Origin of the sequence: Pseudomonas umsongensis (genome assembly GCF_002236105.1) — a bacterium.
Taxonomy (GTDB): domain Bacteria; phylum Pseudomonadota; class Gammaproteobacteria; order Pseudomonadales; family Pseudomonadaceae; genus Aquipseudomonas; species Aquipseudomonas umsongensis.
This window is the reverse complement of record NZ_NIWU01000008.1, coordinates 1-57,671: the sequence shown is the minus strand read 5'-3', so window position 1 is coordinate 57,671 and position 57,671 is coordinate 1. Positions and strand designations below refer to the sequence as shown.

General features: G+C 53.1%; 46 protein-coding genes and 3 pseudogenes (1 of these 49 running past the window's edge). 20 read left to right on the top strand and 29 right to left on the bottom strand.

The genetic code is table 11. The features are described 5' to 3' along the window. From PSUM_RS27490 to PSUM_RS27460, 7 genes are all read right to left on the bottom strand, one after another. Positions 1 to 49, bottom strand: partial view of an ABC transporter ATP-binding protein gene (locus tag PSUM_RS27490; RefSeq protein WP_231989883.1) — the beginning only. 1,853 nt of this gene lie to the left of the window's left edge; 49 of the gene's 1,902 nt are visible here — the first part of the coding sequence; the start codon lies at positions 47 to 49; its stop codon lies beyond the left edge, outside the window. After that, on the bottom strand, positions 46 to 918 hold the full coding sequence (locus PSUM_RS27485; protein ID WP_083349480.1) for an ABC transporter permease: 873 nt from the start codon (positions 916 to 918) through the stop codon (positions 46 to 48). Before PSUM_RS27485 ends, PSUM_RS27490 begins: the two co-directional genes overlap by 4 nt. After that, complete coding sequence (locus PSUM_RS27480) at positions 915 to 1,856, bottom strand: ABC transporter permease (RefSeq protein ID WP_083349479.1); 942 nt, start codon at positions 1,854 to 1,856, stop codon at positions 915 to 917. Before PSUM_RS27480 ends, PSUM_RS27485 begins: the two co-directional genes overlap by 4 nt. 124 nt (positions 1,857 to 1,980) lie before the next feature. Further along, positions 1,981 to 3,381, bottom strand: coding sequence for an NAD(P)/FAD-dependent oxidoreductase (locus PSUM_RS27475; protein ID WP_083349478.1), 1,401 nt, complete (start codon positions 3,379 to 3,381; stop codon positions 1,981 to 1,983). Beyond that, a complete protein-coding gene (locus PSUM_RS27470; RefSeq protein ID WP_197080547.1) occupies positions 3,378 to 3,686 on the bottom strand; it encodes a (2Fe-2S)-binding protein in 309 nt (102 codons plus the stop codon). The genes PSUM_RS27475 and PSUM_RS27470 overlap by 4 nt, the downstream gene beginning before the upstream one ends. After that, entirely contained in the window at positions 3,655 to 4,782 is a 1,128-nt protein-coding gene (locus PSUM_RS27465; RefSeq protein WP_083349477.1) for an NAD(P)/FAD-dependent oxidoreductase, read from the bottom strand. The genes PSUM_RS27470 and PSUM_RS27465 overlap by 32 nt, the downstream gene beginning before the upstream one ends. Next, positions 4,783 to 6,363: an ABC transporter substrate-binding protein gene (locus tag PSUM_RS27460; RefSeq protein WP_083349476.1), complete on the bottom strand. Its 1,581-nt coding sequence runs from the start codon at positions 6,361 to 6,363 to the stop codon at positions 4,783 to 4,785. It lies immediately after the preceding gene. A gap of 628 nt (positions 6,364 to 6,991) precedes the next feature. Between PSUM_RS27460 and PSUM_RS27455 the strand changes: the two genes are divergently transcribed. Then, positions 6,992 to 7,918 carry a LysR substrate-binding domain-containing protein gene (locus tag PSUM_RS27455; RefSeq protein WP_083349475.1) on the top strand — a complete coding sequence of 309 codons (927 nt, stop codon included), beginning with the start codon at positions 6,992 to 6,994 and terminating at the stop codon, positions 7,916 to 7,918. 182 nt (positions 7,919 to 8,100) lie between these two features. Here PSUM_RS27455 and PSUM_RS27450 read toward each other — a convergent pair whose 3' ends face one another. From PSUM_RS27450 to PSUM_RS27425, 6 genes are all read right to left on the bottom strand, one after another. Further along, a complete protein-coding gene (locus PSUM_RS27450) occupies positions 8,101 to 9,393 on the bottom strand; it encodes an MFS transporter (RefSeq protein ID WP_083349474.1) in 1,293 nt (430 codons plus the stop codon). Between the two features lie 111 nt (positions 9,394 to 9,504). Beyond that, positions 9,505 to 10,170, bottom strand: a complete 666-nt coding sequence (locus PSUM_RS27445) for an RraA family protein (RefSeq protein ID WP_083349473.1) — start codon at positions 10,168 to 10,170, stop codon at positions 9,505 to 9,507. Further along, entirely contained in the window at positions 10,167 to 10,988 is an 822-nt protein-coding gene (locus tag PSUM_RS27440; protein ID WP_083349472.1) for a carbon-nitrogen hydrolase family protein, read from the bottom strand. Before PSUM_RS27440 ends, PSUM_RS27445 begins: the two co-directional genes overlap by 4 nt. 20 nt (positions 10,989 to 11,008) lie before the next feature. Beyond that, positions 11,009 to 11,935: a LysR family transcriptional regulator gene (locus tag PSUM_RS27435; RefSeq protein WP_083349471.1), complete on the bottom strand. Its 927-nt coding sequence runs from the start codon at positions 11,933 to 11,935 to the stop codon at positions 11,009 to 11,011. A gap of 432 nt (positions 11,936 to 12,367) precedes the next feature. Beyond that, positions 12,368 to 13,720 (bottom strand): OprD family outer membrane porin, encoded by a 1,353-nt coding sequence (locus PSUM_RS27430; RefSeq protein ID WP_083349470.1) that lies wholly within the window; start codon positions 13,718 to 13,720, stop codon positions 12,368 to 12,370. Between the two features lie 745 nt (positions 13,721 to 14,465). Beyond that, a complete protein-coding gene (locus PSUM_RS27425; protein ID WP_083349469.1) occupies positions 14,466 to 15,338 on the bottom strand; it encodes a TauD/TfdA dioxygenase family protein in 873 nt (290 codons plus the stop codon). A 246-nt stretch (positions 15,339 to 15,584) separates the two neighbouring features. On the opposite strand from PSUM_RS27425, the gene PSUM_RS27420 reads away from it, so the two are divergent. Further along, the gene (locus PSUM_RS27420; protein WP_083349468.1) at positions 15,585 to 16,508 is read left to right on the top strand and encodes a LysR family transcriptional regulator; all 924 of its coding nucleotides are present in this window, start codon (positions 15,585 to 15,587) and stop codon (positions 16,506 to 16,508) included. Positions 16,509 to 16,555: 47 nt separating this feature from the next. Then, positions 16,556 to 16,684, top strand: a pseudogene (locus PSUM_RS27415) (methyl-accepting chemotaxis protein); the annotation flags it as partial. Positions 16,685 to 16,946: 262 nt separating this feature from the next. On the opposite strand, the gene PSUM_RS27410 reads toward PSUM_RS27415, so the two are convergent. Next, positions 16,947 to 17,843 carry a LysR family transcriptional regulator gene (locus tag PSUM_RS27410; RefSeq protein ID WP_046819631.1) on the bottom strand — a complete coding sequence of 299 codons (897 nt, stop codon included), beginning with the start codon at positions 17,841 to 17,843 and terminating at the stop codon, positions 16,947 to 16,949. Positions 17,844 to 18,036: 193 nt separating this feature from the next. On the opposite strand from PSUM_RS27410, the gene PSUM_RS27405 reads away from it, so the two are divergent. The 8 genes from PSUM_RS27405 (at position 18,037) to PSUM_RS27370 (ending at position 28,256) form a co-directional block, all read left to right on the top strand. Beyond that, positions 18,037 to 19,083: an Ldh family oxidoreductase gene (locus PSUM_RS27405; protein ID WP_052760674.1), complete on the top strand. Its 1,047-nt coding sequence runs from the start codon at positions 18,037 to 18,039 to the stop codon at positions 19,081 to 19,083. 11 nt (positions 19,084 to 19,094) lie between these two features. Beyond that, on the top strand, positions 19,095 to 19,823 hold the full coding sequence (locus tag PSUM_RS27400) for an ABC transporter substrate-binding protein (RefSeq protein WP_046819630.1): 729 nt from the start codon (positions 19,095 to 19,097) through the stop codon (positions 19,821 to 19,823). Positions 19,824 to 19,927: 104 nt separating this feature from the next. After that, entirely contained in the window at positions 19,928 to 21,232 is a 1,305-nt protein-coding gene (locus PSUM_RS27395; RefSeq protein ID WP_046819629.1) for a CitMHS family transporter, read from the top strand. A 159-nt stretch (positions 21,233 to 21,391) separates the two neighbouring features. After that, positions 21,392 to 22,105 (top strand): TerC family protein, encoded by a 714-nt coding sequence (locus tag PSUM_RS27390; RefSeq protein ID WP_173667171.1) that lies wholly within the window; start codon positions 21,392 to 21,394, stop codon positions 22,103 to 22,105. 485 nt (positions 22,106 to 22,590) lie between these two features. Further along, complete coding sequence (locus tag PSUM_RS27385) at positions 22,591 to 23,895, top strand: OprD family porin (RefSeq protein ID WP_083349467.1); 1,305 nt, start codon at positions 22,591 to 22,593, stop codon at positions 23,893 to 23,895. A gap of 70 nt (positions 23,896 to 23,965) precedes the next feature. Further along, positions 23,966 to 25,609: an acetolactate synthase large subunit gene (locus tag PSUM_RS27380; protein WP_046819626.1), complete on the top strand. Its 1,644-nt coding sequence runs from the start codon at positions 23,966 to 23,968 to the stop codon at positions 25,607 to 25,609. Positions 25,610 to 25,663: 54 nt separating this feature from the next. Continuing rightward, on the top strand, positions 25,664 to 27,106 hold the full coding sequence (gabD, locus tag PSUM_RS27375) for an NADP-dependent succinate-semialdehyde dehydrogenase (protein ID WP_046819625.1): 1,443 nt from the start codon (positions 25,664 to 25,666) through the stop codon (positions 27,104 to 27,106). Between the two features lie 43 nt (positions 27,107 to 27,149). Further along, positions 27,150 to 28,256 carry an AbrB family transcriptional regulator gene (locus PSUM_RS27370; protein WP_083349466.1) on the top strand — a complete coding sequence of 369 codons (1,107 nt, stop codon included), beginning with the start codon at positions 27,150 to 27,152 and terminating at the stop codon, positions 28,254 to 28,256. A 742-nt stretch (positions 28,257 to 28,998) separates the two neighbouring features. Here the strand turns inward: PSUM_RS27370 and PSUM_RS27360 are convergent. The 3 genes from PSUM_RS27360 to PSUM_RS27350 form a co-directional block, all read right to left on the bottom strand. Continuing rightward, entirely contained in the window at positions 28,999 to 31,233 is a 2,235-nt protein-coding gene (locus PSUM_RS27360) for an nSTAND3 domain-containing NTPase (protein WP_083349464.1), read from the bottom strand. Between the two features lie 571 nt (positions 31,234 to 31,804). After that, positions 31,805 to 32,641: an AbiJ-NTD4 domain-containing protein gene (locus PSUM_RS27355; RefSeq protein WP_083349463.1), complete on the bottom strand. Its 837-nt coding sequence runs from the start codon at positions 32,639 to 32,641 to the stop codon at positions 31,805 to 31,807. Positions 32,642 to 32,897: 256 nt separating this feature from the next. Continuing rightward, the gene (locus tag PSUM_RS27350) at positions 32,898 to 33,290 is read right to left on the bottom strand and encodes an AbrB/MazE/SpoVT family DNA-binding domain-containing protein (RefSeq protein ID WP_141195521.1); all 393 of its coding nucleotides are present in this window, start codon (positions 33,288 to 33,290) and stop codon (positions 32,898 to 32,900) included. Between the two features lie 29 nt (positions 33,291 to 33,319). On the opposite strand from PSUM_RS27350, the gene PSUM_RS27345 reads away from it, so the two are divergent. Beyond that, positions 33,320 to 33,547, top strand: a complete 228-nt coding sequence (locus PSUM_RS27345; protein ID WP_083349461.1) for an AbrB/MazE/SpoVT family DNA-binding domain-containing protein — start codon at positions 33,320 to 33,322, stop codon at positions 33,545 to 33,547. 134 nt (positions 33,548 to 33,681) lie between these two features. Here the strand turns inward: PSUM_RS27345 and PSUM_RS27340 are convergent. From PSUM_RS27340 to PSUM_RS27320, 4 genes and pseudogenes are all read right to left on the bottom strand, one after another. Further along, positions 33,682 to 33,907 (bottom strand): annotated as a pseudogene (locus PSUM_RS27340) (AbrB/MazE/SpoVT family DNA-binding domain-containing protein). 70 nt (positions 33,908 to 33,977) lie between these two features. Further along, positions 33,978 to 34,316, bottom strand: a complete 339-nt coding sequence (locus tag PSUM_RS32500; RefSeq protein WP_083350175.1) for a DUF7693 family protein — start codon at positions 34,314 to 34,316, stop codon at positions 33,978 to 33,980. 95 nt (positions 34,317 to 34,411) lie between these two features. Continuing rightward, a complete protein-coding gene (locus PSUM_RS27330; protein WP_083349460.1) occupies positions 34,412 to 34,621 on the bottom strand; it encodes a hypothetical protein in 210 nt (69 codons plus the stop codon). A 748-nt stretch (positions 34,622 to 35,369) separates the two neighbouring features. Continuing rightward, the gene (locus PSUM_RS27320) at positions 35,370 to 35,609 is read right to left on the bottom strand and encodes a type II toxin-antitoxin system PrlF family antitoxin (RefSeq protein WP_083349458.1); all 240 of its coding nucleotides are present in this window, start codon (positions 35,607 to 35,609) and stop codon (positions 35,370 to 35,372) included. A gap of 137 nt (positions 35,610 to 35,746) precedes the next feature. On the opposite strand from PSUM_RS27320, the gene PSUM_RS32495 reads away from it, so the two are divergent. The 3 genes from PSUM_RS32495 (at position 35,747) to PSUM_RS27305 (ending at position 39,503) form a co-directional block, all read left to right on the top strand. Then, a complete protein-coding gene (locus PSUM_RS32495; protein ID WP_331717093.1) occupies positions 35,747 to 36,019 on the top strand; it encodes an antitoxin Xre-like helix-turn-helix domain-containing protein in 273 nt (90 codons plus the stop codon). Between the two features lie 41 nt (positions 36,020 to 36,060). Further along, the gene (locus tag PSUM_RS27310) at positions 36,061 to 38,835 is read left to right on the top strand and encodes a UvrD-helicase domain-containing protein (protein WP_197677863.1); all 2,775 of its coding nucleotides are present in this window, start codon (positions 36,061 to 36,063) and stop codon (positions 38,833 to 38,835) included. Positions 38,836 to 39,035: 200 nt separating this feature from the next. After that, positions 39,036 to 39,503 carry an SEL1-like repeat protein gene (locus PSUM_RS27305; RefSeq protein WP_083349457.1) on the top strand — a complete coding sequence of 156 codons (468 nt, stop codon included), beginning with the start codon at positions 39,036 to 39,038 and terminating at the stop codon, positions 39,501 to 39,503. Between the two features lie 361 nt (positions 39,504 to 39,864). Here the strand turns inward: PSUM_RS27305 and PSUM_RS27300 are convergent, their stop codons facing one another. The 3 genes from PSUM_RS27300 to greB all read right to left on the bottom strand — a co-directional run bounded on the left by PSUM_RS27300 (position 39,865) and on the right by greB (position 44,416). Further along, entirely contained in the window at positions 39,865 to 42,495 is a 2,631-nt protein-coding gene (locus PSUM_RS27300) for a 3'-5' exonuclease (RefSeq protein WP_083349456.1), read from the bottom strand. Between the two features lie 466 nt (positions 42,496 to 42,961). After that, positions 42,962 to 43,597 carry a 3'-5' exonuclease gene (locus PSUM_RS27295; RefSeq protein ID WP_083349455.1) on the bottom strand — a complete coding sequence of 212 codons (636 nt, stop codon included), beginning with the start codon at positions 43,595 to 43,597 and terminating at the stop codon, positions 42,962 to 42,964. Between the two features lie 306 nt (positions 43,598 to 43,903). Further along, positions 43,904 to 44,416: a transcription elongation factor GreB gene (gene greB, locus PSUM_RS27290; RefSeq protein ID WP_083349454.1), complete on the bottom strand. Its 513-nt coding sequence runs from the start codon at positions 44,414 to 44,416 to the stop codon at positions 43,904 to 43,906. Positions 44,417 to 44,858: 442 nt separating this feature from the next. Here greB and PSUM_RS27285 point away from each other — a divergent pair, with 442 nt between their 5' ends. Further along, positions 44,859 to 45,437: a DUF6037 family protein gene (locus PSUM_RS27285; protein ID WP_083349453.1), complete on the top strand. Its 579-nt coding sequence runs from the start codon at positions 44,859 to 44,861 to the stop codon at positions 45,435 to 45,437. A 123-nt stretch (positions 45,438 to 45,560) separates the two neighbouring features. Beyond that, positions 45,561 to 46,370 carry a hypothetical protein gene (locus PSUM_RS27280; RefSeq protein WP_083349452.1) on the top strand — a complete coding sequence of 270 codons (810 nt, stop codon included), beginning with the start codon at positions 45,561 to 45,563 and terminating at the stop codon, positions 46,368 to 46,370. 126 nt (positions 46,371 to 46,496) lie between these two features. On the opposite strand, the gene PSUM_RS27275 is transcribed toward PSUM_RS27280, so the two are convergent. Continuing rightward, complete coding sequence (locus tag PSUM_RS27275; RefSeq protein WP_083349451.1) at positions 46,497 to 48,497, bottom strand: UvrD-helicase domain-containing protein; 2,001 nt, start codon at positions 48,495 to 48,497, stop codon at positions 46,497 to 46,499. Continuing rightward, positions 48,494 to 50,665 carry an ATP-dependent nuclease gene (locus tag PSUM_RS27270; RefSeq protein WP_083349450.1) on the bottom strand — a complete coding sequence of 724 codons (2,172 nt, stop codon included), beginning with the start codon at positions 50,663 to 50,665 and terminating at the stop codon, positions 48,494 to 48,496. Before PSUM_RS27270 ends, PSUM_RS27275 begins: the two co-directional genes overlap by 4 nt. Positions 50,666 to 50,945: 280 nt before the next feature. On the opposite strand from PSUM_RS27270, the gene PSUM_RS27265 reads away from it, so the two are divergent. Continuing rightward, positions 50,946 to 52,286: a DUF5623 domain-containing protein gene (locus tag PSUM_RS27265; protein ID WP_231989882.1), complete on the top strand. Its 1,341-nt coding sequence runs from the start codon at positions 50,946 to 50,948 to the stop codon at positions 52,284 to 52,286. 399 nt (positions 52,287 to 52,685) lie between these two features. On the opposite strand, the pseudogene PSUM_RS27260 reads toward PSUM_RS27265, so the two are convergent. The 3 genes and pseudogenes from PSUM_RS27260 to PSUM_RS27250 form a co-directional block, all read right to left on the bottom strand. Continuing rightward, positions 52,686 to 52,856 (bottom strand): annotated as a pseudogene (locus PSUM_RS27260) (transcription elongation factor GreB); the annotation flags it as partial. A 36-nt stretch (positions 52,857 to 52,892) separates the two neighbouring features. After that, positions 52,893 to 55,397, bottom strand: a complete 2,505-nt coding sequence (locus PSUM_RS27255) for an ABC transporter permease (protein WP_020795465.1) — start codon at positions 55,395 to 55,397, stop codon at positions 52,893 to 52,895. After that, the gene (locus PSUM_RS27250; protein WP_020795464.1) at positions 55,397 to 56,080 is read right to left on the bottom strand and encodes an ABC transporter ATP-binding protein; all 684 of its coding nucleotides are present in this window, start codon (positions 56,078 to 56,080) and stop codon (positions 55,397 to 55,399) included. Before PSUM_RS27250 ends, PSUM_RS27255 begins: the two co-directional genes overlap by 1 nt. A 10-nt stretch (positions 56,081 to 56,090) precedes the next feature. Here PSUM_RS27250 and PSUM_RS27245 point away from each other — a divergent pair, with 10 nt between their 5' ends. Both PSUM_RS27245 and PSUM_RS27240 read left to right on the top strand, forming a co-directional pair. Beyond that, complete coding sequence (locus PSUM_RS27245) at positions 56,091 to 56,696, top strand: arylesterase (RefSeq protein WP_020795463.1); 606 nt, start codon at positions 56,091 to 56,093, stop codon at positions 56,694 to 56,696. A 56-nt stretch (positions 56,697 to 56,752) separates the two neighbouring features. Then, positions 56,753 to 57,046: a hypothetical protein gene (locus PSUM_RS27240; protein ID WP_008055299.1), complete on the top strand. Its 294-nt coding sequence runs from the start codon at positions 56,753 to 56,755 to the stop codon at positions 57,044 to 57,046. Positions 57,047 to 57,671: the final 625 nt, after the last annotated feature.

Sequence of the window (57,671 nt, the reverse complement as noted above, 5' to 3'; positions counted from 1 at the left end):
CTGCTCCGGGCTTATTACGGTTTACCTGACCTGCACTTATTGTATTCATGAGCGCTCCGAACGGGTCTTGGGATCGTTTGCATCGCGCAATGCGTCGCCCAGCAGGCTCAACGCGAGCACGGTCAGCAGAATTGCGAGGCTCGGGAATACCGTAAGCCACCACGCGTCCAAAATGTTCTCAAACCCTTCCCTGATCATGCTTCCCCACGTTGGTGCGGGAGGTGGAACACCCAGCCCAATGAAGCTGAGGGAAGCTTCTGTACGGATAGCCGTGGCCATCCACAGTGCACCGAGTACAAGCACTTCCGAGATCATGTTGGGCAGAATGTGCACAGTCATCAGTCGACCGGGGCCATACCCCAATGACCGACCAGCCTCGACAAAGTCACGTTGTTTAAGAGCTATGGTCGGAGCCCGGGCGATACGCACAAAAGGTGCGATCTCGGTGATAGCGATTGCAATGATCAGGTTTTCAAGACTCGCGCCGAGCATTGCGGCAACCATGAGCCCAAGCAGCAGTGTCGGAAACGACAGCAACACATCAACCAAGCCGGTGATCAGTCGATCTGTGATGCCCCCGACGTACCCGGCGATCACACCAAGCGCGGAACCAACAACCATCGCGATCAGTACGGCGACAAAACCAACGAGCAGCGACACGCGAGTCCCGTAAATCAGGCGGGACAATACATCCCGACCGTAGGTGTCCGTGCCAAGCCAAAACTCTGCAGACGGCGGCTCTAACCGATAAGCGATGTTCTGCTGCAATGGGTCATATGGCGCGATCAAAGGTGCGAACAATGCGACCAGGACGATCGCCACCAGAAGGCCAATTCCAATCCAGGAAAGACGGTTCTGAAACAGTGCTTGCCAAAGTGTTGTGGGCTTGGCTACGAGTGGTGCAGTGAGAGTAGTCATTTGATTTTCACCCGAGGATCAACCAACCCGTAAACGATGTCGGTGATGATGTTTACGACGATCACACACAGTGCGAATACGACCATCAGCCCTTGGAGCAGGGTGTAGTCCCGGGTATTGAGAGCACCCAGAATCAATTTCCCCAGACCAGGACGGTTAAACACGATTTCGGTCAAGACGGAGTTGCCGATGAGCGTCCCAAAATAAAGGCCTACAACCGTCACAATCGGGATGAGTGCGTTACGCAGCCCATGCCGTAATACCAAGCGCATAGGACGAACTCCCTTGGCTTTGGCAGTACGGATGTAATCTTCACCGAGCACGCTGATCATCGAGGAGCGCGTAACACGCATTACATAGGCCGTCATGATCAACCCCAGGTTCAATGCAGGCAGCGTGAGAGCGTGGAGTTGGGAGAGGAATCCACCATCGACCAGGCTTCCGATCACTGGGAACCACCGGAAATGGATGGCGAAAACCAGGAGCATCAACATGGCAGACACAAACGCGGGGAACGACAATCCAGTCAATGACAGAATGCGGCCAACGTAGTCTGGCCAGGCGTTGCGACGAAGCGCCGCCCAAACCCCAAGCGGCAGGCCGAACACAAGGCCAATCAGTACGGATGCAAACGTCAATTGCAGCGTCCACGGCAGAACCAGGGATACCTCCTGCAGCACTGTTTTGCCGCTGGTCATAGAGGCCCCAAAATTCCCGGTGAGCATGTCGCCAAGGAAGTGGATGTATTGCATCGCGATTGGTTGATTTAGGCCCAACTGCTCGCGCATGGCTGCCAAAGATTCTGCACTCGCCTGGTCACCGAGCATGACAGCAGCTGGATCACCAGGCACCAGGCGAACGAGTACAAAGACAGCGGTCAACATCGCCAGCAAGGTCGGAATCGCGAGCATCAGTCGCTTAATCGCAAACTGAATCATGACAGCTCTCCAAAGATCGTTAGCTCAGACGTTGACACCATATCGATTGTGCTCAGTCTTTGAGCTGCCACCGCGAGTGGCATGCCTCCACGCGGCGGCCTCATCAGGTTTTTCAAGGTGTGAATCATGGCAATTTCTCCTCCACATCAAGTGAGGCCAGTTCCCCAAGTGTTATTGGTTTAAGGGGTGGTCGGATCCGGTAGAAACCAACATCCTCAACTGCTTTTTGTTGCTCGGCTGCAACGATGCTCGCGATGGTGTAACCGCATTGCCGACCTTGGCAGGGGCCCATACCCGCACGCGTAAACGCCTTAAGCTGATTTACCCCCGGTTGGGCTATTGCACAGGCCTTACGAATGTCTCCTGCCGTCAGCTCCTCACAGCGGCAGACCACTGTCTCGTCGGATGGGGTGTAAATGCTCTCGCGTGGGGGATACATCGAATCCAGCATTGGCCGCAGGCGTAACAATGTCTGCAGACGACGATTCAACACATCCGTTTGCTGTGCCACTGCTTCTGCAGCCATACAGCCGGCACGCTTAGCAATGCCAATTGCTGCCAGCTCGCCCCTGACACACGCTGCTTTGGCACCGCCGATTCCTGCACCATCACCCGCAACGAAAATACCCGGCTGATCGGTCTCGCCCCATTCATCAATGTCTGGAACTAGGCACTTTTGCTGTGTACTCCAGGCGTGTTTGCAGCCAAGTGATTGGGTAATGTGAATAGAAGGGATGACCCCTTCGTGGGACAGGAGCACGCTCGCAGGGACTGTGCAGAGCTGACCGCTTTTAAGCTTGAACTGAAGCTGTTGAAGCCTGCCATCCCCCAGGGCTCGCAGCTCTGTAAAGCCTTTGATTCGGCGAGCCCCCGATCGCCGGATTTCATGCAGCCAAGCAAGGCCCTTACTGACTTCCTTGAACTCTGCGACCATTGAGCTTGCCCAGGGAAGCGCGCGGCGCCAACCGCCTGGCGGCGTGGTATCCAGCCAGCCAGCGACTTTGCCACCCGCTCGAATGAGTTGGGCCATGTACAGCAGGGGTAATGGCCCACTACCGACCACCCAAACAGGTTCTGTAGGGATCTGGCGAGACGTTTTAAGAAGGATCTGGGCGGCCCCTACTGTGAGGACACCTGGGAGCGTCCACCCTGGAAATGGAGCTGGGCGCTCTTGCGCACCGGTGGCAAGTAACAACTGTCGGGCATTGACTGCTTCAGCTACACCATTGCTCTTGATAAACACAGTCCAGCCAGGCTCAATCTTCCACACCTGAGTGTTAGGCTCGTACGTTGCACCGCATGCACGGAACCGCTGCACCAGTTCTGCACCGGCTTTGTACTCGGCACCCAAAATGTCACCCGTGGCGGTGTGCGCAACGGTTTCAACAGCACGCCAAATTTGTCCACCTGGTGCAGGCTGCTCATCTACCACAAGCACCTGAAGGCCTTGCTCGCCAAGAACAACGGCAGCACTCATGCCGGCAGGCCCAGCGCCGACGACAATCACATCAAACGTTCGGCTCACGACACTACACTCCGACGGCCATACTGCCGCTCAACGCGCATTCCTTCTTTAACTGTCACTAAACAAGTTTGGGTGGAGGCATTCCCATCCACTACTGCAAGGCAGTCGAAGCAAACGCCCATCATGCAATAGGGCGCACGCGGGCTTCCTTTCACTGGGGAGGTTCGGTTGACTGCAGTGCTTTGCCTCAGCAACACCGCCGCTACCGTTTCACCTTGTTCAGCCATCACTGGAACGCCATCCACATAAATAGTGATAGTGACGGCGTGCAGTTCAGGAAGTTTTTTGAAGATTGAAACGTCCATAATGGAAAATCTCTAAATCAGCGGGGATCGATTTTGCGTCGAAGACTTTCGCGTACTCATTGGCGTGGAAGGACGCCAAGGTCACACCTGAGTGACAGGTGGCAATCTCTGCACCAGGGTGTGTCAATGACCTCGCATACACAGGATTTCCATCTGGCGTCATGATCCGGAGGCAAGACCACTGGCGAACTAATTTGGCTTGTGCAAGATCTGGAAGAATCTTCAACGCCTTACGAGTTATCCGCGCAGCGCCTTCGGTAGTTGTTGCGAGGTCAAAACCTACCTCTTCTTGCGTAACGCCAATCATCACCGTACCTTCCGCCGTTTGCCGCAATCCGCTCCCAGGGATTGGAAGTAGCGGCGCAAGGCGCTCAGTAACCAGGAGTTGGCCCCGCTGCGGGCGGATAGGCACGTGTAGACCCACCATTGGCCCAAGCGCTGCGCACCCCAATCCAGCCGCAACGACGATTCGTTCACACTGGGCACGGTAGTCCCCTGACTGAACTTCGAAGCCCCCGCCAGATAGGCGTCGAATGTGGGTGACTGGACGATTGTTCTGCAACTGCCCGCCACGTGCCATAAAGGCTTTGTGCATTGCGGCAAGCAACCGAAGTGGGTTCGCATGCCCATCGAAGTCGCCGAAACTCGCACCAACAACAGACTTGCCGAGCTTCATTGTTGGAAATCGACGCAATAGTTCAGTTCGATCCAGCATATGGGCTGAAGGGGCGAGTTCTGGCGTTTGCCTATTCCAGGCATCCATTGCCTTCGCCCGAGCATCGAACTCGTCGTCACTCAGGCAGAAGTTCAGGCCTCCCTTCTGCTCGTAGTCCAGTGAGATGCCGCTTTCTTCCTCAAGCTGCGAAGCGAAACTTGGCCATGCCTTAGCTGCGTTGAGAGACAGCCGCTGATAGTCAGGATCTCGCATCCCCTTGCCATGAGCCCACACCAGACCGAAATTAGCCTTGGCGGCGCGATAATCGGTGTCAGCTCCATCCAGCATCAAAATACGGCGCTTAGCACCCGCGAGGCCGTAGCCGATCGCGGCCCCCACCATGCCTCCGCCAATGATGATCACATCAAATTGGGGAGTCATTTAGTGATCACTCCGCTTCACTGTGGTGAGCTCAGTTACTGGGGGTTGCAGATTCAAAGCGCCGTGGAGGACGTACCCATAGTCCACGCTGGCAGCCTTAGCCCAGACCTGCTTGAGACCAAACAGTGGGATAGCGCAAACGTCGTCGTGAATCTGAACTTGCGCTTTCTTCCACAAATCCAGTTGAGTCTGAGGATCAGCCTCTACCCTAGCTTTGCGAATGGCATCATCAGCTACAGTGCAGTGTCCGAAATTCGACATTGCAGCTGGTGCGCCGATGGCAGACGCCGAATCGTAAAACTCTGTGAGCCAGTAGTCGGCGCCCGGGTATCGGGCGGCACCGTAAAACACTATCGCGCTTTGATCCTGACGGCTTTTGGCTTGGTAAGTCGCATGATCCACGACCTCCATCTCCAAGTTGATACCTGCCTTCGCCAGCTGTGCCTGGATAATCTCCATGATCGGCAATTGCGGGGCCGCGTTGGAAACCACCGCTTTGAGCTTCAACCCATTGGGATAGCCGGCGCTGGCTAGCAAGGCTTTCGCGTGTGCAGGATCGTAAGCGTATGGGCCGGCACTGCAATCGAGCCCCTGGTAACCATTAGGTACAACGGAGCATCCGACATCGGCGACATCTTTACCGGCATAGCGAATGATTTCATCAATTTTGACCGACGCTGCGATAGCTTGACGAACCTTGAGATCATCTAACGGCTTGATATTCCGGTTAAGGAAGAGCGTACGGAATTCTGCGGGCTCGAAAACGTCCACGGTCACACCACGGGCCTTGCTCCGCTCTACCCAGCGCTGCTCACGCTTGCCCAGCATAAGATCGAGCTCATTGGAGGCAAAAGCCAACTCACGAGCGCTGTCTGAAGGGATCATCCTATATACAATCGCGCCAAGCTTCGGCTTACCGAGAAAGTACTGATCGTTGGCCACCAATTTCACATACTGCTGGGTAACATGCTCCGAAAAGGCGAACGGGCCAGTTCCGATCGGCGCTTGGCCATAACGCTCGCCCAGCTTCTCGACTGCCGCCTTACTGACAATCTGACCGCCGTGGTAGTTTGAAACTCGACCAAGGAACGCGGTATCCGGGTACTTAAGAGTTACCTTGACCGTGTAGTCATCTAATGCCTCGACTTTGTCAAGTGCAGTGAAGTTGGCTGAAAAGCTGGAGCGCTTCGGGTCTGCTGCCCTTTGAATGGAGTAAACCACATCGGCAGCCTTTAGCTCGCCATAACCACCATGGAACATCACCCCTTTGCGGAGAAAGAAAGTCCAGACCTTCTTGTCATCAGAGGATTCCCAGCGCTCTGCGAGGTCGGCCTCCAACGCAGCCGGATCTGCACTGCCAGGAGGGAACCGCACCAAAGCATTGAACATCTCGGCGACGATGCCTTTATCACCGAAAAGCGAGGCACGGTGCGGGTCTAGACTGGTGATATCAGCAATGCCTGGGCTGACTGAGATCGTTGCGCGTGCGTCATCTTGAGCCAATGCCAAAGGGCTGAACCCTGACAACGTTATTAACGCGGCAACGGCGCTCGTTCGGAGGTTCAAGCCTAATGATTTCATTTTTCACGACTCCGGAAGTAAGGGTGCTGATTTCAATCAGTCAGATCGTTTCAGCATGGCTGGGGCAGAGGGACACGGTGAATCTCCATAACCTGCATGCTTTTTAGCAATGGCTAGGCCAGCCTATGCTATCTATCTGATTTTGCTTGGTTTTAATTTTTGTATCCGTCTTGTCCATAGCCACCAAAACATCATTCGATGCTTTTTTCCTATAGGAAACAGGAGCCGTTCCATTCAAGTGCGCTGCTGTTGAGCGTGACTGGCGTTGGAACGCTCCAAAATGAAACGTCGTAGTTACGACCGCTACCTTCCGTAACATTCGGGACGTAGAATAAAAGCGTTACCAAGTGCGGATGAGACGCAGTTGTTATAATGGTGGGCATGTATGTATCAGGCGCTCTGACTACCCTCATCGAATTTGATGAGGGCAAATCGCTCAGATAGCCATGCGATGCAGCTGACCTCAGCAAGCAGGCTCACTTCGAAAAACTCGTTAACGATGTTTCTTTAGAATAGATCGGACAGGGTCATAAGCCCTTTGCCAGCACCTCGAAAAGCTTTTGATTAGTGCATGTCGCTACCGTAAGCTAAAAGCTCATGTCTTTATGCTATCGACTGGTGGTGTGCTATGGAGAACAGGATCACCCTTCGTCACCTTGAAGCGTTTCGGGCGATCATGGTGCGGAAATCGGTTACCGGCGCTGCAGAAATGCTTGAAGTGACCCAGCCGGTGGTCACGAGATTGATTGCCGATTTAGAGGAACGGATAGCCCTGACACTTTTTACAAGAACTAAAGGGCGGCTGGTACCGACCCCTGAAGCAGCTCTCCTCGTCAAAGACGTCGAGCAATCATTGTTAAGCATTGAGCGTATCGCCAATGCGGCTACAAATATCAAATCTTTGAAAATGGGACGACTAGAAATAGCAGCATCGCCAAACATGGCGCTTTCGTTTCTACCACGCGCCATACATAGTTTCACTTTGGCTCATCCCGACGCTCATGTCTCAATGCGCATGCACAGCTCCCCCACAGTCTTGGACATGGTGCAGCGAGATCAATGCGACCTGGGTTTCGCCATGTTCCCGGCACGCTCTACCAAGGCGGGAAATAGTGAAACTCTGGTATCTGCCAAAATGGTCGCAGTAGTGCCAAAAACACACGTCCTTGCCACCAAAAGAACTTTACGACCAGAGCACTTTGAAGGCGAGCGCTTCATTTCCATGATGCCCCTTATGGAATCTAGGATGCGTATAGACTCCCTGATGCTTTCTCATGGCGTGAAACGGCACGTAAACTGCGAAACCCAGACTTCTGCCGCAGTTCTGCAGCTAGTTGAGGCAGGCGTGGGGATTTCGATCATCGACCCATTAACAGCCTGTGGCTATACAGGGTCAGGAGTGAAGTTTCTGAACTTCGAACCGGTTATTAGAAATGATTACTCCATTGTGATATCACAGAGAAACTCATCCACTCTCATATTAAAACCATTCATTGACCATGCAAAAAGAGAAATTCTAAACATGGTTCCTGCCCACCTACTTATCCGAAGCTAGTAGATTCAATCACCGATTACAAAATTTAGCTCATAAAAGCCCTTATGAAGCCGTGTGGGGAAATTCTGAGCGGACATCCCTGTCGCGCTCGGTCATAAGAGCTCGATCCTATCGATGTCAGTTGATGATTCTGTCAGCTATACTGATCACTCAGAATTTCGAAGTCGACTGCGCTGAGAGGCTCAGTAGGACGCTTCCGCACTAGCCGTGGCCTTCAAACCACTGATACGAGTGGAAGGTAGCTTCAAGATAACCAGCGCCGACACAACCGCAGCAGGGATGAGCAAGAACGCTGGTGACGCCGCAATTTTAGTAACAGAAATCAACCAGGTAGAGATCAGTGGTGCGAAACCGCCGAAGCAACATACTGCCAACGTGTAGCCCACGGTCATCCAGGTGTTACGCAGCCGCGTTGGGAAAATTTCGCAGATAGTAGCTGGCCCAGGGCCTGAATACATTGCAAATAGTGCGCTCAAGCAACACTGGAGCATGATGACCTGATGGAAGCTTGCACCACTAGACATCATATTCAGGATCGGGTAAGCAAGGGTAGCTGTGCCAACACACGCCAAGAGAAGCAGCGGCTTACGCCCGAATCGGTCGGATAGAGCACCTGCAACTGGAATCAGCATGATCTGAAGTAGCAGCGCGATATTACTAGAGATCAGTGCCTCCGTCCTGGTCAGACCTGCATGATTTTGCGTATAAGTTACCATATACGCTGAAACCAAGTAGGACAGCGTTGTCCAAAAAATGGTGAAACCAAATGCCTGCATGCCAAGTACGTACGGCTTAGTTTCGGTTGGATTCACAACTTCCGTTTTACTGTTGACGTACTCTGGGGTTTCCTCCGCATTAGCCCTCAAGAACAAGCTGAATGCAAAGATCGCAAGGCCACCTGCGATAAATGGAACACGCCACCCCCAGTCCAACAAGGCCTCAGCGGGAATCAGCAAAAGTGCCGAAGCCACTAGGGATGCGAGCAATGCCCCACTTGAAGAACTCACGCTTTGGAAGCTTCCGAAGAACCCTTTTCGACCAGCGGGAGACCATTCTACGATATAAGATGCAGAGGTACCCCATTCGCCACCGGCGGCGAAACCTTGAAGGCATCTTAGCGCGATCAACAAAATCGGAGCACCAACACCAATTGTTTGATATGTCGGAATCAGACCAATACCAATACTGCCGACGGCCATGCAAATAATCGTCAGCAACATGGCGGGCTTGCGCCCCCTTTTATCACCGATGCGACCAATTACGTAGCTCCCGAGCGGCCTGGCGATGAAACCGGCCCCGTAAGCAGCGAACGTCTGCAATAAGGACGTCGTTTCATCTACGTTTGGAAAAAACAATTTAGCGATGGTAGTAGCAAAAAACGCATAGACTGCAAAATCGTAAACTTCTAGTAAGTTTCCACTTCCAGAAGTGGCCACGGCGAACCAGGTTTGCCTGGTAGATATTGTTTTAGTCATGATTTTTCTTCTATTGAGTAGGGTGCCGCACGTAACACCACCGTGCGGGACAGTGATTCGCTTTTATTTTCCGTCCCGCATAGCAAGGCTCGAAGGGTGGTTCAAGTCCAGCTACGCATCTGCTTCTACAATCGCTGTTGCGCCCGACAAGTTGCCGAGCTTTTCCCCTTCTCTGATCCGTCGACAGTTCTCTACACCACGAACCTGTTTAGCCAATGCCGTTTGTACAACTTCATCAAGTTCCGACGGACTCAAGACAAGGACTCCGTTCTCATCGCAGATCACGATATCGCCTGGACATACAGCCACGCCGCCACAGGAGATGGGCATGTTTAATTTACCGCCCAGTCCATAAATCCGTGTTGTTATCGGAGACACACCGCGACTCCAGAGTGGGAAATCATGCTCTTGGATTTCATGCGGGTCGGTGCACATGCCGTCAATTACTGCGGCACTCGCACCGGCAGTCACAGCCGCCTGCGTGACGCCTCCGCCCCAGCAGGCATGCTTACGATCACCCAAGCGATCAATCACCACAATGTGGCCGGGTTTAAGCAAGCCCAGGGTGTAATGCAACAAAGTTGAATCTTGAGCAGGCAGCGCCAAGGTTACTGCCGTACCAACGACGCGCTTATTATTACCCAGCGCTTGAATCTCGCCATCCATGAATCCCCAGTGACGAAGATGACCGACAGTAGCGGTCTCAACTTCAAGGAGAATTTTTTCCAACTCAGTACTGATGGGATCCGGCATATTGCCTATGAGGAACTTTTTCATTTCTGAAGCACCTTGTGGGAGGCAAGCGGAATTTGCTTGCGAACTGCTGCGATGCGCTCAGGTTCGATATTGGCAGTTACGTAGCCGACACCATCGGACGCCTTGGCAATGATGTGTCCCCAAGGATCACAGACAAGTGAGTGGCCGTAGGAGTAGCGAGTTTCACCCGACTGTTCGAATGGGCCCGTTTGACCTGGGGCAAGGAAATAGCACTGCGTTTCAATTGCCCGTGCGCGGCAGAGTACATCCCAATGGTCTTTACCAGTCTGGAGGGTAAATGCCGCAGGCAGTACGATTACATCAGCCCCCAATGTAACCAGCTTTTGGAAAAGCTCTGGGAAGCGAATGTCATAGCAAATCGCAAAGCCATACTTGAGGCCGTCGATATCGACCACCGTCACCTCGGTACCTGGCGCTACTGCACTGGACTCGCCATAGCGCATACCGTCCGGAGTTACGATATCGAACAGGTGGATCTTACGGTAGCGACCCAACTCATTGCCTTTTGGATCAAAAACGACGGAAGTGTTATAGACGCGGCTACCGTCAGGAGTGCTCTCATAGAAGCTGCCGGTGTGAACGTAGACGTTGCAGTCCTGCGCAAGCCTTCTGCACATTTCGTATGCTGGCCCACCACTGTGCGGCTCGCCAGCTGCGATCTTTTGTTCAGGCGTACCACCAGCCCAGTCAAAGTGCTCAGGAAATACAACCAGACGTGAACCGTCTCGATCGATTGCCTTTCGTGCAAGACGATCAGCTTCGGCCAAATTAAATGCCTTGTCCTGTACCGAATTCACCTGGATAAGAGAAACTTTCACAATCAATCCTCGCTTTTTTATTAAAACTTTGGGCAATCTGCCTCAGGAGCATCATTCGACACATTTTCCGAGTATATTTGTGTCAGATACTGAAGCAGTGCATGCGCCGCTCTGTTTGGGTGTAAAGACGATGAGGTAATTACACCTATTTTAAGGGCAAGAGCATTATCCAAGCTGAATGACTGAAGTTGGCTATCAGCCCGTTCCATCAAACTAAAGACATTTACGAAGGTAATTCCAAGCCCGCCACGAACTAACTCAATCGCTGTGCCGGCTCCGCCAACCTCGATCGTGTAATTGGGCGTCACTCCGGCCTCATGAAACCATTGATCGACCATTGGCCGGATGAGTCCTGTAGACTTGAGTCCAACTATAGGCACTCCTGATAACTGCTCTGCAGTAACAGTCGACATTTTCGAAATTTTGGCAGTGGGTGATGCCACACAGATAATTGGACTGCTAAATAAGGTAGAACTTTGATCTTCAAGGCCTGTCGAAATTGACAAAATTCCTAAATCGGCTTGACCTGAATTTACTCGATGGGTAATGAGCGCTCTATGCTCAACATCCAAATCAATTTTGATGCCTGGATGTAACGCTGCGAATTTTCCAATCCCATTCACAATCCGTCCGGCAGACAGGGCCTGGGTAATAAGAATCCGTAACTCGGCGTTGCCATAATTAGCTATTTTATGGGCCACTGCTTCTACAGCTTCAAGCCCCTGATATAGACGATCAACCTCAGACAGCAACTGGATCGCCTCCGGTGTCGCACTGAGCTTTCCTCCTTGTCTACTAAAAAGAGGAAATCCAACAGCGGTTTCAAGCCCAGAGATCATGTAGCTAATCGCGGGCTGCGTAACGGCCATAGCCGCACTAGCTCGCACCATGCTTCCCTCGCGCATGACCGTTCTGAATGCTTCTATCTGCCTTAATTTAATAGGCATGTGTACTCCCTATCGCAGACGGTTTTTATTTATATCCGTCGCGTTCAGTTAATACCCTAACCATCTGGCAGGTTTAGCCCTGCACAACCAGGCCAGATCTTACCGAGCACACCATCAGAGGTTGCCTACCGTTTGCATCCTGCAGTGTTGACGAAGCTCCTTGCATCCATGATTGGGGGCCAACCTGTAGAGAGTTGCTACCCTTGGTGTATGCTGTTAGGGACAGTTTGTGGCACCTAGGCCATCATAGATAATCAAAAAATTGCGCCACCCTATAATTTTTTCTTATACACATATCCAGCCCAACGCTACGAATCCCACAAATATACTGAATTAAATATTGCCGGAATTTGCGTCTCCGCGAACGAAATCATCGACAACAAAACTTACAATCGATGACTTCGTACGTTACCTAGAGATAACTATCCGATTTTACCAAAGCGCATAAGTGTAATTAACGAACAGCCGAACTTGATTCTGATCTTTTAACGTCGAGGCGGGAAGATCGGTTCTGAAGATGCCCTTGCGGAGGGAAAAACCAATTCCTTTGAATGTTCCAGACTGCACGGCATAATCTAGGCGGTAGTCACTTTCCCATTCACTGTACCTACCCGTCGTAGTATTACCTGTGCCGCGAATATCTTTACCACTTACATACGTCCAGCCCGCCTTTAAGCCCGGAACACCTACCGCTGCGAAATCGTAGCTGTAAATACCAAATGTAGAATTTTCGCCCGCACGAATGAAACTGTTCACCATAACGTCGGTATAGAGGTATAGAGACTGAACGCCCCCTTCACCTTCGGGTCGACCTCGGCCATCGATCACATTGCTACTATTGACGTTTGCAAAGCCAGACTTATCACTGACTTGCTGATGCCCCAAAGTCAGCGCGTGACCGCCTGCTTTGTAGGTGAAAGCCAAAGACCAAGTCGTATTATCTATTTTTCCATTTTCATTGTAGCCGGTGCGCATGGCATAGCGGCTGTCCGTACCGTTCTTACCGTCTGAATCGCTTTTGAAGTACCGTAAGTCGGTTGTCAGCGATTGACCAATCCCCATATCGAACGAATGAATTAGCCCGAAAAAGTTTTGGCTGTAGTAATCATCAAGATGAGCATGGTAATACTGTAGCTTTAGGTTTTTTCTGACGTTCCAGTCACCTCCTGCAAAAGTAAAGCCATCACTGCCCTTGCTCCCCCCGCCCGAAATTCCTGCCCAGTTGCTGGATGCTCGGCCAATAGCACGATTTAAAAATCCGCCGTTCAGGGTGATATTTTCAAACTCACTAGACGTCAACGCAGCCCCCTGAAAGCTCGCGGGCAACAGGCGTCCGTCGTTTGAAATAAGCACTGGAAGATTGAAGGTCAGCGCATTGCCAGCCTTCACTTCGGTCTTCGAGTATTTGAAGCGAGCGTTTCCTCCGATCCTAGACCAGTTATCTACCGGCGAGCCGTCAGTCTTCACCGGGGAAACAGTATTTACTGTAGAGGCATTATGCGGCGAGCTGCCACCGCTCAAGGTAAATCCCGCTAGCCCTTGCAGGTCAAGCCCAAGCCCTACCGCCCCTTGCGTGTACCCCGACTGGAAGTCGAGCCTTAAACCTGTCAGGGTCTGCCGCTGATCCACCCCATCGGTACTCCTTTGATCCCCATCATAGTACAAGGTGCGAGAATTGATGGATGCTTTACTATCCTCAAGGAAGCCTACTGCGTAGCCTTGTTGCGCCAGGGTGCCGCATGCAAAAGCAGCCAGTATCTTTTTTACTTTTTTCACTACTGCCACTCCATATCTATAAACATTACTTATTGTTGATTGGCTTTATTTATATGTTTCGTTTAGCGCACGAGCAAACACCACCTACACGCAATGGATTTCAAAATCCCTATTGATCGTTTGATCCGCACATAATAAAAGAGCAAGAACAGTGCCAGAAAATAGGCGGCTTCTTTGTTTGCTGGGCCTTGAACACTTAACTTTACTTCATCCATTACCATGGCACATGGCCTAATGTTGTAAAGCTATAATTTCACCGAATCCAACGTAGATATCCGTATCACGACGCACTATCTCGAAGCGTCGCGCGCCATTGTGGTGAGTAGGACTGTTACCCCAAATTCCGACGTGTAACGACTCAGAATTGGTTCTGCGTTGGGATGTTTAGAGAATCTTCAGAAACACAAGCCTAAGGTACAGTTTAGAGTTTCCGTCCAGATGAACAGAAAGGCGTGCATAGGAAAGAGAAAAGCTCTGGATACCTAAGGGCATTCGTTGAAGGGGCGGGAGCGGCAGGAAACGAAATCTACCCGCTGAGCAGAAGTTTCTAGCGTGCAACAGTCGTGATGCAGTGTATGCACTCTATTGCCAAGTGAGTTTTTGAGGAAGGAGGTTATTGCTTTCTTTAAAGCTGTGACACTGAGAAGCGAAGTTTCTAATTATCGATCTCTGGGTATCGGTAATTGGCTACCCACAAAGTGGCTAGCCAATTAAAGTACTCAAAAGACGCGGCGATTACTACTTGATTTACCAATTACACCGGGCGCTCGCCTGCAGTGGTAGTGCGGTGCATAATGCGAATGTGCTCAGGGCTAAACGAGTCGCGACGATGCATGGTGCAGCGGTTATCCCACATTACCATGTCACCAAGACGCCACTTCTGGACGAATACCTCTCCTTTCAACGTATGCTGCCACAGCTGGGCAACGAGATCGTTGCTCTCATCCATTGGCAGACCTACGATCCAGGAATCTTGCTCTCGCACGCCCTGTGCGCCCAAATACAGAGCTTGTCGACCACTGTCACCATGTACCCGTACGAGCGGATGCACAATTCCTGGCCACTCACGAATATCATCAGACTTAGGCTCCTGTTTATTCAGTCGCAGACCGCCCGCCGCGTCATATACGCTTTGGAAGAAGATCTGCCGGCCTTTGACTGCGTTGCGCAAGTAGGTCGGGAGGGTCTCATAGGCCTGATACATAGATACCCAATAGGTGTCACCACCTGTGGGCGGAAGCGCAATGGCCCGCAGCAACGCGCCAGCTGGTGGACGCTCGTAGAACCAGGTGTCGGTGTGCCAGGTAGCTTCACTGTTACCCAACGCCCCTGATGGCTTCCCGTCTTTAGTAGTATTGGCGATAACCAAAATTTCTTTTTGCGTTGGATGAGCTCCCTCTTGCAACTGTTTCGGGTGAATAACCGCTTCGCCGAAATGGTGAGAGAACTTGATGTGCTGCTCGTCGGTGATGTCGATATCACGGAAACGAACAACTCCGTACTGGAACCAGATTTTGCGTACTTCAGCGACATCCTGAGCATCGTAGTCGTTGAAGTCGAAACCTACGATGTCTGCACAAACATTACTACCGTTCGAAATAGCCGTGATCTTGTTTTTGGTCAGCATGCTCTTTTTCCTCACCAGCTGAAGGTTACGATCTGGGCTTAAGCTATCGCCTCGTTCAGACTGAGATCCAATAATAATAATTGACTATTAATCGTGAAATCTTATCAGTCGCCGAGCAAGCATACGGGAGCCACTAAGGCCAAACGCGTCTAGCCATGACTGCCAGTCATCCAAAAAATTGATCAATCCATTTGACATTCATTCGCTGCCCCTATAAATCAAGTACAGCCAAGTGGGGAGCAGCTAATGGATCTACGGCAAATCAAGACATTCGTAGCCGTTGCGGAGGAATTGCATTTTGGCCGAGCGGCTACCCGATTGCAGATCGCCCAACCAGCCGTGACGGCTCAAATTCAAGCGCTTGAGAGGCAGCTCGGTGTTCCGCTACTCACACGGTCAACCCGACGCGTGCATTTGACAGAAGCAGGGGTACTTTTCAATTCACGGTGCATCGAGATCTTGCGTGACATCGACCGCACCTGCCTTGCTGCCCAAGCCGTCGCAGGTAAAGACATCAGTCAGATCACTATCGGTACCATTTATCCTGCAACATTCGGTGTGCTCCCCAATTTCATCGCGAGAATCAATCAACGCTTCCCTGATGCTCGAATCCATATTCACAACGGCAACACAGTGGGCATCGTTAGGGAGATTGAGCGCGGCAACATCAATCTCGGCTTCATCCGTCCGGTTGAAAACATCGGATCTCTTCGCTGGCAGTCCATCCATCGCGAGAAATACCTGCTAGCGATCGCACGCGAAAACCCTTTGAGCAGTAAGAGCGCCATCACGCCAGACGATCTTCGTAAGCAGAAGATTATTGCCTTTTCGAGGGCGTACAAATCCCAGACGGATGAGAACTTTCCTGAAGAGTTTCAGAAATACGACCTGCATCAGCAAGTGATCTACAGCTGTAATGACACCCAAGCGATGCTGGCCATGATAACCGCTGGGATCGGTGTGGGATTCGTCCCAGAATGGGTTAGATCAATTCCCGGACAAAACTTTGAGCTGCGCGAGGTTGAGGGCCTAGAACGACATATCGGACTGGGGCTGGCGTGGAGTGTCGATGATCCAACCGCCAATAGGGACAGCATTATTGAGTTATGCCGCTCGCTAGTTGACCGCGAGATTGATTGGCAACTGCGAGCTTCAGGCCCTGTGATTTAAGCTTATATTGCATACTTGGTACAGCGAGCCTGTGCAGGTATCAAACGATTCGCAGCATTGCAGAGCAAACCAATTTGTTGGCCCTCAACGCGGCTATTGAGGCTGCCCGTGCTGGCGATGCCGGACGGGGTTTTGCGGTGGTCGCCGACGAGGTGCTGGCGCTGGCCCATCGCACTTAGGTGTCGATCCAGGAAGATGAGAGGTTATGTTCAAATCATTCTGTGTGCGAGTCATCGCTTGCCCATAGCTAAGCTGTGGTTTGACGTTACTGGGAGGATCGCTCATTCGGGCCATTGGGCCCGGCTCACCGAATCAGCCGAGCATTTCCTTAATGATGGATGCTACGTTCCTGGCATCGTCGACTCCTCGGTGATAGTTATGCGTTGGGCCAGCACTCTCCGATCCTTTTTTTGAGGGGAAGCAAGTCAGAAATTATTTTTAAACCGATAACTTTCTCCTCGTCATCAGCAGGTCAAATAGAAGTTGTGCTACAGGTGATAAAGCACGTCCCCGGCGTGATATGAGCCCTAGGCTTCGGCTGATAGAGGGTTGAGTCAATGGACGCGTGACAAGCGTGGGATGTCCATCAGCGGGCATTGCTAGCTTGGGCACCACACCGATCCCTAGTCCAGCCTCTACCAAGCTCACCAAGGCGGGTACATGTTTAACTTCGCAAAAAGATCGTGGGCAAACATCGCGCTTTGCTAGTGCTTGGTCAATCAAAAACCGATTGCCGCTGCCTTGCGCCAAACTAATGTAATCGGAGCCCGAGAGATCGTCCCAAGTGAGCGATGGGCGCACGGTTAACGGGTGCCCCACCCGAAGTGCAACGATGAAATCTTCTTCCAGCAATGGTTGAAAAACCACCTCCGAGTCTTGGGTGCCGATGTAGGTAAGGCCGAAGTCCGCCTCGCCCCTGGCTACCACGGTCAATATGGTGGACGACGATTCATCGATGACCCGAATCCGAATTCCAGGGTATTTGGCATGGTATTGAGCGATCACGTCAGGCAGAAAATACCCAACGGCTGAAGGCACGCATGCGATGGTGACTTCGCCGGAAAGCCGGTGGGAAAGGTCGTGAAAGCCAATAAGCGCATTCTCGAGTTCGTTCAGCACATTTCTTGCTCGGGGCACAAAGCCCCGCCCGATAGTGGATAGCTCGACCTTTCGCGTGGTGCGTTCGAACAACTGAACGCCTAGCGCTGTTTCCAGCTTGTCGACCCTACGCGATAGCGCGGACTGGGACAGATGCATTGCCTGAGCTGCGGCACTGAAACTGCCAAGGTCAGCTACCGCAAGAAATCCACGGAGATCTGCCAGATCGAAATTCATGCGTAATCCTCATAAATCACACTTTTATTTGCATTTTACTTTTTAATCGTCCTCTCTCATTCTGTCAACTCGCAGGCACAACGAAATAACTTCGAGTTGTCCTGCCCCGATTAACAACTCTTTATTTGCCGAGCTTCGGGCGATTTATGCACGTGCGCACAATATTGCCTGGAGTTGGAGTGGGCCTAACTATATGAACAATAAGAATGAAGTATCTTCTTTTTCTGTTGATGATGTCCGTCAATTGGGATGCCGTGCTTTTCAAGGGCTTGGTCTTACGGCGTTGAATGCCGAGCAAGTTTCCAATGTATTAGTGATGGCCGATCTATTCGGACTGACTACCCATGGTTTGAGTCGCATCGAATCTTATGGTGAGCGACTTGAATCAGGCGGTATCAGCGCTTCGGCAGTACCCAAAGTGAAAGAGCTTGCACCAGCTATTGCCCAAATAGACGGGCAGAACGCTGTCGGCCCGTTGGTGGGCATGGCCGCGCTTGAAGCTGGTATGAGTATCGCAAAGCAGTACGGAATCAGCTTGGTGCTTGCCAAGGGTAGCAACCACTTCGGGCCAATTTCTCCGTACTCTTACATCGCTGCCGAACAAGGTTTTGCCAGCATCATCGGTAGCAACGCGACTACCACTATTGCTCCCTCGGGGGGCAGTGACGCGCGGCTAGGTAATAGTCCTCTCGGGTTCGGCGTTCCACACCCAAGTGGAGAGCATTTCATGCTAGATATGGCAATGAGCGTGGTAGCCCGTGCCAAGATCCGAAATGCGCTCAAACGCCAAGAAAGCATCCCCGACACTTGGGCAACAGACGCGCATGGCAAACCTACCGTTGATCCTCGCGCGGCGCTGGATGGTTTTCTGCTTCCTATCGGTGGTCACAAGGGCTACGGCTTGGCGTTGGTGGTGGATCTGCTCGCAGGTTTGCTGTCCGATGCGGCGTACCTCACTCATGTGAAGTCTTGGGTCGACGCCCCGGATGAACCACAAAACCTTGGCCATTTTTTCATTCTTATCGACACTAAACGCCTTGGATCGACGAGTTGGCTGAAGGAACGAATGACCGATTTTGCCTCCATCCTGCATGCGAGCCCGCCAGTAGATAGCAATTCGCCGGTCATCGTGCCTGGTGAGATCGAACTGAAGAAAATGCAGCGGTACTTGCGCGAGGGTGTTCCTGTGGATCAAGCGACCAAGGTACTTCTTGACCACTACGCAAGCCGGACGGCATAGGGGATCTCGACATGACGCTAATCAATCCAGAACTAGCAGCCGTAATAGCACCTACCGGCAAACTCCGTGCGTCGATCAACGTAGGCAATCCGATCCTTGCTCGGCTTGATGACAAAGGCAATGCGGTTGGTGTTTCCGTTGATCTGGCAACTGCTTTCGCTAAAGAAGCAGCCTTACCGTTGGAGCTTTGCGTGTTCAAAAGCGCCGGGGAATCGGTCGCTGCTGTATCAGCCGGCAAGGCAGACTTTGGTTTTTTTGCAATTGACCCTGTACGTGGTGAGCAACTGGCGTTTACCGAACCCTACGTGCTCATCGAGGGCTGCTACTTAGTACGTGACGATTCACCACTGACAGACAATTCTCAGGTTGATCGCACCCATACCCAGGTAGTTGTCGGTAAAGGGAGCGCCTACGATCTGCACCTGACCCGCGAATTAAAGGCAGCGACGATTGTTCGTTCACCTACCTCGCCGACTGTCGTCGATGTATTCCTAGCTGAAAATGCCGATGTGGCCGCAGGTGTAAAGCAACAGCTGGAATTCGATGCAGAGCGTTTTTCGGGCTTGCGTCTGTTGCCAGGTCGCTTCATGGAAATCCGTCAAGCCATGGGGATTCCTCACATGTATGGAGAGGAAGCGGCTAACTTGTTAAGGCAATTCGTTGAGCGGGCGAAGGCCAGCGGGTTCGTGGGAGAAGCTTTAGAACACCACGGCATCGTTGGTGCCACCGTCGCAGGCTGAAAGCGTCGACTTCAAAAAAGTCAAAGCCGTCTGTGGGGACGCTCCTTTTAGGGCGTCGCCCTCAGACCAGCTGCTAATTCATTATAAAAACAAGAGTATCTAACATGTTGGCATTTCTCGGATTGTCGATGGTCGTGGTATTTACCTACCTGATAATGGCGAAGCGACTTTCTCCAATAGTTGCGTTGATCGTCGTGCCAGTAGTGTTTTCAATAATCGGCGGCTTTGCCCTTACCACTGACAAAATGATGCTCGACGGCATCAAGATGGTAGCGCCCTCCGCAGCGTTGTTGCTTTTCGCTATTCTCTTCTTCGGTGTGCTTTTTGATGCCGGGCTCTTTGATCCGATGATCAAATTTATCTTGAAGAAAGTGAATGGTGACCCGGTAAAGATCGCCGTTGGCACAGCAATTCTGTCGTTGACCGTCGCGCTGGATGGCGATGGCACCACGACCTACATGATCACTTGTGCGGCAATGTTGCCCCTCTACAAACGCATCGGCCTTAACCCAATGATCCTTGCGAGCATTTGCGTACTATCGCTCAGCGTGATGGGCGGGATGTCGCCTTGGGGCGGCCCGGCAACTCGGGTGATAGCAGCTCTTGGTCTGGATCCAGGGGAGTTCTTCATCCCGCTACTCCCGACTATGGCCGTAGGCGCATTGGGTGTGCTGTGCACGGCGTTTTTGCTGGGGCGGCGCGAGCGAAAAATCATTGGGAATGTGACCCTGACCAGCGGTGGTGATGATTGCTACATCGAATCAATCGTGGGTCATAGCGTGAACAAGAACCCCAAGATGGTGATCCCCAACTTGGTACTGGTTCTTGTGGTAATGGTGTGTCTGGTTACAGGGCTCCTGCATTCCGTGATCAGTTTCATGCTCGGGTTCATTATTGCCCTGTCGATGAATTACCCGCAATTGAACTTGCAGAAGGAGCGGATGCTCGCTCATGCCGGCAACGCCATGGTGGTAGTGCTTTTGGTTTTTGCTGCTGGCATATTTGCCGGGATTTTTTCGGGCACGAAGATGGTAGACGCGATTGCGCAGTTACTTGTGGATGTCATTCCACCTTCCTGGGGGCATTTGTTCCCTCTGGTGGTCGCCATCACCAGCATGCCTCTGACTTTTCTATTATCCAATGATGCTTATTATTTTGGTGTTGTTCCGATACTTGCCAATGCCGCCGCCGCCTATGGCATCGATCCTATTGAGATTGCTCGGGCTTCAGTGCTGGGTCAGCCAGTTCATCAAATCAGCCCGCTGGTGGCCTCCACATTGCTGCTGGTAGGTATGATTGACCGGGATCTCGGTGACTTCCAAAAAAGCACGATCAAATGGGCGGTATTACTGTCCCTGCTGATGACCTGTGTGTCATTGCTTACAGGAGCAATTACGCTGTTTACGTGACACTGATCGGAAGCATGGAACGCAGGCTTGAGTGGGCGAATCAATTACACCAGTAATTCTTTTACAGCGAATGGCCCGACGATTAAATACAGCAACGAGTTTTACATGATTTTTCGCATGGCCTGACGGGCTGATGTGCAGATGCTTGGAGTGCTTATCTTGATCGAACTTGTAAACTCGCCAACCTTTTGGCTGGCGGTGGCGCAAATCATCGCCATCGACATTTTGCTTGGAGGCGATAACGCAGTGGTTATTGCATTGGCGTGCCGCAAGTTACCAGAGGCTCAGCGTAATCGCGCCATTATCGGTGGTGCACTGGGCGCGATATTGCTTCGCATCGTGATGATTTTTTTTGCACTGCAATTGTTGGAGCTGCCCTACCTCAAGCTCATTGGAGCGGCGCTGCTGTTCTGGATAGCCACCAAGATGCTGATTCCAGAAAAGGAGGATGCGCATGACAACCTTGTGGCCAGCCCACGCCTGTGGGGAGCAATCAAAACAATTATTGTCGCTGACGCCGTCATGAGCCTGGATAACGTTGTTGCGGTCGCGGGAGCCTCCAACGGAAGCCTAGAACTGGTGATTTTTGGCATCGTAATCAGCATCCCAATCATCATCTGGGGCAGCAAGCTGGTACTTCACTTTATGGATCGATTTCCATTGGTCATCACTCTCGGAGCGGCGTTGCTGGGTTGGATCGCCGGCAGCATGGCTATCGGTGACATAAGCCTACCAAGTCTTCCATCTTGGTCGCATTACGCAGCTGGGTGTGCCGGGGCGGTATCGGTCTTGATCGTAGGAATGCTGGTGAAAAGCCGACAGCAGACTGATTGCCAGTCGCCTCCAGACTCTGAAAGAGGTGAGCAGTTATGAGTTTCGATATTACAGATGTGCGTGGAAATTGATTTCCTAAGCGAAGATTCAACATCCGGAACGTTGAGACGCAGCATCTCCTTCAATCAGGCCCTACCAGGAATTTTTCGTCCGATTGCGGCAGGTCACCCACCGCGCTAATGAAACAGTGGTTAACGCCTATGCGGGCGAGGTTCGAATTATCGTCCAGTAACCATGCGAGCTACTGTTGGGGCACTAGCTCCGTGTTTGGCTTTTATGCTTATCAGAATGTGCTGTGAATACGGCGAACCCAATTAAAAAGAAGATAAACAAATTAATCGCATAGGCCGCCAAGAGCAATATTGAGCGTCGGCACCACGGTCTCATTAGAAAGGTCGCACTAAGGCGGCTTGTAATAGAAGTATTTTAGAAAGTTAAGGCTTAGCCCTTCATGTGTATTGCATGGGTATGTGGTTTTTTGTGTTGTGTCTGTTACTCAAATAATAAAAAACGGAGCGTTACAAATGAGCATAAAGATTTTTGCAGCTTCAGTATTTGTCAGTTTTGCCCTGAGTACCCAGGCGCATGCTGATTTTCTAAGTGATAGCAAAGCCACCTTGGGAATGAGAAACTTCTACTTCAATAACGACAACCGTGATGGCACTGCGGCCCCTTCGAAAACCGAAGAGTGGGCGCAGGGTTTCATGCTGGATTTTAAATCAGGATATACCGATGGTACCGTCGGCTTTGGTGTAGACATGCTTGGGTTGCTGGGCATTACCCTGGACAGCGGTAAAGGACGGCATCTCGGCAGCACTATGATTCCATCTGACAGCGACAACCGAGCGGTCGATGAATGGAGCCGGCTGGGGGTGACTGGCAAGGTCAAAATATCGAAGACCGAATTGCGCTACGGCACGCTTATTCCGAAACTTCCGATTTTGGCCGCTAACGATGGGCGTGTGCTGCCACAGACGTTCCAAGGTGGTCAAATCACGTCGAGCGAGTTCAAAGATCTGACCCTGATTGGTGGACGAATCGAACATGCAACAGGTCGCGGTTCAACTGATCAGACGGGGCTGGCCGCTGTAGGCGGAACACGTGAAAGCAACCAGTTTGACTTCGCCGGGGGCGACTGGAAAGTCACCAAGGATCTGACGGCTCAGTACTACTATGCCCATCTCGAGAACTACTATACCCAACAGTTTTTCGGACTGATTCACACGCTTGCGCTCTCAGATAACCAATCCCTGAAAACCGACCTGCGCTACTTTAAAACTGACTCGTCAGGTGAGAATAGCTCCGGCACCTCTGGCTACAGAATCAGTGGCTTCACTGAAAATGGCGATGGAGAGATCGATAACCGCACTTGGAGTGCTGCACTGATTTACACCATGGGTGGGCACGCTGTGACGGCGGGATATCAAAGCGTTTCGGATGGCAGCAATTTTACTCAGCTCAATCAGGGGAGCTTGGCAGACAAAGGCGCTGGTGGCTCAAGTCTGTACCTGTATACAGATCGTATGATCCAGAACTTCACTCGAGCAGGGGAACGCACATCATTCGGTCAGTACGCGTATGACTTTGCCGCCCTGGGTGTCCCTGGCCTGAAAGCCTCGGTTATCTACCTCTCCGGGGACAATATCAAGACCAAATCCGGTGACAATCAGAAAGAATGGGAAAGAGATACCAGCCTAGAATATGTCCTTCAGTCGGGAGCGCTCAAAGGTGTTGGTTTCGGTTGGCGTAATGGTAAATCCAATAGCGAAGCCGCTCGTGATCAAGATCAGAACCGGGTGTTTGTAAGCTACAGCATCTCACTTCTCTAACAAGCGTCATACGTGGCTATTCGGACATGTAGGGCGAGCATCGTCCTCTTTACTTTAAGGTATATAGAAAATGGCAAAGGCGGCGGACATCGTTGTTCAGTGTTTGGAAAGTGAAGGCGTCGAGTACGTCTTTGGAATTCCTGGTGAAGAGAATCTAGATCTGCTCGAATCCCTGCGCAAATCACAGATCAACCTGGTACTGACTCGCCACGAGCAATCCGCTGGCTTTATGGCGGCGACGTATGGTCGTTTGACCGGCAAGACCGGCGTCAGCCTGTCGACTCTGGGGCCTGGTGCGACCAACCTTGTGACCGCCGGCGCCTACGCTTATCTGGGTGGTATGCCGATGCTGATGATCACTGGCCAGAAGCCGATCAAGAAATCCAAGCAGGGGCGGTTCCAGATCATCGACGTCTGCGACATGATGGCTCCGATCACCAAGTACACCCATCAGTTCGCCTCTGCGGATAATATCCCGGCGCGCATGCGGGAAGCCTTCCGCCTCGCCGAAGAAGAGAAGCCGGGTGCTGTGCACTTGGAACTGCCGGAAGACATCGCTGCCGAGCAGACCGACAGTATGCCGATCCCTCCGAGCCTGCACCGCCGTCCGCTGGCCGAGCACAAGTCGGTCGAAGCCGCTGTCGAGAAACTGCAGAAGGCCCGCAGCCCGATCCTGGTGATCGGCGCCGGCGCCAACCGAAAGATGACCGCCAAGGTCTTGCAGCAACTGATCGACAAGACCGGCATTCCGTTTATCACTACACAGTTGGGTAAAGGCGTGGTTGATGAGCGGCACTCGCGCTTCCTCGGCAACGCAGCGCTGTCGTCCGGTGACTTCGTGCATCGTGCGGTGGAAGCCGCCGACTTGATCATCAACATTGGCCACGACGTGATCGAGAAGCCGCCATTCTTCATGGTGCGTGGCGGCACTGAGGTCGTGCACATCAACTTCCGCTCCGCTGAAGTCGACGCTGTGTACTTCCCGCAAATCGAAGTAATCGGCGACATCGCCAATGCAGTCTGGCAGATCGGTGAAGCGCTGACCGACACCTCGCACTGGGACTTTACTCGCCTGCTGGAGATCCGCGAAGCCAACGAAATCCAGATCGCCGAAGGCGCCGACGACAGCCGCTTCCCGGTATATCCGCAGCGCTTGGTCGCCGACATCCGTCGCGTGCTGCCGTCCGAAGGTATCGTCGCCCTGGATAACGGTATTTATAAGATTTGGTTCGCTCGTAACTACAAGGCGCACAAGCCGAACACTGTGCTGCTGGATAACGCCTTGGCGACGATGGGAGCCGGCCTTCCATCGGGAATGGCTGCTCACCTGGTCTATCCGGATCGCCCAGTGATTTCTGTGTGTGGCGACGGCGGCTTCATGATGAACAGTCAGGAACTGGAGACTGCGGTTCGCCTGAAAATGCACATCACCGTGGTGATCCTGCGCGACGACGGCTACGGCATGATCCGCTGGAAGCAGGCCAACATGGGGTTCACCGATTTCGGCCTGGATTATGGCAACCCGGACTTCGTCAAATACGCCGAAGCCTACGGCGCTAACGGCCATCGCGTGGAAAGCGCAGAAGGCCTGCTGCCGCTGCTGGAGCACTGCATCACCACTCCGGGCGTACACGTGATCGACTGCCCGGTCGACTACTCCGAAAACGACCGCATCCTGAACACGGAACTGCGTGAGCGGAGCGCGTCCATCTGAATCGCGGCGGGCTTAGGCCCGTCGCTTCTTCATTCGTGAGCACAGGATTTTTCCATGCAACTCAAAGATACGATGCTGTTCCGCCAGCAAGCCTTCATCAACGGTGAGTGGCTGGATGCCGATAACGGGCAAACCATCAATGTGAGTAATCCCGCCAATGCTGATGTGTTGGGCACCGTTCCAAAAATGGGCGCCGCTGAAACTCGGCGTGCCATCCAGGCGGCTGACAAAGCGTTGCCGGCCTGGCGTGCACTAACCGCCAAAGAGCGTGCGGGCAAGCTGCGCCGCTGGTTTGAACTGATGATCGAGAACCAGGAAGACCTGGCTCGACTGATGACCCTCGAGCAAGGCAAGCCGCTGGCCGAAGCCAAAGGCGAAATCGTTTACGCCGCATCCTTCATCGAGTGGTTCGCCGAAGAAGCCAAGCGTGTCTACGGTGACGTGATTCCAGGCCACCTACCAGACAAGCGACTGATTGTAATCAAGCAGCCAATCGGCGTGACCGCTGCCATCACCCCGTGGAACTTCCCTGCCGCAATGATCACCCGTAAAGCCGGCCCGGCCTTGGCTGCCGGTTGCACCATGGTTCTCAAGCCTGCTTCGCAAACTCCTTTCTCAGCACTGGCCTTGGCTGAACTGGCCCAGCGTGCGGGCATCCCGGCTGGTGTGTTCAGTGTTGTGACTGGTAGCGCCGGCGACATCGGCAGCGAGCTGACCAACAACCCGACCGTGCGCAAACTGTCCTTCACCGGTTCGACCGAAATCGGTCGGCAACTGATGGCCGAATGCGCCAAAGACATCAAGAAAGTGTCCTTGGAACTGGGCGGCAACGCACCCTTCATTGTGTTCGATGACGCTGATTTGGATAAGGCTGTCGAAGGCGCGATCATTTCCAAATATCGCAACAATGGTCAAACCTGCGTCTGCGCCAATCGTCTGTACATTCAGGATGGTGTTTACGACACATTCGCCGAAAAACTGAAAGTAGCCGTCGCCAACCTGAAGATCGGCAATGGTCTGGAGGAAGGCACCACCACAGGCCCGCTGATTGACGAAAAAGCCGTGGCCAAGGTGCAAGAACACATCGCCGACGCCGTGAGCAAAGGCGCGACCGTGCTGGCCGGCGGCAAGCCGATGAAAGGCAACTTCTTCGAGCCGACCATCCTGACCAACGTGCCGAACAACGCCGCCGTGGCCAAGGAAGAAACCTTCGGCCCACTGGCTCCGCTGTTCCGCTTCAAAGATGAAGCCGAAGTGATCGAGATGTCCAACGACACCGAATTCGGTCTGGCCTCGTACTTCTACGCTCGTGACCTGGGCCGTGTGTTCCGCGTGGCTGAAGCTTTGGAATACGGCATGGTCGGCGTCAACACCGGTCTGATCTCCAACGAAGTCGCACCGTTCGGAGGCATTAAATCTTCGGGCCTGGGTCGTGAAGGCTCCAAATACGGCATCGAAGATTATCTGGAAATCAAATACCTCTGTCTGAGTATTTGACGGCGGGATATTAGAGGCAGATGGCTTTCGGGATGGTGGGCGCATGGATTCGCGCTTACCGCTGAGCCCTTTTCATGAGCTAGCGAATTTCAATAATAACCAGGAGATTCCCTTGAGCGGGACGAAGCCACAGTGGAGCAGATTTCTATGCACCCTTTTACTAGGCTGCGTTGGAGGCGTACTCGCAACTTATGCCCATTGGCCTTTGCCTTGGATGATTGGCTCATTGGTTATGGTTTTGTTGGCTCAATGCTTCACTCCTCTGAACCTTCAACCATTGCCAGGTGGCCGTAAAACAGGTCAATGGATCGTTGGCATCGGGATTGGTCTCCACTTCAATGCTTATGTGCTGGAGCAGATTGTCCTCAACATTTTTCCCATTTTGGTTGGAGCGCTGATTACGACAGCGGTGAGTGGTGTGGGTGTTTGGTTCATGCGCAAAGGCGGGGAAGATAAGGCAACGGCATTCTTCTCATCTATGGCTGGTGGATCTGCTGAAATGGTCAATCTGGGCCAGCGTAACGGGGCGAAATTGAGTCATGTTGCGGCGGCTCAGACACTCCGAGTCGTGATGGTGGTTCTGACTGTGCCAGCGGTGTTTAAACTGCTTGTCAGTAATTCGGATCTTGAGCACACCTCCTTGCCAGTCGACTGGTATTGGTTAGGCATCGTATTTGTCATAGGTGGAGTTGCGGCTTGGCTACTGCAGCACTTTCGCCAACCCAACCCGTGGTTATTCGGGCCGTTGTTGATCACGGCTGGGGCGAGTATCTGGTTTGATTTGCACGTAGGTTTACCGTTCGGAGCCAGCCAATTGGGCCAACTCTTGATTGGAAGCAGCTTGGGGTGTTTCTTCGAGCGGTCATTCTTCCGCTATGCCCCTGCGTTTCTTGCTCGGAGCTTTATCTCGACCTGTGCGATGGTCATAACCGCTTCGGTGGCGGCTGCTGGAATAGGTTGGTTTATCGACGGTGACATCAGATCGCTTACGTTGGGGATGATGCCAGGTGGTATCGCGGAAATGAGCCTGACGGCTGAAACGCTGCATTTAGCTGTGCCGTTGGTGACGGCAATGCAAACGCTGAGGATACTACTTGTTCTGTTTCTCGCTGAGCCTATCTATCGACGGTGGCTTGGGCGAGGAAGATGAGCGAGCGTATCGGGCTGCTCAATCTAAGAAAACGGGCTACTTAGCCGAGGCTGTCGAAGCCCGGCGCCAATTGGTGCATCAGGAAATGCTCCATCGGATGTCTTCATACTTGCCCCTGTTCTTTGAATATCGCCCGGCTAGGCTATCTCCTAGTCATCCTTACTAGGCGTGATGAAACGAGTGGTTCAAAGACTCAGGGACGCACGACTTACACCATGCTGACGTGGATGCTCGCCATTCAGGAGCGAACAAACAGCCTCTGCCTCGACCCTGGACTTGAACACACCGTGCTTGCTAGCGGAGCCTCCCTCGACGAGATCCACAACCCGATATTGCTTGATGCCATCATCCATTTTGGTTGTTTCGATGACCCTGAATCTCGAATGCATGCTGCGTTCCCTGCTGAAAACTGGTGCTTTAGGAGTACCCGTATGACTCCATGATTTCAACCATTATGCAGGGCTGAGCTGAGACAATTTATGACAGGGCGCAATCATTCTCTGCGTGAGGACAGAGACTTCGCGGGAGGTGGGGGGGGAGGTTGTGTTCAAATCATTGTGTGTGCGAACTATCACATGCTCATAGCTAAGCTGTGGTGCGACGTAAGTGGAGAGGTCGCTCCTTCGGGCCAATGGGCCCGGCTCAGGCACTCGGTTCACCAATCATCCCGTACAACCTTTCACACCTACTCGAAAGCCTTACCAACGAACACCCCACATGGCGGGTAACGCCCCCCGCGTGCCTACTGCTCCCTACTAAACAGATCATCGATGTCCAGGGTTTCCAGACTGCTCTGGTCGGCTCGGGGCGACACGTAATTCGCGTCTTCTTCCCGGAAGTAATTTTTCATGCGGTAGGGAATGTCATACGCGTCAACAATCTCATCGATCATTGCACTGGTGGCGGAGACCTGCCAGCTCGTGAACTTTTCATCAATCATGGCTAGAAGAATTTTGTTGGCCGCATCCAAGTCCTCTCCATCGCTGAACACAATGCTTTCTTCAAACATCTCGTCCAGGGAATCACTCATAAATTGATGAGTCAGCCTTGTGAATGGTTTCGTTGCTTCGTGAACGTCATTCATTTCAAGCAAACCTATCAAATCGCCCAGGGCCGGCAGGTCTTTCTCGTTAATACCGAAATTGATTATGTCCAGCACAAAACTCCCAACAGAGGCCGGCGTGACAATTTCTTCGTTCACCGCATCTGCAAGGGTCACTAGGCAGTACTCGTAATTCCTTGTGATGGGATTGCTCAGGATAACTTTGGTGACATCTTTTAGGCGCTGATTTAATTCGGTTTCGCTTAGACCTCTCTGGGTATTTATGTAAAGTTTCGCGAGATATTCCGGCGGGCTGCCCTCAAAGCCCAGACTCTCTTCATGCTTGAAAAGTGATCTGAATAAACCCATCGTCGTCTCGGCAGAGACGATTTCGTTTCTCGTCATGTCTTGAAGCATTTTGATGGTACTAAGGCTACGTAAGCACTTAAACAACGTTTCAAGCAGCAACGAATCTTTCGCGTACCGATGTAACAGGAAATCCCCAACCGATGGGTTGAATAATTTATAGTAACGCTTGTCGCCCAGCATCACGCGAGTTAGCAGTGAGTTTGAGAGGTGTCGGGTTGCTACTGTGAATTCCCGCATACCTTTAAAGTTGGCATGCTCAGGCATGCGTAGAGCCGCAGCGTAGGCCTTAGCCAGATCCTGCTCAAGGATGTTATCCCCGTTAAATGCCACCAGAAGAACTAGGAATCGACCGAAATCATCCAGTTGTATATCGTAGGGGTGTTGCCAGATTTTTGTTGGGTTATCCAAGAGGTCAGTAATATGCCCCCAATACCCTTCAGCAGAGACATCCGCCAAACGTTGCGGATCAGTGATGAATTGTATGATTCGGGGGTTGAAGTTCCGGTGGCGAATAACCTTATGGTAACGCTTCCCTACGTAGAATGACTCTACATACTCAGGTCTCAGGCCAGAATGCCATATATGGTTGTACAGGATGTGGGCTTTTTCGAGGTTTGAAAGAGATTGAAGCTTGATCTCCATTTCGTTCCGGTCGACGTTGCCATTCTCAAAAGCATCGTTCAGGATCCGGCCCTGGTTTAGGATCGTAGATCGAGACGTCAGTACGAACTTCTTAGTCACCCGGTCTCGATTGATCCTTTTGATGAAGTGAACGATCTGGCTACCTTCATTGCCAGTCAAAGCCTCAAGGTAGTTTTGTCCTAAGAAATCGTCGAAATAGAAGAGCTGGGGCCTGTCAGGCACATAAGCTTGCTCAGCCTCATGTAAGTTATGGCTGATGGAAAGGAACTCGAAACCATTTTTGGCGTAGAACAAGATAAGCTGCTCGGCAAGTGTGGTTTTACCAATTCCTGCTTGGCCGGTAATAATGACCGTTCCCAGGTCACACAGCTTATCTACAGCCTCCTTGAAACAACCCGTCTGGACGAAGATTTTTGACTTTTCAACGATCTCGCTCATCATCGCATCGCTGCGCCCCATGATGGCATTGTTGAGCAAGTGGACAAGTACATTAGCGCTGCTGATCCAGAGTTTGAAGTGCCTTTGCTCAACCCCGCTATGCTGGGCAAGCAGGTCGTTCAGGTCTTCCTTGTCGTAGACGACTACGGGACATGAAGCATTGAGAGCCTCTACCAGCGCCTGCTTGTTCAACCTCGATAGCGAATTTGATACCACCAGGATGTAGCGCTCTGGCCTTAGAGCAGCGACCTTCGCAGCTTCAAATTTCCGGAGGTGGGAGACAAGCTGAGGGAAGGGGGTAGAGGCCCAGTGCTTGGCCTGCAGAATCCACTCACCACCGTCTGGGCTGAAGTATCGCCCATCAACGCCACCATCCCGACCAGGCTTGAAACGCTCAAAGCGAACGCCTTCGGCGGCGCCGATCAGGTCAGTGCACAGCACCTCAAATTCTTTATCGTTGAGACGTGAAAAGTCGTAGTCGTTCACTCAGGCACCCACTCCGTGATAGGAGGGTAAGATACCATTCTGCCGTTTCGGGTGAGCTAGGCCCAATCGGGTCAAGCGGTCGGTACGCAACCAAAATGAGCCACAGAGCGTTCGAGTACATATGTACTCATCGGAATCCGCGCCTTGCGTCAATGGATAATTCAAGGGAAGCGGTGGGCTATGCCGCCCAGTTATAGTTAGGCGCTGCAGGGCTCTGGAGTGCTGAAAAGCAGATCAGTAGATCGTCAGCGCTGGCATCCTGATGATCGAATGAAGCTCGCTTTATTGGATAACGTGAGTGCCCGATTCATTTCGACGTCCACTATCGCACCATGAACCTCCGAGATGCCGGTGTGCCGGTCACTTCGCAGCGACAATCAGGCATCGCCGGTTATGAGCCTCATTTCGACTAAACCAGTGGTGATCAGTAGAGGATATCAGGGGCCTTGTAGCCAAATTGAGACTTGGCATGATTGGTTGAGTCGGAACTTGTGCGAGGTTCACGCCACATCCTGTGAGCTACAGAAGATGAGGCGTGACTAATACTGCGATATCGAGCGTTAAACTCGGCTTAGAACAAAGTATTCGCGTCGTCAATCGAGCTAGACTGAGCTTTTTTGATGATGTAGTTGCTGACAGCCGCGGAAAGGCCGACCAAAAGCTCGGCCTCTTCGAACGACGGCACCCGGCCCTCACGTAGATGTCTGCCGTGCTCTGAGGCATACCCCCACGCTCTCGACACTGCCTGGTCAAGCGGCTGCGGAATCAATGATGTGTGTTTCTTGAGAATATCGCCCAGGTTGGCTTTCTCATCGCCTGTGATTTTTCTCGCCACACACTCTAGCGTCGCAATTGCGTGCTGAATTGCTCCCGTGGGATCTGGGTCGGGTCGACGTGACAGGTCAGAAATCGCTTGATGAAGTTCATTCGCAGCAGTCGGATGGCCAAACGCCTCGGCGGTTTTTCGAGCACTGCTGAGAACGGTCTCGAACGACTCTGGCCCACGCATCTCCAGCTGACCGTCGGCCAGTTTCCAACCAATCCCGTTTTCCACGAAGTATTCGTTGAGCTCGTTCTGGAAATGGTCGTAGTTCTCGGAGCGATAGTTATGGTTAGCAAGGTTGTCCAGGACGCGCTCGATGATGTCGTACACTTTGTACCATTTGCATACGAGGAGCAGGTCTTCTACTTCATTGGCAACATTGGGGTACTCAGTCCAGTTGTTGCGATCGGGTTGCTTCCTCAAGGCTTGGCACACAATTTCTCGAAGGGCTTTAGGGCCCAACCCGCACTCGTAGCAGAGCTGGGTTAAGTAGGCTCTCAACTCCTCTGGAGCATCTTCTCGGACGGTAATTTCGGCTTCTTGAGTACCGGCGTACCCGTGGCGCTTGGAAAAAGGTTCCCGCATTGCGTTTCTCCCTATGCAATCTACCATTCGGATCTTGCCTGAGCGGGAGCATGGCTAGCAATGTGCAAGAGAGCTTGTCGCGGAAATACATCCGCCGGATTTTTCCCAACATTTCCATGCTGATCACCCTGTGTTCTCCTGCTCGAAAAGTGAGTAGAAGCAGTTGAACACCTAGGTCAGTTTTCCGTCGGCAGAACAGCCTTTACTGGGTCAGTTTTCGGTCAGCGGCAATAGTCATTGCGCCAGTACTGAGTGCTCATTCATCATCCCCTGACAGCGGAAAGTTGATATCAACATCGATACCCCCGATCAATGCATCGAGGCGAACCTGGAGAGTTGAATCGAGGGCGATCATCTTCCCAGGGTTACCCAGGATGTCGTCCTCTAACAGCGTCAGAAACTCGCAAAGCTCCTGGTCATTTTTTGAAGCGTCTGTGCCATCCGTCTCACTGCGAGAAAGGATCGTGGATACGGATGAAGCAGGATTTGAGTCGTTCATGCTGCTGACATTATCCGCGCTTGAAGCGCTTGTCATGCGCCAAGTGTGGATTTCGAAAGAAGCTCCTTTGGTTGCCGCTCCTTCGGGCCAAAGCCCGGCTCGTCCCCATGTCTTGACGTTATGTGGCCTACCGCACAGCTCGGCGTTCATGTAAGTACGTGACCACGTAGGTATCCATCATGGCGACTGTCACTGTGAACGCTAAAAGCAAAATCACCATCCCTGTTCAGGTACGGGCTGCTCTTGGCCTGCGACCAGGGGATGAAATCGAATTCGTCCTCGAAAATGGTCACTTCGCCATCGTGGCTGTGAGTTACTCCGTTGAGCGATTGAAGGGCATGATTCGCAAGCCGAAGGTCATCGTGAGCATTGATGACATGAATCCAGTTTTTGCACTGAAGGAGTAATTGCTCGTCGATAGTGTTTCAGTGGGAGAAAGGCTTGCTACTGTTTGTCTCGCGCTTCATTCCAAGGCGGATTCTGAGATGGGTTGTTGCTATCGCGTTTTCGGGCCTAAGGCCCGGCTCGTTGAGTGACTGCTTTATTTCACTTCAGCGTTGCCAGGCTGTCCGCTACTCCAGGCTTCAGTGAGCTCGTCTATTCGATCCGCGATTTGCTGCTTTTTTTTGGGGCTAGAGCGCGCGTGCTGCCGACAAATTCCTCGATCAAATACAGCGAGTCGCAACATCAAGCTCCAGCTCCTGTAACGCCTTATCGGGAGTTCGAATCGCACCGTCACCATCCCATTCTTCGATGATGATTTTCATAGGTGGCTTTCTCGCGTGCGGTCTCCATTGCTTTAAGTCAGCAATGGTAACGTGCTTTTCGCGTGCAGGCTCAGAGCGCAGCGAGTAAACGTTCGAGCTGCTCACGCTCCCAGGTACTCAATAATTCGACAGGATCGTTTCCGGCGCGCTGCCAGAGTTCGAGTGTCCCGACTCGACCATCTGGTGATCTGCAGTACTCGCAGTAATCCAGGGTGTCACAGTCATTGAAGAGTGTGAGTAGCCATCCATCAATCTCAACGCTCATTAGCCCGTGATAGATCTCCCCCCATGACTGGATGGAGCTTCTCATCATGATGCGTTTGCCGAGCGCGACGTCCGTCAGTACCTGGCAGACCTCGCGGGCGGTGAGAGGAGAGGTTGTGTTAAAGACATTCTGCGTCCGAGCCATCGCTTGCCGATATCTAATCTGTGATGTGACATCAATGAGAAGGTCTCTCCATCGGGCTATCGAAGCCCGGCTAGCCAACCTAACTCCAGACCTACTCACTCTGGCGTCATAAGCACCGCCAACGTCATATTGATGAACTCTTCATTCTTGGTTACCGTTGCTAGCGCACTGCGCACATTGCCTCCAATCTCACTCGAGCCGTGCTGCTCGACCCAAAGCGTCAGCTCCATGATCGCGGCTTCGAGGGCTAGCTGGTTCTGATTGATCTTGAACAGCAGGGATGGGAGCAAGTCTTCGTTGGCCATCGCGATTCCTCCGTGAAAAAGAGAAGCGTAGCAGGAGGAGGTGTTAAAGACCGGGCAGCCTATGTCTGCACTGAGGTATTCACCAAACCGAAATAGTCATCTGTAATCGGCGTGCCGAGACGAGTGGTTCAAAGACTCAGGGACGTACGCCCTACACCGCTCTGACGAGGATGCTCGGAATTCAGGAGCGAACAAACAGCCTCCGCCTCCATCCTGGACTTGAACACACCGTGCTTGCTAGCAGAGCCTCCCTCGACGAGATCCACAACCCGATACTGCTTGATGCCATCATCCATTCTGGTTGTTTCGATGACCCTGAATCTTGAATGCATGGTGCGTTCCCTGCTGAAACTGGAGCTTTAGGAGTACCGGTATGACTCCATGATTTCAACCATTATGCGGGACTGAGCTGAGACAATTTATGACAGGGCGCAATGATTCTCTGCGTGAGGACAGAGACTTCGCGGGAGGTGGGAGGGGTAGGTTGTGTTCAATCATTGTGTGCGAATCATCGCATGCCTATAACTAAGCTGCGGGGTGACGTAAGTGGAGAGGTCACTTCTTCGGGCCAATGGCCCGGCTCACCTAATCAGCCGAACATTTCCTTAATGATGGCTGCAACGTTCCTGACGCAGTAGAGGGCGCCATAGAAGACGTGTGCCGAGCGTTACCTAGCGCACGGTTGATTGAGGCAGCTTTCACTCCATCACTCACTGCAGGCGCAGTCCATTACGCCAGTGCCGAGCATTCATTCATCATCCGCTGAGAGCGGAGAGTTAATGTCAACTTCGATACCGCCGATCAAAGAATCGAGGCGAACTAGGAGGGTTGAATCGAGGGCGATCAGCTCCCCAGGGGTACTCAGGATGTCGCCCTCTAACAGCGTCAGAAACTCGCAAAGCTCTTGTTCATTCTTTGAGGCGGTACCATCCGTCTCATTGCGAGAAAGGATCGTGGATACGGATGAGGTGGAATTTGAGTCGTTCATAGTGCTGACATTATCCGCGCTTGAAACGCTTGTCATGCACCGAGTGTAGATTTCGAAAGAAGCTAAGTTGTGCATGGCGGCGAGAGGATATGTCGCTGGTTTGGGTCTGTTGGCCCAGCTAGGGTTTGGTTTTTCAGATGGAGGTGAAAGCGCTGTCATCGATCAAGGAATACCATCCAGTGCCCCAGATCACACAGAGCATTTGGATGACCTTCGGGCTGCCATTACCCGGTACCAAGCTTCATGACCTAGTTCACGAAGGACTGCCGTTTGAGTTCCTCGACCGGATAGCGAGCCTTCTGCAGGTGCAGCGAGGTAGTGTCTCCAAGGCTATTTGCATGTCACCCGCAACGTTGGCACGCAGGGCGACAACTGGGCGGTTTGGCGCACTTACGTCGCTTGAAATGTAGACAGGATGTAGACTAGAAATTTTTAAGGTTCTGGAATCAGGATGACAATGGAGTGGCGAGCATCTGCTTGGGGGCGGCTGCTGACAAAATCTGAGCCATGGCGCTTAAACACTGAAGACAATCGGCTTTTCTTAAGGCTTGGCGACAAGGTGGTTGAGATACAGCCCGACAACCTCCCCAAGGTGGAGGTCAATCGTGGCGTGCTTTGGACAGATATCACGCTGTTTGAAGGCCGCCAATTTCGTGTCGATGGGTTGCCCAACTCCAAAGAGCCTAACCTTGCACAGGAATTAGCTCGGCTCCTCTTGATTACCCGACGACAATGCTTTGAGGAATGCTACTCGTCCATCCGAAGATGGTTGGACACCATTGTGCAGACAGTAAACAAAGCCGACGCTGAACACCACTGGCTGACGCACGAGATGCAGCAGGCGCTTCTCGCAGCCAAGCCGATGCTGAGCATCGACGACCAAGCTTTAGCTAAATTGTTTCAGACTTCTGAAGTCCAGTCCTCTCTCCAGGAGCGCGCTCCGGACGTCCAGAAGGATCTTGACGATTGGATGTGTAATTGGTCAGAGGTATGGGCTCACCGAAACTACGGGCATATGTTGCATGAGCTTGATGCATGCAAGGATCTCCTCTCCAATGTAGAAAGCAAGCCGCTTACAGATGAGCAATCCCGAGCGGTAATCTGCTTTGATAACCGCGTCCAAGTCATCGCTTCCGCAGGTTCTGGCAAGACTTCGACCATGGTTGCCAAGGCGGTCTATGCCCTGCACCGTAAATTAGTATCTCCAAGCTCAATCGTTATGCTGGCCTTTAACAAGGCCGCAGCTGGGGAGCTTCAGGCGCGGGTTGCAGAGGCACTCGCGCGTGTCGCTATCAAAGACATACAAGTGGAAGCAAAGACCTTCCATTCCCTCGGGCTTTCCATCATCGCTGAAGCAACCGGCCGTAAGCCTCATGTACCGGATTGGGCGGTAGAAAACCTACTGGGCCTCCAGAAGCTCTTGAACATCGTTGACGATCTTAAGGATCAATCTGATGTATTCAGGGCTCGGTGGGATCTATTCAGATTGGTACTTGGGCGAGACGTTCCTACTGCGGGTGCGGATCAATCTTTCGAAGCTTGGGACAAGGAAGGACAAGGCCGTCTGGTGTCATTGAACGGTGATCATGTTGCAAGCCAAGAGGAGCGGATTATCGCTAATTGGCTTTTCTACAACGGCATCGATTATCAATACGAGCGGTCTTACGAGCATGACACAGCCACCGTTATGCATCGCCAATATTTCCCCGACTTTTTCTACCCCGACATCAACCTCTACCATGAACATTTCGCATTGGATGCCTCTGGCCAGCCTCCAGAGCACTTCAAGGATTACCTAGAGGGTGTTAATTGGAAACGAGCGACGCATGAAAAGCTAGGCACAACTCTCGTCGAGACAACCTCGCATCAATTGCAAACCGGCGAAATTTTTAAGCATTTGGGTACAGTCCTTACGTCTCGCGGCCTCATCCTCGACCCAAATCCAGATCGTCCTATTCCTGCAAAAGGGATGGTACCGATGGAGCACGTTGACCTAATTAAGCTGCTCCGTACGTTCATTACTCACTTCAAAAGCAACAGCCTTACAGTTGATGTGCTATTTGAGCGCCTGCGGGATCTGCCGATTGGAGCGTTCAGATATCGTTTTGAAGCTTTTTTGGAGCTGGCTGTTCCGGTCATCAACGGCTGGAACATGGCACTGTCCTTAGAAATGGGAATTGATTTCGAGGACATGATCAACATGGCGGCTGAGAGCCTCGAGAGGGGGCATCCCTCGCCATACAGCCTGGTAATGGCTGACGAGTACCAAGATGCTTCGAGGGCCCGTGCGCGCCTCTGCAGAGCATTAGTCGCTGAGCCAGGTCGGCATCTCTTCGCTGTTGGAGACGACTGGCAATCTATCAATCGCTTTGCCGGTGCAGACATTTCAGTCATGACGGGCTTTCGCGATTGGTTTGGGCACGGTCAGGTTTATCGGCTGGAGACTACATTCCGATGCCCTCAAGAACTCTGTGATGTGTCCAGTCGCTTTGTATCCAAGAACCCGGCCCAGTTAAAAAAGCGGGTTTCTTCAGTCACACCCGCCATCGATCCTTGTATCCAAGCGTTCCAAGTTCCAGACAGAAGCGAGCTTCAGGGAGCGATTAACCATTACCTAGCTGAGATTTATCGCCGTTTAGTCGACGGGGCTGTGCCTGCAGGTAAAAATGGGAAAGTGACCGTGTTCGTATTGGGGCGGTATAAAAACGATCGACAATACGTCCCTGAGAGCTGGAAGTACCATTTCGGGGATCGAATCGAAGTCAAATTTAAGACTATCCATACCTCCAAAGGCGATGAGGCAGAGTATGTAATCCTTCCAGGGATGGTGTCCCGGGGATTCCCAAACGTCAAAAGCGATGACTCGGTGCTGCAGTTGGTCATGCCTGCCGGGGACACCTATCAACACAGTGAAGAGCGAAGGTTGTTCTACGTAGCTCTTACCCGTGCTCGTCGTTCTGTCGCGATGTTCACAGTAAAGGGCAAGAGCTCCCCGTTTCTTGATGAAATGGTGAAAGAGGGCTCCGTTAAAGTCACCGACATTCGTGGCGAGCCCATTCAGGAAGAACGTTGCCCGGTCTGTAAACGCGGCGTGTTGGTCATCCGACAAGGCCCATTTGGCGAGTTTCGCTCGTGCTCAAGCTATCCGATATGCAGCTACAAACCTAAGCGGCAACAAAAGCCGAGCAACAGTATTGCCAGGATACCTTCACGTGGGCCGTGGTGAGGCCGCATGATTTCACCGGGCCCGCGATCCCGCCTGCCAACACCTATACCAGGGTATCTGCACGAGGTGTCAGTAGACGGAACCTGTTATCAATACGTATATATTCGGTATTTTGGATCAACCAAGATATATAGACGACGTCACCTACCAACCATAGACAGTGGCTTTTAGTTTCGTAGTCCAGAGGAGTGATGTGCACCATGTTAGATTTTTTTAGAAAACTACTCAGTCCGTCGAAAAATAACGAGCTCTTGCTTGAAAATATAAATATAAAAAATACAAAAGACCTAGAGAAGCTGGTGCGTGGATTTGGCCCAGAGCGAGCTGGCGAAATCATCCGAAAACGAGCTCTAGAGGGCAACCTTACCTGCCAGCTTTTTTTGGCAAACGTCGCGTCCTTCGTTCCGGAAGCAGACTTGACTGATAGTGTACGAAGAGATTTCGAGGTCTTTACCAGAATGGCTGCAGAAAATGGAGACGCCGGTTCTCAGTTTAATCTTGCGATCTCGTTCGTTAAAAAGGTAGACAGCTCCAAAAGTTACTTTTCAGGCGATAACATTGAAAACCTAAAGCAGGCTAAGCACTGGCACAAGAAAGCAGCATCCCAAGGTTTCAAGCCTTCGATTCAATCCCTGGAAAATCTAAAGTCAATTTTTGACAATGTTTAGCAGGGATTGGATTAGCATAGAAAGATAATCCCAACCTGCAGCTAGGGATGCCTTAGATTTAAGTGGACACCATCGCCTCAAGCTACGGTGTCAGGAAACGTGTTGCCCTGACGGTTAGACAGCTGTCGATTTATGACATAGCAAATAGCATTTACATGTATTTTGTTATAGGTACGACGCGGGTGTTGTCGAAAGCTCGCTTACTGTCTCCACAAGGAGGGATAGTCCTCCCTCCCTACGGTAACCAGCCAGTGTTTTTCAGCAATTTATCCGTGCATTCAATTTGTTTGTGCTCATACGCAGTAAACCCTGAGTTAGCTTACGCATTTGTCAGGTAGGGTCGGCCACGCAGAGAGATGGCCTATACACCAAGGCCATCTTTCCTTCGAGTCAGCGTAGATAAATCGATCGTACGGTTTAATGCCTCTGATCTCTTTGCAAACTTCGCCTTTTTTATGTCCTCAAACGCGATAGAGCCTAATAGGTTTTTTACTCGAGTGTCTGCGGCCATATCGGAGAGAAGCTGACCTACTGTTTTCCATTTCTTAGCACCTCGCTTATCACGAAGCCCCTTTCCATCAACAAAACTCAAGATTACGTCAATGCTTCTGGTGCTCAAGCCGATCGCATCACTATGGTATATGAACCTTGCTCCTGGAAGTGATAGGGAGTTGTCACTGCCTTCACCACGGTTCACTTCAATTCTTATAGGTTCGTAAATATTTTTATCGCTCTCACCCTCATCTAACCAGCTATCCCATTCATCCTGAACAAAGTATTCTTCGCTACCGGACAATAGATTACTTAGGTCGTTGCTGTAAGAAAGTATTAGTTGGTGTTTGGTGCGTGTCATGGCGACATAGAATTTTGAGATGTCTCTGAACTGCTCCTCTTTAGGTGCCGCCTGGTCAGGTAATACTTCCTCCGAGCAGTTAAGGATTACCACATAGTCAAACTCAAACCCTTTTGTTTGTTCTAAGTCTGAAAGGAAGATGTCACTGATGTCGATGTCTATTGCGCCATCTAGTAGTGGGATTCCCACTCGATCAGCTAGAGTTTTAACTTCATAGCTAGTGAAGCCACAATACGCAATACAAGCTTTTCGACCTGGATGTCTTAGGATTTCATCCTGCAGATAGCGTAACGCGTATGAAAATTCGTGCCCGAGTGATTTGGCTTCTAAGATGAGAGGGGTCGTACCACTTCTGTCTGCCAATTCTGGGTCAAGCAACTCGTAATCTTCTAGTGGTTGATGTTCAGCGTTGTAATGCTGCTTAAGAATGTGGTAGGCCGCTCTTAGAACGTCTTTAGTGTTCCTATAATTTTTCTTAAGTGCTAATGATCGAGTCCCGCACTCGATCCCAGCTAATCTCATGCTCTGTCTTTTGGTCTGAACTTTCTGAGCCGCATCGCCACACAAAAATAAGTCGTTCTTCCCAGGTAAAGTTAGTGATCGAATGACCTCTAGCTCAATGGTTCCAAAATCTTGGCACTCATCGATGATCATTGAGCGGTGGCGAGCGCTAAACTGTTCTTTATATTGATATAGCTCAGTAGCTAAGCCTAGATAGTCACAGATTCCGATATCTCGCATTTTCTTTTCCCACAACTCAAGTCCTTGCAGTATCAGAGTTCGGAAATCCGCATCAAACGGAATCACTCGACCTTCCCGCTCGGTCTTTAAGTATTCGTGGCGACGCGCTCTGGGGAATGCTGATCTTATCCAATCGAACTCTTCCCGGATATAGTGTTCTGAGTTGATGCCGCGCTGAATCAGTGTTTTATGTATTGGAAGCAATACCTTTGCATCTTCGTTGTTTAGCTCGCATCTATAGAATTCTGTCCAAACTTCATCAATATGCTCTTCACTTTTCCATGTTCTATCATCATATATTTTTTGATTTTGAGGTTCGTATTCGGCTAAAAGCTTTTGGCATAGCTTGAAAAACGGTTGGACGTCGATTCTTTCGGAGAGTTCAACTGGTGCGGCGGCTTTCACCAAGCTTTCAATAAGGTGTGCCAGCGGTTTATTAAGTGTGATAACAAGAATTCTTTCATCTGGGTATTCGGTCGCCAACCAAATTGCACGTCGAACTACCACGCAGGTCTTGCCTGAGCCAGATACCCCGATTAATTTAGCAGGGCCAGTTAGATTGGCAGTTGCAATTTTTTCCTGTTCAGGGTGCATAAACAACATCCAACTTTTATAATCACCCCCCATCATCACTTGATCGGCTCGAGCCAAAAATTCTTTATCGTCAGGTTTGAACTCGATGAACGCGTCGCCAAATCGTACTTTTTGAACTTCCTCGGGTGGCAGCTCGTCAATTTCTCGGCTATCTCCTAGAAAAAGCCTTAATCTATCGTTTGCAGCGCTGATGTTGTCGGAGCGAATAAGAACCAGTGCATCATATAGTGCTGTCGCATGCTCTTCTCCCTCAATGCGGACTACAATATTGAATATTTCCTCCTCTGTATGAGCTCCTGTGAGTGCTTCAATGTCTCTGCAAATGGCTCTGGATACACCTTCAAGTGCTCTATCGAAAAGTTCAGAAGGTTCGAAAAGCGTGAAAAGTTGCTCGGAGTGAAAGGATAGATCGTTGCCTGCTGAGATCCTTTCGTCCGAACTGACTGAAGCGGGTACGAAGTTGACTACTAGTTGTTTGTTTACACTAAATTTTACATCCTTATTTCTCTCCAGCCATTTGTCGGCATCTTCATGATTTCCAAGAAATAAGAAAAACACAACCTTTTCATCTTGTACTGTAATTAATCTAGCACGGCCAGCAAGATCATACTTGATGCATTTATCAATTCTGGTTTCGCCATGGTTTGTGACCTGGAGTCCTTCGAATGGATCTTGTTCTAAAGCGATTCTGCCAAACATAGCTTGAACTAGTATTGCCGCTTTTTGACTAGAGCCTCCAGCTTTTACCATTTTTTGTATATTTGTACGGAATTCCCTATGTTCTACGTATCTGATATCGCTCATTGCTCGCTCGAATTATCCGAATATAAACTACAAAGCTCCATTGGGAGTGCTGTTCAACGTAGCGCAGTCCTTTTGGCGATATCCTTTTGATATCACGACCGAGCTTGCTTTGGAAGCGAAAGAGCTTGCGGGGTTCTCTTCAATCGCTGCTTGTTTTGTACTCAGCCTGATCAACTGCAAGGCCCATTGACAGGAGGTCGCACGATCCGAGCGCTACTATCCATGCCCGCGTTGATCTTTTGGTCGAGAGGACTGGCTCGCCATGCATGCCATTTGCAGCTTTTTCTGAACCAGGTGCGGCCTGCCTTGGGTCGCGAAAAAACGCGGCGTCATTTGTTCCCAATTTGAAGGTGGGTGAACTAACTTCGGTATTCTGGGGGCGAGTCATCGCATGCTCATAGCTAAGCTGCGGGGTGAAATAAATGGATAGGTCGCCTCTTCGGGCCAATGTGCCCGGCTCACCAAATCAGCCGAGCATCTCCTTAATGATGGATGCAACGTTCTTGGCATCGTCAATCCCTCGGTGATAGGTACCCTGCCAAACCAGTCCCAACGACTCTACCGTGTGCTTCAGTGATTTCGGTCGATCGTCATATAAACCGGCATGCCATTTCCTGGCATTGAAGTGTGGCATGCCTTCGAGCAGGGGAGGGCAGGCAGCAAAGCCAGCATCGCGCTCAAGCTGCCTTGCATCGTAGTCACCCCATGACGCCCAGGCTGCGTTTGGAAACCGCGTAGCAAACGTTCGTAGCTCTTCGCCAACCTCTTGATAGGTTCGGGCGCCGTCCACGTCTGCTTGTTGGATGGAGGTGAGTTTTTTGCAGAAAGCGGTCAGGGTAGGGTTGATCTGGGGCCGAACGAAACGCTGGAACTCATCGACGATCTCCAGCGACTCCAAATCGATCACTACCAGGCCAATCTCAATCGTTTCCATCTGATCAGGGACGACTGCGAGAGGCCTTGGCGATTCAGACTCATCAACCTCATCAACCTCATCAACCTCATCACAGGTTGCCTCAAGGTCGACGCAATAGAGGTAGCGGTATGGCGCTAGCAGGTTTTGAATGGCTTGAAGGTGAAGCAGCTTTGCTTCAATGCTCATGGGAAGGAAATCCTAACTATGGTCTGTCCAAGCTACATCGACACGTGCATACAGACACGTTTTGACGGAGTCGTTTGTACTGCTTCTGTTCCGACGTAGGGCTTCGGAGCTAAAGCTTCTTTGTCTTTCGTTCCTTCGGGCTAGAGCCCGGCTAGATCTCACGTCGTCGGATGCTAGTCACTAACTGTTCGCTTGGGACATTGGCCTGTTGGTGAAGGTAGAGCGTTCACAGGGCCTGATGAATATTTCCAAAGTAATGTGCGTTGCATCCGCGAAGAATGCGGAAAGGGGCGGGCATAAGCGTTTTCATTCACCCATTGAACGACTAGCGCTGCCGGTATCCGCAGAGTTCTCATAAGTAATGCTGTTGACATACCAAATGGCCTCGCCGGTAGGGGTCTGCACCACAGCCTCGTCACCTTGCCCCTTCTTTAGCAGCGCTCGGGCCATGGGCGAGTCGATTGAGATGTAGTCGTTGCGCCCGTAAATTTCGTCGTAGCCCACGATTCGGAATTTCTTGAGCTCTCCTTCGTCATTTTCAACCTCTACCCAGGCTCCAAAAAACACCTTTCCCTCCTGCTCTGGGGAATAGTCGACGACCCTGACGTCCTCCAAGCGTTTACGCAAATATCTAACCCGTCGATCAATCTCTCGCAGCAGCTTTTTGTTGTATTGGTAGTCGGCGTTTTCGCTCCGATCCCCAAGGGAAGCGGCCCAAGTGACTTTCTGGGTGATCTCGGGACGGTACACGCGCCACAGGTGATCAAGCTCTGCCTTGAGGGTGTCGTAGCCACCGCGAGTGATGATGTTTGTGGCCAAAGCGGCCTCCTTTTGACGAATTACGCTACTGATCGATGGCTGCGCAGGGTGGTTCACACGAGGATGTCTGCATTTCTTGAATGCTCTTGGAATGCCCCCTTGTTCGAAGCTCAGAGCCTATCATGTGGTCATTTTTTCCGGGTGAGATTGCCTATTCACGACCCTGTATTGACCGGCTACGGAGTCATCGGAGCGAAGCAATCGGAAGGGGCTTGCATCGAGTATGTGAGCGGCAGCCAGGTGTGCCATTCCATTCGCCAGGTGAGCTACAAGGCAAATGATATGCCGCTGCGGGAGAAAGACCCCCGTTAGTCAAGCTGACTTTTGAAGAGGCGGTCGAGCGAGTAGCCGGAAGGCAAGTGGGGGTGGATGGCGGATTGCCACTTGCTCGTCCCGGCGAGCCTCTCCATCATCAGGGGTTCTTGATTAAGGAGCTCATCACATGGAAATGACCTCGCTGAGGCTACTTCACTGCAGTATGATTTCGATCGGCAGTGACATGCAGCAATTTTTGGTGAGAACAGGTGCGGCGAGCTTCGATTGCCTGTTTTCCACGCGAGACACGCCTTTTGTTCTCACGCTCACGGCCCGAGGGAAAGCCCGAGGGTTCTTCCGATTTGACGTTCTTGCAGGCTATCGGATTCGAGATTTCCTAGGTGACATGTACGGTGATCTCGTTGAGGTTCTCAAAGAGGACGGTTCTAGTGGGAAACGACTGATACCCAAAGAATTCCTGGCCGAACTTAACGATGCCATTCCCACCCAAGCCACTGTAAAGGCCAATCCGAAGCCATCAGAAATCGTGCGCTTGCGCCCCGACATTATCGAGGACAGAGAAAAGCCTTACTTCAACTGCTGGTCATACTGGACGCAAGGCCAGAGGCCCAGTGCTGAGAACCAGCACAAAACTTTGCTTCTCTTGGGCCCTGATGCCTTACGCCATAGCCAGGAGCGGAGTGCTTCTTCACGTTGGAGCTCTACCGAAACTGGCGGCTCATGGACTAAAGATCTGTCGAACTAGCCAGCCGAACTGCCGGGCGCTGGGCACGTACCTATTGGGGCTGGAAAGAATTTCCAATAGGTACCGAGCGCTTTCGCGAGAGGCGATAGCCTAGGCACACTTTCTCCAAACAGGTATACCCGAGTGTCCCACGCACCCACCCAAGCTGTTCAGCATTGCGAAACCCTTCTGCGCAATATGATGGAAGACCTCCAAGCCAAGGGGATTTGGCCGAACGTCCAGAGCATCATTGATAGCATGCTCAAGCGCCGTATTGAGCTGGTAGAGGTATATGAAGAGGTGCACGCCATGTTGGCCCACACGCCACGAGGCCTTTATATATTCTGGGATGTTTTCGTCCATTCCGCTGATGGCTGGAACCCAGAGAAGAACCGACGTGCCCGTCGGGCACGTGAAGAACTGATAGGGGTCAACGCTCGAATCAGTGAGCTCGCCGATCAACTGGCAGCGCTGCTGGATCGGCGTGATGAGCTTCATAACTACTCCGGTTTTGGTTCCAATACCCAACACCACATCCTGGATATTGTGCATGAAGCGGCGGAGCACAATTACCACTACGAGAGCTACGTGAAGGAAGAGCTGGATCGCATTCAAAACCAGTACGATTTCAAGTATTGGCCTCCATTGAGCGATGTGATCCAGGCTATCGGTAGCGATGCCGAAATGGCCGAGGTTACTGCTAACGATCCGGCTACCGAAGCCGCCACTACAAGTCGGAAGTCGGGCCGCTCAGATTTTATAAAAGCGTTCCTGGGTCGTATCGATGACAACCGGGTGCGGGAGTGCGGCTTCATACCTAACAGCTTCGCGCTCTCTGATGGCAGCTTGGCATCGCTCGTGAACTGTGGTCTTGATTTGGCTGTTGATGAGCTGGTGGATGCCGACTTTATCAAGCGGTTTCGGCAGCGGCAGCGGCAGGCGAAAAAGGCCTGACTGCAAGTCGAGCCTGAGGTGCACAGTATGGGATGTGCTAGAAGCAGAGCAGCCTGGCAAATGGAGCAAAACATAGGGCTGCGCTGCGACATGGTGGGTTATGGATGAATGGCGATCTTGTAATACCTACAGATGCTGAATTTCCCAACCCTGCTCGCGAAGCTGCAGGCAGTTGGCTTCGAACTCTTCTCCCTCGCCAAGCGTCCGCTTACTTATAGCCAAGCACAGCAGGTGAGTCGGGCGGGTCATCGCCACATACATGGCAAGCAAGCGCTGACTAATCCTTTTTTGGGGCCTGACACTCCCATGGCTTTTTTGCCCGGCAGCCCAGGGTAACAGGCTAGCAATGAAGTGCCCGAAGTTATAGGTTTCGAGCACAAGCGTCGCAGTATGGGTCTGCCCCTTGCTCGAATGAATAGAGCCGAGCTTGATGTCCAACACTCCATGGTCTTGAGCGCTTCGGAAGGTATTCACTGCACGCTGTACAGCGCGTTCCTGCAGAGCCTCCAAGCCTTCCGGTACCCAAGCAAGGTAGCCCTGCGCTGCCTCGGGTTGTTCATCCACTCCAGCAAGAACAGATGCCAAAGCCCAGAAGCGCTGAGCGAAGGATGCCCAGTTGTCGACACTGATGGTATTTGAGGCGAAGAGCAGATCGACCACCAACTGTTGGTAGCTCGCCAAGTCACTCAGCTCGATGAGTAACTGTTGAACTTGGACGTGCTGTCGACTTCCCACTTTGATTTTGGTGGTGAGATTGGAAAGGTTTACCAGGTGGAGAAGGCCCTTAGCGATCTCTTCTACGCTGTGGTGAGCAGTATCGTTTTTGACGAGATTACGCTTGGCTTGGCGAACACGCTCAATCAACGTTGGCGGACGGTACGCTACTAGACCTGCGCTGCGATCATAACCTTCCCAATAATGCCCGACCGTTTTTGGGTAATGGATCGGGTCAGTGTCGTCGGGGTCGATGTCTTTATGGGTATAGCCAAGGGCAGTGACTGTGGCCTTGTCGTGTAGAGATACTGGGAGCTGTTGGAATGCCAGGCGGGCATAAGCATCCAGTTCAGAGCTACAGTCACCATCAGGAAAAACGAAAATGGTGTGGCGAAGAGGCCCTTCGTCACCTACGTTGCGCCGCCCTGAAAGCCTGCCTGCGACGGCATGGAGCGCAAAGGGATTTGCCAACATCGCAATCGACTCATCGAAGCGGAAGCTGCTGGAGATCTCGACTGCGCGACTTCGATCCGGAAAGTCACTGCCATTGGTGTTGGCGTCCGACTCAAAAATCGCCTGATTGGAATCACCAACCCTTGTCACGCAAATCTCGGTGTTATCGCGGGGGAAAATGGCGCTCAGGTACTCGTTCTGCATCGCCGAAGTATCCTGCATCTCGTCGATGAAGGCGCATGGAAAACGGTGCTTCAACCCCTCAGCTACGCTTGGTCGTGCAGCCAGCTGAGCACTCCCCAGCACGAAGATCTCGTCGTAACAAAAGTAACCGCGCTTGGCCGTGTCGACGACTGCCCTAGCCATGATTTGGTAGCTTTGAGTATCTGGCCCGCAAGGGAGGTTACCTTTGGCGACCTTGATGCGAGGGTTGGCAAAGTCTGCATTGGCTAGCCGCAGCAATGTGGTGTCGAACGTTCTGCGGGCCAAGAATTTGCCCAGAAATCTTTTGTCCTCCCCTGGCAAAGACCTCGAGCGCATCCGGTGGGTCAGCTCATCATCGATCGCGGTGAAGCGGTATTGAGCGGAAAGGAGCCAAGGTGTGGCGAGGAAGCGCCTGACAAAACCATGAATTGTGTCGATGTAGTGAGGGTAACTCAGCAGTCGCCGACCAACTTCGGTGTTTCCTAGGCGCTGCTCGATTTCATGTCGAGCGACGTTGGTGTGAGACAACACGCAAATTCCACGTGTGCGGCTTTTCCATTTGCGAGCAAGAATTGCGAGCTTGGCGACCACCAGTGTGGTTTTGCCGCTCCCTGGGCACGCCGACACATCGAGCGTTTCCTGCGATCGAAGAAATGCCAGACGCTGCTCATCCAGACCCTCAAGATCCATAAGTTCTGAGACCCAGTCGATGTCCTCGTCGGTGATTTCGGGCACCAGCTCGCGGAAAGCGATCATAGGATCTGCCTTTGCGATTGCTCTTGGGAAGGATGGTGTTGATCGGAGGCTATTTCTAAGCGAGAGGTAACATAGGTGATTGCCTCAACGAGGTAGTCTGGGAGCCGTTCTTCTAAGCCCTCACGAGTCACTACTATCCTTTGATAGCGCTGCTCCAAAATGTCCACTAGGTACTGAGCCGTGATCGCCTTGGAGGCTACCTTGCGGTGGAATAGGGCATAGATGGTCGAACTTATTTGCTCAGCCGACATGCTCGAGCTTGCAAGGCCTTCATATTCGGCCATGGCCAGTTCAATCACCTGATCATGCGTTTCCCGAGCAGCATGAATTGCATCATCCCTTGCCGCCAATCGTGCGGCAACGAGAAGCTCACGTGCCATGCCGCTGAAGGCAAGGTCGTATTCCAGTGTCCATTGTCCCGCCACGAACGTTTGTACGTTCTGCTCGTCGTTCGCTTTGCGCGAGTTTTTCCGCTCAGCCAAACGTTGAAGCCGAGTTTCGTCATCAGCGCCGAAGTCGCGGGTCGCTCGCCACTTACGGCGTCCAACCTCCCACTTCGGGTCGCCTTCATTTTCGACCAAACCCAGAATTTGTGGTGCGCAATTCGGCATGACGTCCATGTCCGAGATGCAGGCTACAGGAATGTTCAAAACGCCGTGTTCAGGGTGCGCACGTTGAAGGATCCGAGCATAGCGACCGAGACCAACACCTCCGACATTCACCACCGAGACGCCATGTCGGGTCAAATCTCTTTCGAGCAGCTTCGCAAGTGCTGGTAACAGGATGGCTTCAGCATCTCCCTCGACGATGAGTACACCACGTGCGAAAAACAAATTCGCTTTGGTCACGTCCAGAAACCGGGCAAGGAACCGATAGTCTCCTTCATCCAGTTTCGTGTGATGCTTGCCGAGCGAGTAAGCCTTGCGACCGTGCATGAGCACTAGATTATCTAGGGCAATCTTGGAACTGAGGTTGGGGCTATGGGTGGTAAGGATGACTTGCACGGGCCGCGCTTGGTCTTCCTGGTTAACCTCATCTGCACTCGATCCATCATCGTCAGATGGGAGCGCTGACGGAGCTGCGGAACCTTCGTTCCATGGCAGCGAGTCTTCTTCCCGCCCATCGACCACCATCGGTTGAGTGACTTCGAGGGAGCTTGGTTTGGGCGTTGCTGCAGCAGTCAAAAACTCCATCAGGCGCAGTTGTCGCTGTGGATGAAGATGGGCCTCGGGCTCTTCGATAAGCAATAACGGCAGTCCATCGGGCTCCTTGCCAAGCAGTAGGAGCTCACAGGCCATGAACAATAGATTGTTAGAGCCCAGGCCGTACTCCCCACGAGCCTCACGTGACCCTTGGTCGAGCAGGCTCAGTTCCATGCGTTCTAGGATCTGTCTTAGGCGAGCCGACTCCGAGCTCCCCTCAACGAAATTGATCCGTCCATGTAGCTCATCACCTTCCAGCGAAAGGTGGGACAGGTAGTTGTCGTTGACCGAGTCCTGGGCGGAGGTCACACCTGGATGCATGTTCACCAAATGCCGTATATACCCAGCCAATCCAGCGAGGCTCAGCGACTCAGGGTTTGCAAGCGGCTGGTCGACATCGAAGCCACTCCCGTCCTTGATGCTGGGGAAGTTTTTGAGCACTTGTGAGAGGCGTGATCCACGCCCTGGAGACATTTCCCGTGTGGCATCGCGAAGGGGGCGCAGGTATGCAGCAGCTAGCAGTTGGCGGACGTTGGTATCGATGCTTGGGCCACCGCCGCTATGGCCACTGCGCACAGCAATATCAACCCAACGACGTGCGAGGACGTCGTCCGAGAGTTTTCGTGCTGTCCAGTGAACGTAAACGACCGCATCACCACCGTTGAACGTGACGTACTCCGACAGCGCCCCCTGATCCGCGACAGACAAATCTGCAAACTTGGCCACGATCGTAATCTGACTCGCCTGAGGCCCTTCATCAGGGATGTGGAAGTCTTCGGGCTGCAAGCGTACGTACTCTCCGTCACGCGTCTGGAGGACGAATCGCAGGGCATCGATGACCGATGATTTTCCCGCGTCGTTCTCTCCTACCAGCGCAGTAACGCCCTTGTTGAATTCGATGAAAAGGCCGTTCGGGTCGGCGCCGAACTGACGGAAATTCTGAACCTTCAGTGCTGACAAATACATCCGTGTGTTCCTATCACAGAGGCTTGTGGTGCATAGGCCGGTCAGCGAATAGTACTGGAAACCGTGCAGGCTATTTGCCTGTTGCTGAAATTCCGGTGGACGCATTGCAAATCTGCGGCTGTCTCGATAGTCTCTGAGTTGCGCAAGGTAGGCGTACCTCACCCGTCAGTGAAAGCTCGAAAGGGCACTACCTGTAACAGCACGATCTCCTAGGCCATGATTTTTTGCGGCCCCAGTTAGACGTAGGCGGGTGGCGTTGATCATGGGGTTGGAGAAAATTATGAGCACACCATCCTCGCTCCCAGAGCGTGTCAGCGTCACCAAGACCCTGCCGAAGACAATCCAGGGCATCAAGAAACGAGCCAAGAAAATTTGTCTGCCCGGTCAAAAGCATGCTGAGGCGCTTGACATCGTTGCACGCGAACTCGGTTATCGCGATTACTATCAGGCACAGCAGAAGCTGGCATCAGGGGAAGCATTGCCAGAAACGGCAGTGCACCAAAGCCGGCACTCAGTCTTCCTCTCCGCTTATTGGCGGGACACGGACACCAGACCTCGTTCGGCGGGTTGTGAAACGCTGGAGGTCTTTCTGCCTCGTCCGCTGAACACCATCGTGTCGAAGCATCAGGCAACCTACGCCCGTAACCTTGAGGGGTTCCGGCAAGAAGCGCCGGATCACCTTGAAATGATCTCCAACGCGAGCAGCCAGGCTCGGGCTTGGGAGCTCCTGGTGCGGGCAGCGCTGACTTTGCAGTTCATGGAGGTGAGTGGACTGCGCCCGGCAACCTCCCAAAAGGAAAGGCAAGCGCTTGAGCTTCTAACGGGTTTTCCATCGAAAGATCACGCTTCTCTGTGGATCGACTCCGCGTCGGGCATTTGGGTAGCGTTGGATGAACCTTATGGGCACGTGAATGAGTTGTCGATGGTCGAGAAGCGCGCCGCTTGGATCACAGAAAAGTCTCTGCACCTGACCAAGCCAGCATGGGCGGGTTTGTACTACCCGGACAATGCGCTACCACATCTAATCTCCCCGGCAGAGGACTTGTTGCGCAAAGTTACCGTAAGCCTTGAAGGGCTTTCGCCAATTGCGGCGGTGCCATCCGAGGAGCAACCGTGGACTGGTATTTCCGAACCTTACAACGCTCGGTTCACCAGCCCCGCGAGGAAAGCGGGTGGTGTTGCGCGGCGGGCTCGACCAGGTACTACCTATGGTTTTAGCAAAGGCGCAGTCGAGTATCACCGGGAAGCCGGGTATCCATCGCTCTGGCGACCAGAGAAGCCATTGAGCCAGACAGATCACAAGCGGATCGGGACGGAGCTTCAGTGCCTGATGATCTCGCCGATGCCCTTCAAGGCCTATCAGAAAATCCGCACGTGGTGCTCGACCCTGGAAAACTGGATGTACTCGGAGTACCGGGAGGCAGACCGTGAGAAGAGCTTCGACGATACCTACTATGGCGGGGAACCTTCCGTTTACGCCACGGTGCTGGATCAAGTCTCCGCTCTGAAGCGTATTCGCGAGATCGTTATCGATGGGTACTCGGAGTGCAAGCCCCGCAGAGACCTGTTGAAAGATCTAGAAATTGCCACAGCAATCGTCGAAGGACAGGCCACTAAGTAGTCTCGTCACACTGCCAATCCAGCCGTCTACCGCCTAGGAGAGCTATGGTGGTAGACGACTTTCATCGCACAATTTTGGCTGGCAATATGGTTGAATGTGTTTGTGATCGATGCCGATGATCGTTTGAGCTGGCGGTGGTCTCGGCGTTCGACGAAGCATGCGAGGATCGATGGCTGAGAAGCCGACTTGTGATCGTTTTTGGGATTGATCCCGGGCGACACATCAATCGTTCCTGGGCACCAATGTGCTGAATGAGTGACCTGAGTAAAAATATTTTGCTGAAAAGAGAGATTTTTTTTCACTCAAAATAGTATGTTTTGTTGAGTATGTGTACTATTGGGAGATGCCCGTATTTAAAGGGCTGCGTGGAAGATAGTATGGGTGGTGCGGTGCTTGCTTGTATTCGGCGTTTTCCGAACGATCGCCCTGGGCTGCCGCTTCGCTGACTGCTTGCGTCACCTGGGGGCGGCGTACGTGCCACAGTTCATGAAACTCGGCGCGCATCCGCGCTTCACCTTCAGGGGTGATCAGCGCGGTTCCGGCGGTACGGGGAGGGCGATAACGGCTCATGGCAACTTTTCTTCGAATCAGGAGCGCTTGAGTCTATCAACCCTCGCGCAGGACTGTCAGGGGGCTGGCATTCAGGGCGCGCCGGGTGCCGAACACACCAGCACCGCCGATCAGCACTGCGCCGATCAGCGGCAGTACCAGCAGCCATGGGTGCGGATGCCAGGGCAGGTCAAAGGCGTAGCGGTAGAGCACCAGGCTGACGACTTCCGAACCGAGTGCCGCGAGCAGGCCGCTCACCGCGCCAAGCAACCCGAACTCGATCCGTCGTGCCTTCACCAGCAGTTGCCGTTCGGCCCCCAGTGCGCGCAGCAGGGCACCCTGGCGGATGCGTTCGTCCAGGGTCGCCTGCAGGCCGGAAAACAACACCGCCATCCCTGCCGCCAGGACAAACAACAGCACGTATTCCACAGCCAGGGTGACTTGGGCGAGGATGCTGCGCAATTGCGCCAGCAGCGCTTCGACCTGCAGGATCGTCACCGCCGGAAAACTGCGCGACAGGTCGACGATCTGCTGGTCATGCCCTGCCGCCAGATAGAAGCTGGTCAGGTAGGTGGCGGGCAAATCCTTCAGGGTGCCTGGCTGGAAAATCATGAAGAAGTTCGGCTGGAAATTATCCCAGTTGATCTCCCGCAGGCTGGTGACTTTCGCCTCGCGATTGGCCCCGCCGACGGTAAAGACCAAATGGTCGCCGAGCTTGAGCTTCAGGCTTTCGGCGACCTTGCCCTCCACCGACACGCCGGGGATATCATCCGGCGGTTGCTCTGGCCACCAATGACCGGCGGTGATCTTGTTGCCCGCAGGCAGGTCTGCCGCCCAGGTCAGGCTCAGGTCACGCTGGATCGCCCGGTCGCCTGCCGATTCCTTGGTGACGATTTGCTGCACCGGTTCGCCATTGATGCTGATCAGCCTTCCGGGGACTACCGGATACAGGGGGGCCGATTGCGCCGACAACGAGATCAGGCGGTCGGTAAACGCCTGCTTGTCAGCGGGCAGGATGTTCAGGGCAAAATAGTTCGGTGCGTTCCTGGGCAGCTGGTTCTGCCAGGTGTCCAGCAACTCGCCGCGCAGCAGGGCGATCAACGCCATCGACAGCAGGATCAGACCGAATGCCAGGGACTGCCCTGCGGCTGCCAGCGGATGACGCAGCAATTGGCCCAGCCCCAGGCGCCACGGCAGGGAGGCACGAGCCAGCAGGCGTCGCAGGCTTTTCAATAGCAGCAACAGCAAGCCACCCAATATCAGTGCCGCGACCACGCCGCCGCCGAGCAGGGCGAAGGTCAGTAGCAAGTCCAGGCTCAGGCGCCACATGATCAGCCCGAGGGCACCCAATGCGGCGCCGTAGACCATCCAGGTGCTGGAGGGTATCGGCAGCATGTCCCGCCGCAATACGCGCAAGGGTGGAACCCGACCCAGCGCCGCCAGCGGTGGCAGGGCAAAACCGGCCAGGGCCACCAGTCCGGTGCCGATACCGGCGATGGCCGGGAACAGGCCGCCCGGTGGCACGTCGGTCGGCAACAAATCATGCAGCAGGGCAAACAGTCCCAGTTGCGCCAGCCAACCGATGGCGGCGCCAATGAGGCTGGCGAGCAGGCCGAGTATGGTCAGCTGCAGGCTGAACAGCACCATGGTTTCCCGGCGGGACAGGCCAAGGCAGCGGAGCAGCGCGCTGGCATCGAAGCGGCGGGTGGCGAAGCGCGTCGCTGACAACGCTACGGCCACCCCGGCCAGCAATACCGCCACCAGGCTGGCCATATTCAGGTAGCGCTCGGCCTTGCCCAGTGCGCCGCCAATCTGCCGGTTGCCGTCGCGGGCATCCTGGATGCGCTGGTTGGCGGCCAGGCCGGGCTTGATCAGTTGGCGATAGGTCTCCAGGGCCGAGGCATCGCCGCGCCAGAGTTCGCGGTAGCTGACCCGGCTGCCAGGTTGCACCACGCCAGTGGCTTGCAGGTCACTGAGGTTGATCAACACCCGGGGTGTCAGGCTGTAGAAGTTGCCGGCGCGGTCGGGCTCGTAGGTCAGTACCCGTGCCAGCTTCAGGGTTTTCATGCCGACATCGATGCTGTCGCCGATCTTCAAGTCCAGCGCCGTCAGCAATCGCGCCTCGACCCAGGCCTCACCGGGTTTCGGCCCGCCGCCGGATTCTTCCGGGGCGAAAGGCGCAGGGGCGCTTTTCAGTTCCCCGCGCAGTGGGTAGACGTCGTCTGCCGCCTTGATGCTGGAGAGCTGTATGCCGTTGTCCGTGGCGATAACACTGGAAAACTCCACCACCCGGGCGTGTTCGAGGCCAAGCTCGGTACCGCTTCTTACTTGCTCGGGGCGCGCTGGCGAGCTGCCTTCGAGCAGCAGGTCGGCTCCGAGAAACTCCGTGGCGCGCAACATCATCGCGCCATTCAGGCGCGCGCCGAAATAGCCGATGGCGGTACTGGCCGCTACCGCGACCACGAGGGCAAAAAACAGCACGCGCAGTTCACCGGCGCGGGCATCGCGCAACAGTTGACGGAGGGCGAGACTGAACAGGCGCAACAGCGGCAGGCGTGCCATCAAGGCTCCAGAGGGGCGACCAGCAGGCCGGCTTCAAGGCGGATCAGGCGCCGGCAGCGGTGTGCCAGGCGTTCATCATGGGTCACCAGCACCAGGGTCGTGCCGCGTTCCTGGTTGAGTTCGAACAGCAGGTCGCTGATGCGCTCGCCGGTATGGCTGTCGAGGTTACCGGTGGGCTCGTCGGCAAACAGCACGTCGGGTTCGGCCGCGAACGCCCGGGCAATCGCCACGCGCTGCTGTTCACCGCCGGAGAGCTGGCGTGGCGAGTGGGTCAGGCGTTGCCCCAGGCCGACCCGTTGCAACAGCTCGGTGGCGCGGCCACGGGCGTCCTGGCGGCCATCGAGCTCCAGCGGCAACATGACGTTTTCCAGGGCGTTGAGACTGTCGAGCAGTTGGAATGACTGGAAGACGAAACCCACGTGTTCGGCGCGGATGCGCGCACGTTGATCTTCATCGAGGTTGCTCAGGTCCTGGCCGGCGAGGGTGACTTCGCCGCTGCTCGGCAAGTCGAGGCCGGCGAGCAGGCCGAGGAGGGTGGACTTGCCCGAACCGGAGGCGCCGACGATGGCCAGGCTGTCGCCCTTGTTCAGTTCCAGGCTGAGTTGGTGCAGGATGGTCAGTTCACCTTCCGCGCTGGGAACCACTTTGCTAAGGTTCTTCGCGGTGAGAATGCTTGCGCCCATGGAGAATCCGATGCGTGTGTGGTTTTTGAGTGCTGGCCTGGCCTTGATGTGCATGGCCCAGAACGCAGCGGCGGGTACAGTCCTGATCGTTGGCGATAGTATCAGCGCCGGTTTCGGACTGGATACCCGCTTGGGGTGGGTGTCGTTGCTCGAGCAGCGGCTCAAGCGCGAAGGTTTCGACGATAAGGTGATCAATGCGTCCATCAGCGGCGACACCAGTGCCGGCGGCCAGGCACGCCTGCCAGCGCTGCTTGCAGAGCATAAGCCTGAGTTGGTGATCCTCGAATTGGGGGGCAATGACGGCCTGCGTGGCTTGCTGCCAACACAATTGCAACAAAATCTTGCGTCGATGATTCAGCAGTCGCAGGACGCGGGCGCCAAGGTGCTGTTGCTCGGCATGCAATTGCCACCCAATTACGGTGCTCGATACACCAAGGCCTTTGCCGACGTCTACAGCAACCTGGCCGATGAGAAAAACATCCCGTTGGTGCCGTTTTTCCTCGACGGCGTGGGCGGTCATCCGGACCTGATGCAGGCCGATGGCATTCACCCGGCAGCCGGGGCTCAGGACAAGTTGCTGGAAAATGTCTGGCCTACGCTAAAACCACTGTTATGACACTTTTCTAGGAGCGGGCTTTCGGCTAAGGTGGCGCCCCCGATTTGGAGCCCCCGATGCCGCGTTCTGCCTGGTCACTTTATGCCTATCAACTGATCGAGCCTGACGAACAGCTGGATCTGTTCGCCTGCCAGGAAGTGCGGGTACACCTGGTGACCCGACAACTGGAGCTGGGCGGCTCGGCGGACCGGACCCTGTGCGGCAGCCTGCTGCCGGCTCAACCGCGTTGGTCGAACGTCGATCGCCGGGTGTTCCAGGACCAGCGCCTGTGTTCGTTGTGTCGGGCCATTCTTGAGTCGCAAAAGCGCGGCACGTCGCCGATCTGGCCGGAGTTGCGGTTCGAGCTTTGATCGTTTCTGCTTTGCTGTGGCTTGGGCATCGGATGAAAACCTGTGGGAGCTGGCTTGTCGGGTCGCCGCATCGCAGCGATGGCGGCCTGACAGCCGACCTGTATCCCGCAGATGTACTCCAATCAAACTGTGGGAGCGGGCTTGCTCGCGAAGGCGGCCTTATAGCCGACCTATGTTTTGTTGACTGCGTACATATCCATTGCTGCGGTAACGGCCGCTTATGGTTTCGCCCTTACGGCGAGTCCCTTTTTCAAGCGCCGGAGTGCCGGCCCAGCAAAAAGGCACCAAAAGGCTTTGCCCCACCACTCGGTCCCTCGCTAGGGCTCGGCATGCCCTCTCTCCGGCATTGCTCCGTGGGTCGCCGCGATGGGCCGTCCCTGGCCCAGCGCGGCTAAACCGGCGTCCTGCCGGTTTCCCCACTGCGCAATGCCTGCGTTCGGCCATCGTGGTTAATGGGGCGCCTGCGATCAACAGCAAAGCGAGGCGGCCTGGCTTGAAGTGAACTCGCTGATCGTTCCCACGCTCTGCGTGGGAATGCCGCCAGGGACGCTCCGCGTTCCGCTGACGACGCATTAATTGAGCCGTGCGCAACGGTGATGCGAAGCGTCACAGGAAGCCCTGTGTG

Bases quoted from the DNA above. Each gene is read 5' to 3' on its own strand.
- PSUM_RS27485 (WP_083349480.1), bottom strand. From the start codon at position 918: ATGACTACTCTCACTGCACCACTCGTAGCCAAGCCCACAACACTTTGG.
- PSUM_RS27480 (WP_083349479.1), bottom strand. From the start codon at position 1,856: ATGATTCAGTTTGCGATTAAGCGACTGATGCTCGCGATTCCGACCTTG.
- PSUM_RS27470 (WP_197080547.1), bottom strand. From the start codon at position 3,686: ATGGACGTTTCAATCTTCAAAAAACTTCCTGAACTGCACGCCGTCACT.
- PSUM_RS27465 (WP_083349477.1), bottom strand. From the start codon at position 4,782: ATGACTCCCCAATTTGATGTGATCATCATTGGCGGAGGCATGGTGGGG.
- PSUM_RS27460 (WP_083349476.1), bottom strand. From the start codon at position 6,363: ATGAAATCATTAGGCTTGAACCTCCGAACGAGCGCCGTTGCCGCGTTA.
- PSUM_RS27455 (WP_083349475.1), top strand. From the start codon at position 6,992: ATGGAGAACAGGATCACCCTTCGTCACCTTGAAGCGTTTCGGGCGATC.
- PSUM_RS27450 (WP_083349474.1), bottom strand. From the start codon at position 9,393: ATGACTAAAACAATATCTACCAGGCAAACCTGGTTCGCCGTGGCCACT.
- PSUM_RS27445 (WP_083349473.1), bottom strand. From the start codon at position 10,170: ATGAAAAAGTTCCTCATAGGCAATATGCCGGATCCCATCAGTACTGAG.
- PSUM_RS27435 (WP_083349471.1), bottom strand. From the start codon at position 11,935: ATGCCTATTAAATTAAGGCAGATAGAAGCATTCAGAACGGTCATGCGC.
- PSUM_RS27425 (WP_083349469.1), bottom strand. From the start codon at position 15,338: ATGCTGACCAAAAACAAGATCACGGCTATTTCGAACGGTAGTAATGTT.
- PSUM_RS27420 (WP_083349468.1), top strand. From the start codon at position 15,585: ATGGATCTACGGCAAATCAAGACATTCGTAGCCGTTGCGGAGGAATTG.
- PSUM_RS27410 (WP_046819631.1), bottom strand. From the start codon at position 17,843: ATGAATTTCGATCTGGCAGATCTCCGTGGATTTCTTGCGGTAGCTGAC.
- PSUM_RS27405 (WP_052760674.1), top strand. From the start codon at position 18,037: ATGAACAATAAGAATGAAGTATCTTCTTTTTCTGTTGATGATGTCCGT.
- PSUM_RS27400 (WP_046819630.1), top strand. From the start codon at position 19,095: ATGACGCTAATCAATCCAGAACTAGCAGCCGTAATAGCACCTACCGGC.
- PSUM_RS27395 (WP_046819629.1), top strand. From the start codon at position 19,928: ATGTTGGCATTTCTCGGATTGTCGATGGTCGTGGTATTTACCTACCTG.
- PSUM_RS27385 (WP_083349467.1), top strand. From the start codon at position 22,591: ATGAGCATAAAGATTTTTGCAGCTTCAGTATTTGTCAGTTTTGCCCTG.
- PSUM_RS27380 (WP_046819626.1), top strand. From the start codon at position 23,966: ATGGCAAAGGCGGCGGACATCGTTGTTCAGTGTTTGGAAAGTGAAGGC.
- gabD (WP_046819625.1), top strand. From the start codon at position 25,664: ATGCAACTCAAAGATACGATGCTGTTCCGCCAGCAAGCCTTCATCAAC.
- PSUM_RS27370 (WP_083349466.1), top strand. From the start codon at position 27,150: ATGGATTCGCGCTTACCGCTGAGCCCTTTTCATGAGCTAGCGAATTTC.
- PSUM_RS27355 (WP_083349463.1), bottom strand. From the start codon at position 32,641: ATGCGGGAACCTTTTTCCAAGCGCCACGGGTACGCCGGTACTCAAGAA.
- PSUM_RS27350 (WP_141195521.1), bottom strand. From the start codon at position 33,290: ATGAACGCCGAGCTGTGCGGTAGGCCACATAACGTCAAGACATGGGGA.
- PSUM_RS27345 (WP_083349461.1), top strand. From the start codon at position 33,320: ATGGCGACTGTCACTGTGAACGCTAAAAGCAAAATCACCATCCCTGTT.
- PSUM_RS32500 (WP_083350175.1), bottom strand. From the start codon at position 34,316: ATGGCTCGGACGCAGAATGTCTTTAACACAACCTCTCCTCTCACCGCC.
- PSUM_RS27330 (WP_083349460.1), bottom strand. From the start codon at position 34,621: ATGGCCAACGAAGACTTGCTCCCATCCCTGCTGTTCAAGATCAATCAG.
- PSUM_RS27320 (WP_083349458.1), bottom strand. From the start codon at position 35,609: ATGAACGACTCAAATTCCACCTCATCCGTATCCACGATCCTTTCTCGC.
- PSUM_RS32495 (WP_331717093.1), top strand. From the start codon at position 35,747: ATGGAGGTGAAAGCGCTGTCATCGATCAAGGAATACCATCCAGTGCCC.
- PSUM_RS27310 (WP_197677863.1), top strand. From the start codon at position 36,061: ATGACAATGGAGTGGCGAGCATCTGCTTGGGGGCGGCTGCTGACAAAA.
- PSUM_RS27305 (WP_083349457.1), top strand. From the start codon at position 39,036: ATGTTAGATTTTTTTAGAAAACTACTCAGTCCGTCGAAAAATAACGAG.
- PSUM_RS27300 (WP_083349456.1), bottom strand. From the start codon at position 42,495: ATGAGCGATATCAGATACGTAGAACATAGGGAATTCCGTACAAATATA.
- PSUM_RS27295 (WP_083349455.1), bottom strand. From the start codon at position 43,597: ATGAGCATTGAAGCAAAGCTGCTTCACCTTCAAGCCATTCAAAACCTG.
- PSUM_RS27285 (WP_083349453.1), top strand. From the start codon at position 44,859: ATGGAAATGACCTCGCTGAGGCTACTTCACTGCAGTATGATTTCGATC.
- PSUM_RS27275 (WP_083349451.1), bottom strand. From the start codon at position 48,497: ATGATCGCTTTCCGCGAGCTGGTGCCCGAAATCACCGACGAGGACATC.
- PSUM_RS27270 (WP_083349450.1), bottom strand. From the start codon at position 50,665: ATGTATTTGTCAGCACTGAAGGTTCAGAATTTCCGTCAGTTCGGCGCC.
- PSUM_RS27265 (WP_231989882.1), top strand. From the start codon at position 50,946: ATGAGCACACCATCCTCGCTCCCAGAGCGTGTCAGCGTCACCAAGACC.
- PSUM_RS27255 (WP_020795465.1), bottom strand. From the start codon at position 55,397: ATGGCACGCCTGCCGCTGTTGCGCCTGTTCAGTCTCGCCCTCCGTCAA.
- PSUM_RS27250 (WP_020795464.1), bottom strand. From the start codon at position 56,080: ATGGGCGCAAGCATTCTCACCGCGAAGAACCTTAGCAAAGTGGTTCCC.
- PSUM_RS27245 (WP_020795463.1), top strand. From the start codon at position 56,091: ATGCGTGTGTGGTTTTTGAGTGCTGGCCTGGCCTTGATGTGCATGGCC.
- PSUM_RS27240 (WP_008055299.1), top strand. From the start codon at position 56,753: ATGCCGCGTTCTGCCTGGTCACTTTATGCCTATCAACTGATCGAGCCT.